The sequence below is a fragment of the Amycolatopsis suaedae genome (assembly GCF_004214935.1).
Lineage (GTDB): Bacteria > Actinomycetota > Actinomycetes > Mycobacteriales > Pseudonocardiaceae > Amycolatopsis > Amycolatopsis suaedae.
The window spans coordinates 1-55,375 of record NZ_SFCC01000006.1; the positions used below are offsets into that span (position 1 = coordinate 1).

A 55,375-nucleotide genomic window follows, 5' to 3' on the forward strand; every position below is an offset into this window, starting at 1 on the left:
AACTCAGCAAGCACCAGAGCACGTGAAGGCCACCATCACCACGTCACACGTAATGAAGGTGGCCTTCACGAGCTTGACCTCAGGCGCCACGGGAGAACCGGCGTCCACATCGTGAGTTCTGCGCTCACGCACGCGAGTTCTGCGTTCCGGCACACGAACTCTGCGCTCGGGACCACCACCCACCCCGCTGCACACCGACTTTTGCCGGGACCCTGACGTCTCACGTGGTGAAGGTGGCCTTCACGGCGTCTGATGCCGACCGGGCGCTAGTTGACAGTTTGTCTAACATGACAGAATGTCTACTAGCTGGGTGACGGCTTCCGACGGAGTGCGCCTCGCCGTGCGCACGACCGGTCCGGCGTCCGCGCCGGTGCTCGTGCTGGTGCACGGCTACCCGGACAACTCCTCGGTGTGGGACGGCGTCGTCGCCGAACTCGCCGGGCGGTTCCGGGTGGTGACCTACGACGTCCGGGGCGCGGGCGACTCCGACCGCCCGGTAGACCGGTCGTCATACCAACTCGACCGGCTGGCCGCCGACCTGGCGGCGGTCGTCGACGAGGTGCAGCCGCACGGCAGAGTGCACCTGCTGGCACATGACTGGGGCGCCATCCAGACCTGGCACGCGGTGACCGGCGACTGGCTGACCGGCAGGGTCGCGTCGTACACGTCGATCTCCGGCCCGAGCCTGGACCACGCCGGTGCCTGGCTGCGGACGCCGCGGCGGCCGCTTGACCGGCTGCGGCAGTTCCTGCACTCGCAGTACATCACGTTCTTCCAGCTTCCCCTGCTGCCCGAACTGGTCTGGCGGACGGGACTGATGCGCGGGCTGATGCGCCGCCTCGACCCGCACGCGGGAAAGCCGGAAACCGCCGACGGCGTGCACGGGCTGGAGCTGTACCGGGCCAACATGGTCCCTCGGCTCAGCCGGCCGAAACCCGCGACCACCGACGTGCCGGTGCAGGTCCTCGCCCCGGCGGGCGACCGGTTCGTCAGCACGCCGATGCAGACCGAGATCGAGCGGTGGGTGCCGGACCTGCGGGTCCGGGTGGTGCCGGGGACGCACTGGCTGCCGAGGTCACGGCCGGAGGTCGTCGCGCGGATCGCCGCCGAACTGGTCGACCATGTCGAGGGCGGGCCGACTGCCCGCGGGCTGGTGCGGTCGCGGGCCGGCCGCGACCGCCGCTTCGCCGGCTCGCTGGTGGTGGTGACCGGGGCGGGCAGTGGCATCGGGCGATCCACCGCCGAGGCGTTCGCCCGCGAGGGTGCCGAGGTCGTCGTCACCGACATCGACGGCGAGTCCGCCGAGGCGACCGCCCGTGCCGTCGGTGGCACCGCGTACACAGTGGACTCCGCGGATCCCGTTGCGGTGCAACGGTTCGCCGACGACGTCCGGGACACCCTCGGGGTCGCGGACATCGTCGTTAATAACGCCGGTATCGGGATGTTCGGATCATTTCTGGAGACCAGTCAGGAGGACTGGGAACGGGTGGTGAACGTCAACCTGTGGGGCGTCGTGTACGGCTGCCGGACGTTCGCCGAGCAACTGGTGCGGCGCGGCGAGGGCGGTCACATCGTCAACGTCGCCTCGATGGCGGCCTACGCGCCGTCACGCGGTCTGCCCGCCTACGCCACGACGAAGGCGGCGGTGCTGATGCTGAGCGAGTGCCTGCGCGGGGAGCTGGCCGAGCACCGGATCGGCGTGACCGCGTTGTGCCCCGGATTCGTGAACACCGCGATCGCGGGGAACACCCGGTTCGTCGGCACGGACGCGACCGAGCAGGCGCACCGGCAGCGGTCCGCGGCGAAGTTGTACGCCCGGCGCGGTTTCGGCCCGGACGGCGTCGCGCGCGACCTGTTGCGGGCGGTCGAGCGGAACACGGCGGTGGCGCCGTCGACGCCGGAGGCGAAGGGTGCGCTGCTGCTGAGCAGGCTTTCCCCCGGTCTGCTGCGGGCGATCGCCCGCGCCGACCTCACGCCGAGGTGAGCAAGCCGAGGCGGATGTCGCGCGAGGCCCGCAGGCAGGACCTGATCGCGGCGGCACTGGAGCTGTTCGGCAGGCGCTCGCCCGAGCAGGTGAGCGCGGAGGACGTCGTCGCGCTGGCCGGGGTGTCGCGGCCGCTGTTCTACCGGTACTTCTCCAGCGTGCGGGAACTGCACGTGGCGGCGCTGCGGTCGGTCACCGACGGCCTGGTCGAGCAGCTCGCCGTTCGCGCCGAGGGCGATCCGGTACGGCGGCTGCGGGCGGCTGTCCGCGGCCTGATGGAGGTGGCTGCCGAGTACCGCGCCGCCTATGTCGCGTTGCTGCGCAGCGGTTCGGTGATCGCGACGGCCGAGACCGACGCCGTCGTCGACGAGGTACGGCGCCGGTCGGTCGCGTTGATCCTCGAGGAGCTGGGCGTCGCCGAGCCGTCACCGCGGCTGCTGCTGACATTGCGCTGCTGGACGGCGGTGGTCGAGGGCGCGGTGCTGGCCTGGCTGCAGGAGGACGCCGTCCCCGGCGACGACCTGGACGTCTGGCTGGTGGACCAGCTGACGGCCATGCTCACCGCAACGGCGCGCCACGACCCCGCCGTCCCGGATCTGCGAGCTCAGAGGGAGGCGTACCCCTCGACGTCCTGAGGTGCGCGCGGGCCGGGACCGACGTAGCTCGCCGACGGGCGCACCAGGCGGCCGGTCTTCTTCTGTTCCAGGATGTGCGCGGCCCAGCCGGCGGTGCGTGCCGACGTGAACATGGCGGGCATCATGTGCGGCGGCACCTCGGCGAAGTCGAGGATCACGGCGGCCCAGAACTCGACGTTGGTCTCGATCGCGCGGTCCGGTCGCCGCTCACGCAGCTCCGCGAGTGCCGCCTGCTCCAGCGCTGCCGCCACCTCGTAGCGGGCGGCACCCAGCTCCTGGCAGGTCCGCCGCAGCACGCGGGCCCTCGGGTCCTCGGCGCGGTACACGCGGTGGCCGAAGCCCATCAGCCGTTCCTTGCGGTCGAGGATGCCGCGCACGACGGCACGCGCGTCGCCGGTCTTCTCGACCTGCTCGATCATCGGCAGCACCCGCGCGGGTGCCCCGCCGTGCAGCGGGCCGGACATGGCGCCGATGGCGCCGGACATGCACGCGGCCACGTCGGCGCCGGTGGACGCGATGACCCGCGCGGTGAACGTCGACGCGTTCAGCCCGTGTTCCGCGGCCGACACCCAGTACGCGTCGACGGCCCGCACGTGCGCCGGGTCCGGCTCGCCGCGCCAGCGGACCATGAACCGCTCGGTGATCGTCGCGGCCTCGTCGACCCGCGACTGCGGCACGGCGGGCACGCCGATCCCGCGTGCCGACTGCGCGACGTAGGACAGCGCCATCACCGAGGCCCGCGCGAGCTGGTCGCGTGCCTCGGCGTCGCTGATGTCGAGCAGCGGCTGGAAGCCCCAGATCGGCGCGAGCATGGGCAGTGCGGCCTGGACGTCGACCCGCACGTCACCGGCGTGCACCGGGATCGGGAACGCCTCGGCGGGCAGCAGGCCGGTGCCGAACCTGCCGTCCACCAGCAGACCCCAGACGTCACCGAAGGTGACTTTGCCTGCCAGGTCTTCGATGTCGACGCCGCGGTAACGCAGTGCGCCGCCGTCGCGGTCCGGTTCGGCGATCTCGGTGCGGAACGCGATCACGCCTTCCAGACCTGGACGGAACCCGTCGTCGAGATCAGCCGGCGACTGGGTGGATACGGGAGCTGAGGTGGTCACCTTGAACAACCCTTTCGATGCGAGTCCCCCGACGGATTTACCCGCCGCGCGAGGCACACGCACTGATGGGCGCCTCGTCGCGCGAATGGACAAACCATCCTCGGGTGGCGCGCCCCGGTCAATCGAAAGAAGCGGTGGTTTCGGTCACGATTCCGAGAACGATTCAGTTGGATAGGTGTCCGCAGCGTAAATCCTCCCGGACACAAACGGGCCCCGACCGGCTTTAGCGGGCTGAAGCCGGTCGGGGCCCGTGGTCGTGACGTCAGCAGGTGGACTTCGCCGGCGTTCCGGCGAACCGCTGACCGAGCCACTCGGTCGCCACCGGGCCGCCGACGGACACCCCGCCGATGTGCTCCAGCAGCGGGAACGCCTGCCACTGCACGGTCGCCCCCGCACCGCAGTAGCGGTCCCGCAGCGCGGTTCCGACGGAGAACGGGATCAGCTCGTCGAGCGTGCCGTGGTAGAGGTACAGCGGCGCGCCCGGTTCGCGCTCGCCGGCCTTGTTGTCGGCGAGCCTGGCCTGCCAGCGGGGATCGGCGAGCGGGTCGGCCACGGTGACGAAGTCGCGCAGCCGGGCGAACGGCGCCGCCGCGCCCAGTTCGATCGTGCAGGCGCCGGAGATCCGCTCGACGGCCGACCGGCCGCGGTCGTTGAGGATCTGCTCGAACGGGACATCCGGGTACGCCGTGGCCAGCCCGAGTGCCGCGCCCAGCACCAGGCCGAACGCCGGACCGCCGTCGTTGAACTTCGCCACGGCCTCGAGGTCACCCGGCACGCCGCCCGCGGCCACACCGACGAGGTTGAGCTCGGGCGCGTAGGACGGCTGGAGTTCGCCTGCGAAAGCCGCCGCCTGGCCGCCCTGCGAGTAGCCGAACACCCCGACCTCGCTGTCCTTCGACACGCCCGTGCCGGGCACGGTCTGCGCGGCGCGGGCCGCGTCCAGTACCGCGTGCCCCTCGGCGGGGCCGGTCGCGTAGGTGTGGGTGCCCGGCGTGCCGAGGCCCTCGTAGTCGGTGACGACGACCGCCCAGCCTTTGCTCAGCTGCTGCGCCAGCAGGGCCACCTCGTTCTCGATTCCGTTGCGCAGCAAGAACGACGGCGCACACGAGTCGCCGATGCCGTGGGTGCCCACGGCGTAGGTGACCAGCGGTCGCGGCCCGCTGGTCCACGGGATGGGCGGGACGAGCAGGGTGCCGACGACGGCGTTGGCCTTCCCGGTGGCCGACGTCGACCGGTACATCAGCTGCCACGCCTTGACCGGCGCGGGGAACGGTCCGACCTTGACGTCGACGGCACGTTGCCGCAGCACGTCACCGGGACTGCCGGTCAGGTCGGCTGGAGCGGTGTAGAACGGATCCTGCGCGGGCGGCGGAACGGCTGCCGCCTGGGCGGGAACGGTGCTCACGGCACCCAGGGCCAGTACCGCGAAAAGCGCGGTGAGTGCTCGGCGCATCGTTGCCTCCGAGTTTTGGTAATTTGGATTTTCACAAGGTAGCCCCACGGGGTGTGATCTGGCAATCGTTCGCTGGAGGCTGGGTGAGCCGGACCTACGGAGGCGCGACACGCGAGCAGCGCCGCGCCGAGCGCAGGGAGAAGCTGCTGCTCGCGGCGCTGGAGCTGTTCACGTCCGAGGGGTTCGCGCAGACGAAGATCACTGGACTCTGCGCCCGCGCCGGGGTGTCGACCCGGAACTTCTACGAGGAGTTCAGCGGCAAGGAGCAGCTGCTGCTGATCCTGCACGACCGCATCAACCAGGCCGCCCACGACCGGGTGAGCGCGGAGCTGGCCGAGCTGAGCGAGGCCGGTCCGGTCGCCCGGATCGCGGCCGCGCTGGAGGTCTTCGTCGCCGCCGTGACCTCCGACCCGCGGATGCCGCGGCTGAACTACGTCGAGGCGGTCGGGGTCAACCAGGAGCTGGAGCGCCAGCACCAGGAGTGGGTGTCCCGGTGGGCCGACATCATCGCGGCCGAAGCCGAACGGGCCGCTCGGCACGGCCTGGCGCCCGACCGGGACTACCGGCTCACCGCCATCGCGCTCGTCGGCGCGGCCACCGGGCTGCTGCGGGAGTGGCAGGCACACGACCCGCCGCTGCCGGTGGCCGAGGTCGCCGCCGAGCTGCGTGCCCTGATGCTGGCCGGGATCACCCGACCCGTTGCAGGGCACGCTCCCGGCGCAGGCTGACGCTCGATCCCGACTCCCGCCGCGCCATCCGCCGCAGCACGATCGGTGCGAGGATCAGGCCGGCGACCGTCCAGGCGCCGAGCACGCCCACGGTGTCCAGGTGCCGCCAGGACTCGCCGATCTCGATGGCGACCGCGGCGTCGGGCAGCAGCGCCGAGCGCATGCCCAGTCCCATCCAGTAGACCGGGAAGACCTGCGCGATCCACTGCAGCCACTCGGGCAGCGCGGTGATCGGGTAGAAGATCCCGGAGATGGCGATGACGGCGAGGACCGGCAGGGTGAGCAGGCCCTGACTGCGGGCGCTGGTGAACAGCGAGCCGAGCACGGCGCCGATGGGCAGCGTCGCGACCAGGTCGATCGCCAGCACCCACGCCAGCGTCAGCCAGGCGGTGGCGCTGCCGACGGCGAGGCCCGGCACCAGCAGCAACGCGGGGATCAGGAAGATCGCCAGATCCACCAGCAGGCCGCCGGAGACCGCGACGATGCGGCCGACGAGGTAGGCCCGCATGCCGTTCGGGGTGGCTTTAGCCCGCAAAAGCGTGCCGTCCTCGCGGTCGGCGGTGAGCTGCTGGCTCATGGTCATCAGCGACATCGACGCGTTCAGCCCGAGGATGCTCGGCAGCGCCAGCGCGCCGAGCGAGAACGTCGTGCCGCCGAACGACACGTCCCGCAGGAAGAACAGCGTCACCAGCATCAGGACCGGCCAGAAGAAGTGGTTGACCAGGTCGCCGGTGTTGGTGAGCGACTGCCGCAGCTCGATCAGCCCGCGGGACCAGCCCAGGCGCATCGCGTTCATGACCGCGCTCCTTCCGCCCGCGCGACGATGGACAGGTAGGTGTCCTCCAGCGAGGCCCGCCGGATCTCCAGGTCGGTGACGGCCTCGCCGTGCCTGCGGAACAGGTCGAACGCGAGCGCCGTGGAGTCCGGGGTGTCCTCGGTGAACCGGGTGCCGCCGAGCGTCCAGGCGACGTGGTCGGTGCCGGCGATCCGGCGGGCGAGTTCCGGCGCGGTCCCGTCGGCGACGATCCGGCCGCGGTCGAGCACGACGATCCGGTCGGCGAGCTTCTCTGCCTCGGCCAGGTCGTGCGTGGTGAGCAGGGCCGTGGTCCGGCCCTCGTCGGACAGCGACTCGATCAGCTCGTGGAAGCCGCGGCGCGCCACCGGGTCGAGACCGGCGGTCGGCTCGTCCAGGAAGACCAACTCCGGCCTGCCGACCAGGCCGATCGCCACGTCCAGTCTGCGCCGCTGACCGCCGGACAGCGTGCGTACCTGATGGTGTGCCTGCTCGGTCAGGCCGACGGCAGCGACCAGGTCGTCGGCGTCCCAGGGCGCGGGGTAGTAGCGGCCGAGGTGATGCAGGAGCTCGCGGACGCGCCACTTGCCGTGGTCGCGCCAGGACTGCAGGACCACCCCGATCCGCGCGCGCCAGCTTTCGCGGGCTAAAGCCGGGTCGGTGCCGAGCACCTCGACGCGCCCGGCGGACCGGGCCCGGAAACCCTCGAGGATCTCGATGGTCGTCGTCTTGCCCGCCCCGTTGGGGCCGAGCAGGCACAACACCTCGCCGGGGTGTGCCTGGAAGGTCACGTCGTGCAGGACGTCGGTGGAGCCGTAGCGCATCCGCAGGCCCTCGACGTCGAGCACGGTGGCTCGCATCGTCATGTTAGGCAACGTTAGTTGACTAATTCGGAGATAGTCAACCTGTGTTGCCTAACGCGAGTGCCGCATGTCACCGTTCTGCGGGTTTCGCCTGGGGTTGCCAACCCCTACCTTCGGGTAGATCAGCCGCGGTGAACGAGGCCCTGACCCGGGGCACGGAGGTTGGCGGACATGCAGGAGCTGGACAAGGCGAACGGCGAGGTCGACGTGGCGGTACGGCTGCCCGGGATGCGGGTGTCGTACGACGGCGAGTCGCTGACCGAGGAGAGTCTCGCCGGTACCTGGACCGAGCAGCTGCAACTGTGGCTCGACCAGGCCATCTCCGCGGGCGTACCCGAGGCCAACGCCTTCGTGCTGGCCACCGCCGACGCCGAGGGCAGGCCGTCCTCCCGCAGCGTCCTGTGCAAGGGCCTGGACCAGCGCGGCGTCGTCTTCTACACCAACTACACCTCGGCGAAGAGCCACGACCTGACCGTGACCCGGTACGCGTCGGCGACCTTCCCGTGGTACCCGCTGCACCGGCAGGTCCACGTCCGCGGTGAGGTGGAGAAGGTGGACATCACCGAGACCGCGGAGTACTGGGCCTCGCGTCCACGTGGTTCGCAGCTCGGCGCCTGGGCTTCGCCGCAGTCGCGGGTGGTCGACGGCCGTCGCGCGCTGGACAACGCCCTGCACAACATCGAGCGCCGCTTCGCCGACGCCGAGAACATCCCGTTCCCGCCGCACTGGGGCGGCTGGCGCATCCGGCCCGACGTGGTCGAGTTCTGGCAGGGCCAGCGCGACCGCCTGCACGACCGCCTGCGTTACGTCCGCACCGAGGACGGCTGGCGTGTGGAGCGAGTCGCCCCGTAGCGCCGTCTTTAGCCCGCTAAAGCCGCTCTGTTCCGCGGTGCGGTGCCGGTTTTGCCCGAATCGTCTTTAGCGGGCTAAAGCCGGTGCTTGCGGCGATCAAAATCACGCGCGCGCCCATAGTTAGCAGCGCTAAGCTCGGCGGGTGAGTACCGAGGGCACGACGCAGCGCAAACGCGGTCGTGCCCTACTCGAATCGGTGGTGGTCGACACCCGGCCGCTGCGCATCCCCGCATTCCGCAGGCTCTGGCTGACGACGATCGTCACCGCCATCGGCAGTCAGCTGACCGCGGTCGCCGTGCCGAAGCAGGTCTTCGACATCACCCAGTCGTCCGGCTGGGTCGGCCTCAGCGGCGCGGTCGCGCTGGTCCCGTTGCTGATCTTCGGCCTGTGGGGCGGAGCGATCGCGGACACGGTTGACCGCCGCAAGCTGCTGATGGTCACCAACACCGGCATCGCCGTCACCGCGGTGCTGCTCTGGGCGCAGGCGTTCGTCGAGCTGAACTCCGTCTGGGTCGTCCTGCTGCTGCTCGGCGTCAACCAGGCGTTCTTCGCCATCAACATGCCGACCCGCAACGCGGTCGTCGCCCGGCTGGTGCCCGACGAACTCATGCCACCCGCCGTCGCGCTGTCGTCGACGATGGCGACGTTCGGCGCGGTGTTCGGGCCGATGGCAGCCGGAGCGCTGCTGCCGGTGGTGGGCCTGCCCGTGCTGTACCTGGTCGACGCCGTCGCGCTGATCTTCACGCTGTGGGCGGTCTGGCTGCTGCCGCCGCTACCCCCGCTGTCCGGCCAGGTCCGCCGGGCAGGCCTGCGGGACGTCGTCGACGGCTTCCGCTACCTGGCCACGCAGAAGGTGCTGCTGGCCTCGTTCCTCCTCGACATCATCGCCATGGTCGCCGGCATGCCCCGCGCGCTGTTCCCGGAGATGGCCGAGCGGACCTTTGGTGACCCACCAGGCGGTGGACTGGCCCTTGGCTGGCTCTACGCGGCCATTCCGGCGGGTGCGATGCTGATCGGCCTGACCTCGGGTTGGCTGACGAAGGTGAGCAGGCACGGCGTCGCGGTCGTCGTGTCGATCGCGGCGTGGGGACTGTCGGTCGTCGGGTTCGGCCTGTCCGGCTCGCTCTGGCTGGCGGTGGTCTTCCTGGTGCTGGCCGGAGCGTCCGACATGGTCAGCGCGATCTTCCGCATGGCGATCCTGCAGTCCGCCGCGACCGACGAGATGCGTGGCCGCACCCAGGGCACGTTCACCGTCGTCGTCGCGGGCGGGCCACGCATCGCCGACGTCACGCACGGATGGGCCGCTGCCGGCGTCGGGACCGCCGCGGCGGCGACCGGTGGCGGGGTGCTGGTTCTGGTGCTGCTCGCCGTCGCTGTCCTGCTGCTGCCGGCGTTCTGGCGGTACCGCGCACCGCGAGGCCAAGACGTAACGAAGAACTGATCACGCCGGTCTGTCGGTAACAGATGTGATGCGGCACACTGTGCGCCCATGGCGGACTCGACAGTGACCCAGGACGGCGGCAGCACGGAGGCCAAACCCGAACTCAAGCGGGTGATGGGGCCGAAGCTGCTCATGCTGTTCGTCGTCGGCGACATCCTCGGCGCCAGCATCTACACGCTGACCGGCAAAGTCGCCGGTCACGTGGGCGGCGCCCTGTGGCTTCCGTTCCTCATCGCCTTCGTGGTGGCGTTCCTGACCGCGTTCAGCTACCTGGAACTGGTCGGCAAGTACCCGAGGGCCGCCGGTGCCGCGCTCTACGTCAACCGTGCGTTCGGGGTGCAGTTCCTGACGTTCATGATCGCGTTCGCGGTCATGTGCTCGGGCATCACCTCGGCGGGTGTCGCGGCGCAGGGCTTCAGCGGCAAGTACCTGCAGGAGTTCGTCGACGCCCCGTCGCTCGCGGTCGCGATCGGGTTCATCATCGTGCTCGCGCTGGTGAACTTCCGTGGCGTCAACGAGTCGGTGAAGCTCAACGTCATCCTCACGATCATCGAGCTGAGCGGCCTGTTGATCGTCATCGCCGTCGGGTTCTTCGCCATTCTGGAGGGGCGCGGCGAGCCCGGCAGGCTGCTGGAGTTCGACACCGAGGGTGGCGCGTTCTTCGGCGTCACCGCGGCGACCGCGCTGGCGTTCTACGCGCTGGTCGGCTTCGAGGACTCGGTCAACATGGCCGAGGAGTGCCGCAACCCGGTCAAGATCTTCCCGAAGGCCATGCTCGGCGGGATCATCATCTGCGGCATCATCTACCTGCTGGTGGCCGTCGCCTCGTCGGTCCTGCTGCCGGTCGAGCAGCTGTCGTCGACGACGGCACCGTTGCTGGACGTGGTCAAGGCAGGCGCACCGGGCTTCCCGCCGCTGCTGTTCGCGGGCATCGCGTTGTTCGCGGTCATCAACTCGGCGCTGATCAACATGCTGATGGCCAGCCGGCTGGTCTACGGCATGGCCAACGAGCGGGTCATCCCGCACCAGTTCGCCACCGTGCACCCGTTCCGCCGCACGCCGTGGATCGCCATCCTGTTCACCAGCGTCATCGCCATCGTGCTGGTGAGCTCGCTGAACATCGAGAACCTCGGCGGCACGACCTCGCTGCTGCTGCTCACCGTCTTCGCCTTCGTCAACGTGGCGGTTCTGGTGCTGCGCAAGGACAAGGTCGAGCACAAGCACTTCCGCGCACCGACGATCATCCCGGTACTCGGCGCCATCAGCTGCGCCTTCTTCGCGCTGCCGATCACCGGCCGCAATCCGAAGGAGTACCTGTACGCCGGAATCCTGCTCGGCGTCGGCCTGGTCTTCTGGCTGATCAACTACTTCGCCATGGGCCGCAAGAAGGTCGACTTCGACCCGAGCAAGCTCAGCGCCTAGCTGACCGGAGTTCAGCGGAGTTGTGCGCGCTGAACACGGTGACCTCGTCGCCGTGTTCAGCGTACAGCTCGCGTAGCCGCTCGATGTTGTTCAGCCGGTTCGCCCGGTTCATCTGCACCACCTCCTGGAACCCGGCGAGCAGCGGCGGGCAGTGCGGCCGCGTCGGGTCCAGCTGTCCGAAGTGGAAGTAGGAATCGCCGGCGTGCAGCAGCCAGCCGTCGCCGGTGTCGACGGCGACACCGGCGTGGCCGTTGGTGTGACCCGCCAGTGGAACGAGCAGGATCTGGGATCCCAGACCGGCCAGTTCGCGGACCGCGTCGAAGCCGAACCACGGCTCGCCTGCCGTCTCGTAGGTTGTCCACTTGGGACTGTGTGCGAACTGCACCGCGCGGTATCGGGACTTCTCGGTGAATCCGCGGGGTTCGGTCGCGGCGCGGTGCTCCTCGGCGTAGACGTGCACCGTGGCCTCCGGGAAGTCGGCCAGCCCACCAGCGTGGTCCATGTCCAGGTGGGTGAGCACGATGTGCCGGACGTCGCGCGGGTCGTGCCCGAGCCGCCGGACGTGGGCGATCGCGTTCTCCGCGGGCACGGGCTTGGCGCCGAGGACATGCCGCAGCGCGCCTAGCCACGGGCCCGGCCGGGTCAGCGCCTGCGTGCCGAAGCCGGTGTCGACCAGAACCAGCCCGGAGTCTGTCTCGAGGAGCAGACAGTGGCAGACGAGTTCGGCCCGCTGCAGCAGCCCACCGGTCCCGTCCAGCAGCCGCCCGCCCGGCGGGCGGAACGTGCCGCAGTTGAGATGGTGGACCTTCACACTCGGCTCCTCATCGCCAGGCGCCGGAATTCCAGCGCGTTGTGCGCGGAAAAGACTGTCACCTCGTCATGCACCGCCACAAGGTCGCGAAGTCGTGTCTGGTTGGCCAGACGCTGGTCGCGCTCGGTCTGCATGATCGACTCGAACAGCGCCAGTGCCGGCGGGCAGTACGGCCGGACCGGGTCCAGTTCGCCGGGGTGGAAATAGGAGTCGCCGGCGTGTAGCAGCCAGCCGTCGCCGGTGTCGACGGCGACACCGGCATGGCCGGGGGTGTGCCCCGCCAGCGGTACGAGCAGGATCTGGGATCCCAGACCGGGTAGCTCCCGCACGGACTCGAAGCCGAACCACGGCTCGCCGATGCTGCCATGAGCGGCCCACCGCGGCCCGTGCTCGAACTGGATGGGCCGGTAACGCGGGTCGCTCAGCGCCCGTAGCTCGCGCTCGTTGACATGGACGCTGGCGTCCGGGAAGTCGACGAGGCCGCCCGCGTGGTCGAGATCGAGATGCGTCAGGACGATGTGCCGCACGTCGCGTGGATCGTGGCCGAGCGCCCGGATCTGCGCGACGGCCGTGCGGCTCTCGTCGGGAACCGGGTTGGTCAGCCGGGTGAACCGGGCACCCAGCCACTCGGCCGGGCGGTGCACGGCGGGCGTCCCCATGCCGGTCTCGACGAGCACGAGGCCGGAGTCCGTCTCGAGGAGCAGACAGTGGCAGACGAGTTCCGCCCTGCGGAGCAGACCCGGCTGACCGTCCAGCAGCCTGCCGCCGTGGGGGCGCATCGGCCCGCAGTCGAGGTGGTGGACCTTCATGACAGCTCCCTCTCGAACGTGACCCGCAGGAACTCGCCGATAGTGCGCAGCGGGGTGATGTCGCGCTGGGTGCGGGACAGCAGCAGGGCGCCTTCGATGGAAGTCAGCGCGATCGTGGCGAGCGTGTCGGCACCGGGCTGGGGAAGGCCCCTGCCGACGAGGTAGACGGAGATGACCTCGTGCCAGCTCCGGTAGCCCTCCTCGCAGGCCGCGCGGATCGGCTCGCTGCCACCGGCAGCCTCAAGGGAGATCGTCGCCAGCGGGCAGCCCTTGGTGAACCCGGAGCGCGTCAGGGATTCGGCCAGCGCGTCGGTGACCGCGACGATCGCGTTGCCCGGGTGCTCGGCGTTGTGTGCCAGCAGTGTCCGCAACTCCTCGCACAGTCGCCGTGCGGACAACTCGACGGCCTCGACGGCCAGCTGCTCCTTGCCACCGGGGAAGTGGAAGTACAGCGAGCCCTTCGGGGCCTCGCCGGAACTGAGCAGCTCGTTCAGGCCGGTCCCGTGATAGCCCCTGGCGGGGAACAGCTCCGCGGCGGACTCCAGCATCCGCTGCCGGGTGTCGGTACGACGTGGCATGCCCGCCACCGTACTATGACGACCGGTCTAGTAACAACACGGCCGGTACATTCCCGGCATGGGTGAGACCGAGGAGAAGTCCCCGACCGGCGCGCAGTTCGAGATCACCAGGGGCACGGCCCGCGCGGTGATCACCGAGATCGGCGCTGGTCTACGCGCGTTCGAGATCGGTGGCGTGCCGTACGTGGAGACCTTCGACGTCGACGTCGCGCCGCCGAAGGGCGCCGGTCAGGTCCTGCTGCCCTGGCCCAACCGGACAAAGGCCGCGCAGTGGGTGCACGACGGTGAGAAGCAGCAGCTGGAGGTCACCGAACCAGCCAGGGGCAACGCCATCCACGGCCTGACCCGGCGCAAGGAGTGGACGCTCGTCGAGCACGCCGAGTCGGCCATCACGATGGAGATCGACATCGAGGACGAGCCGGGCTGGCCGGTGCCGCTGGGCGCGACCGTCACCTACGAGCTGGCGCCGCGGGCGCTGACCGTCACCCACGAGATCCGCAACGCCGGCACCGAACCGATCGGTGTCGGCCTCGGCACCCACCCGTACTTCCGGATCGGCGAGGTACCCACCGACGAGCTGACGCTGACCGTGCCGGCCACGCGGGTGCGGCCCTTCGACGACGCGAACCAGCTGCCCTACGCCGACGAGCAGGACGTCGAGGGCACCGACTACGACCTGCGAGCCGGCCGCCGGCTGGCCGACCTCGACCTGGACACGGCGTTCGGCGGGCTCGCGCTCGGCGAGGACGGCCTGCACCACCACCTGCTCACCCACGAGGACACGACGCTGGACGTGTGGGCGGGCCCGGACTTCCGGTGGGTCCAGGTCTTCACGCCGGCCGATCTGGTCGGCCGCGGCCGCGCGGTGGCGATCGAGCCGATGACCTGCCCCGCGGACGCGCTCAACTCGCGGACCGACCTCATCGAGCTGGCGCCGGGCGAGTCCTGGGAAGGCAGCTGGGGGATCAGGGTCTACTGACAAACGACCGTGGCCGGCCCCGATCGCGATTTCGGGTGCCGGCCACGGCTCATTCCGGTCGGTCAGTGTCCGGCGTGGTCGCCGTCCAGTGAGGCGACCTTGTTCCCGAACCCGCCGCACATCGACGGCGCCATGACGTGGGACGGGCTGCTCCACCCGGCACACCGGTAGCTGGAGTGCCCGTACCAGTCGTGGCCGAACTCGTGCGCCGCGAGCAGCCTGTCGTCGCTCACGCCACCCATGAACAGGGCGATGCGCTGCCCACGGCCCCAGTTGCAGCCGACGACCCGCGTGCCGCCGCCGCAGTCGGTGATGTAGCCGTTGCGGCACTCGACCGGTGTACCGCCGCCCTCGGTCATTCCCTGCCACGCGGCCGCGCCGCCGCGGATCGCGGAGGCGTGTGCCTGGCAGGAGCTGAGGATGGTGTAGCTGCGCCGGCTCGGAACCGGCCAGCCGCCCGGCGGTGGCTGCATCTGCGCCGCGCTGCGGGCGAGTTGTTCGAACTCTTCGGCTGTGATGGGTTCGCCCTCGGCTGCGTTGCTCACCTGGGTTACCGGGCCGAGGAAAACGGTTGCCAATGCCATCAAGGCGACCAGTAACGACCTCGAGAATGTTTTCTTGCGCATCGCGATACCCTTCATCTGCAGGGAATTCGACGCGGGACCCACGCGTCAAACGCAGTTGACGCTAGAATCTCGGGGAGATCGCTTCAACATACTTTGGTGGTTAAGAACTACGGTATTTAATTGCCGTTGGTGTTTTCGAGTCCACTGAGTATGTCCGGGGCCTGTTGGCACGCCGGGTACGCAGACCGTTAGCGTGTCGAACCATGGTGAGCGCGATTCTTGGCGGCTACGTCGTTCCGGTCGACGGTGAGCCGATCGAAGGGGGAACGGTCCTCATCTCCGAGGGCAGGATCGTCGCTGTCGGCACGGAGGCCGACGTCGACGTTCCCGAGGACGCCGACATCGTCGACGCGGCGGGCTGCTGGGTGCTGCCCGGGTTCGTCGAGGCACACGGCCACCTCGGGGTCAGCGAGGAGGGCGAGGGCTGGTCGGGCGACGACGTCAACGAGATGACCGACCCCAACGGTGCCCGCTTCCGGGCGATCGACGGTATCGACCCGGCCGAGGTCGGTTTCGACGACGCGCTCGCAGGCGGCGTGACCAGCGCGGTGATCAAGCCGGGCTCGGGTAACCCGATCGGCGGGCAGACGGTCGCGGTGAAGACCTGGGGCCGGACCGCGCTGGACATGGTGTTCGCCGAGTCGGTCAGCGTGAAGAGCGCGCTGGGGGAGAACCCGAAGCGCGTCTACGGCGACCGCAAGCAGACGCCGTCGACCAGGCTCGGCGTGGCGGCCGTGCTTCGGCAGGCGTTCACCGAGGCCCGCAACTACACCGCCGCCCGTGACCACGCGCGGTCCGAGGGCAAGCCGTTCGACGTCGACCTCGGCAAGGAGACCCTGGCCAGGGTGCTGGCCGGGGAGCTGTACTGGGACCAGCACGTGCACCGGGCCGACGACATGGTCACCGCGATCCGGCTGGCCGAGGAGTTCGGCTACCGGCTGGTGATCAATCACGGCACCGAAGGGCACCTCATCGCCGACGTCCTCGCCGAACGGGACGTTCCCGTGATCCTCGGGCCGCTGTTCACCACGCGGTCGAAGGTCGAGCTGCGGCACCGCACCCTGCGGTCGGCCGGCATCCTCGCCCGTGCCGGGGTCAAGCTGGCGATCACCACCGACCATCCGGTCGTGCCGATCAACTTCCTCGTCTACCAGGCCGCGCTCGCGGTCAAGGAGGGCCTGGACCCGGAGACCGCGCTACGGTCGATCACCGTCAACCCGGCGGCGATGCTCGGGCTGGACGACCGGGTCGGCGCGCTGAAGCCGGGGCTCGACGCCGACGTGGTCATCTGGAGCGGCGACCCGCTCGACGTCATGAACCGGGCGATGCGCGTGTTCGTCCGCGGCCGCGAGGTGTACCACTTCGACGAGGCGACCGGCGAGGGCGTCGTCACCTCCCGCCGGTACGTGGAGTAGGACTCCCCGGGGGCGGCTTTAGCCCGCTAAAGCCGCCCCCGGGCCGGTCACATCTCCCGCAGCTCGCGGGCGATGACCATGCGCTGGATCTGGTTGGTGCCCTCGAAGATCTGCGGCACCTTGGCCTCGCGCATGTATCGCTCCACCGGGAAGTCCTTCGTGTAGCCGGCCCCGCCGAGCACCTGCACCGCGTCGGTGGTCACCTTCATGGCCGCGTCGGTCGCGGTCAGCTTGGCGATCGACGCCTGCCGCCGGAACGGCAGCCCGCGGTCCCGCCGGCGAGCGGCGTCGAGATACATCGCCCGTGACGTCTCGACGGCCGCGGCCATGTCGGCGAGCAGGAACTCGACGCCCTGGAAGTCGATGATCGGCTTGCCGAACTGGCTGCGCCCCTTCGCATAGGTGACGGCCTCGTCCAGCGCGGCCTGGGCGAGCCCGACCGCGCACGCCGCGATCCCCAGCCTGCCCGAGCTGAGCGACGACAGCGCGATCTTGAGCCCCTGACCTTCCTCGCCGATCAGCCGGTCCGCCTCGACCCGCGCGTCGTCGAACCGCAGCTGCGCGGTGGTCGACCCGGTCAGCCCCATCTTGCGTTCGGGCTTGCCCGCGGACAGCCCCGGCGTGGCGCCGTCGATCAGCAGGCACGAGATGTCGGCCTCGGACGTCCGCACCATCGTGGTGTAGAAGTCGGCCTGACCCGCGTGGGTGATCCACGCCTTCGTCCCGTCGACCCGGTAGACGTCGCCGTCGCGGCGCGCGCGGGTGGACAGGGCGGCCGCGTCGGAGCCGGCGTGCGGCTCGGACAGGGCGTACCCGCCGAGCAGGTCGCCGTCCAGCATCCCCGGCAGCCAGCGGTCGCGCTGCGCGTCGGTGCCGTGGTGGGCCAGCGCGAAGCAGGACATGGTGTGCACCGACAGCCCGACGCCCACCGACATCCACGCGGCCGCGATCTCCTCGAGCGCCTGCAGGTACACCTCGTAGGGCACCTCACCGCCGCCCCAGCGTTCGGAGTACGGCAGCCCGAGCAGGCCGGACTTGCCGAGCAGCCGGAACTGCTCTCGCGGGAAGCGTTCCGCCTCCTCGTACTCCGCGGCGTGCGGGGCCAGCTCGTCGCGGGCGATCTCCCGCGCGAGGTCGACCAGGTCTTTCGCTTCAGTGGTGGGAAGCAGGCGCTCCGCCGGCATGGGGTCCTCCGAGCAAGCGGTTTGATACTGAAAACTGTACTGTCGGTCCGTAGAGAGTACTGTGTCGACATGTCCCCTGTCGACGCCCGCATCGCAACGAATCGGTTGACCGCCCGTCAGCGCACGCTGCTCGGCCAACTGGTGGACCTGTTCCTCGCCGAGGGGTTCGCTGCGTTCACGCTGGACGACCTCGCCGCCCGCCTGCGTTGCTCGAAGTCGACGCTCTACGCGCTGGCCCCGAGCAAGGAGCAGCTGGCGGTCAGGGTGGTCGGGCATTTCTTCAAGGGCGCGACCGAGCAGGTGGAGGCCCGCATCGAGGGCGTCGCCGACGCCAGGGAGCTGATCGGGGGTTACCTGGCAGGCGTCGCGGACTGCCTGAGCCTGGCCTCGCCTGCCTTCATGCGCGACATCGCCGAGTTCGCCCCGGCCCGGCAGACCTACGAGCGCAACAGCCGCGCCGCCGCGGACCGCATCCGCGCGTTCATCGCGAAGGGTGTCGAGGACGGAACGTTCCGTGACGTCCGGGCGGGTCTGATCGCCGAGATGGCCGGGCTGCTCATCGAAAGCATCCAGACCGGCGTGCTGGGCACGCGGGCCGGCGTCGGCGACGCCGAGGCGTTCACCGCTCTGTCGGAGCTGCTGCTGGACGGACTAGCCTTACGCGCGTGATCGTGGTCGGTGGTGAGGCGCTGGTCGACCTGGTGCCCGGTGAGTCCACAGTAGATGGTGAGTTGCGTCCGCTGCTGCCCCGGCTGGGTGGTGGGCCGTACAACGTCGCGCTGGCCGCGGGCAGGCTGGGCGCGCCCTCGGCGTTCCTGTCCAGGGTGTCCACCGACCGCTTCGGCGTCGCGCTGGTGGACCGGCTGCAAGCGTCCAACGTGGACACCACGCTGACGCAACGCGGCGACGAGCCGACGACGCTGGCCGTCGTCGCGCTGGACGAGGCCGGTTCCGCGCACTACACGTTCTACACCCGGGGAACGGCCGACCGGCTGTTCACCGACCCCGGGCCGCTGCCCGAGGGCACCACCGCGCTGTCGCTCGGCACGCTCGGCATGGTGCTGGAGCCCGGCGCGAGTGCCTACGAGGCGGTGCTGCGCAGGGAAGCGGCAGCCGGTGTGCTGACCGCGCTCGACCCCAACATCAGGGCCGCGCTGATCGACGACCCGGCGGCGTACCGGGAGCGGTTCAAGTCTTGGATACCAGACGTTCGCCTGCTCAAGCTGTCCGTGGAGGACGCCGAGTGGCTGGCGGGCGGGATGGACCTGGACGCGGCCGTGTCGTCCTGGCTGGACAGCGGTGTGACGGCCGTCGTACTGACCCACGGTGCCGAGGGGCTGTCCGTCCGGACGGCCGGGCTGGCTGTCCGGGTGCCCTCCTCGCGGGTGGAGGTCGTCGACACGATCGGTGCCGGCGACACGGTTCAGGGGGCGTTGCTGGCGTGGTTCAACCACCGCGGTGTGACCGACGTCGCTGTGCTGGGCGAACAGGACTGGGCCGCCGCGCTCGGCTACGCCGCCGCCGCGGCGGCGATCACCGTGTCCCGCAGCGGGGCCGAACCGCCCACGGAAGCCGAGCTGGGCACCCCGCGTGTGTGAACCTTGTCCCAAACTGTTTGCCGTCGGTAACTCAACGGCTGCGCAACCACGGTGTAGTCGACTAGCGTAGAGGGGAATTCATACCCCAGCGGGGCGGTGTGCCGCGAGACTCCAGTTCCGGCTCGCGTGAACAGATGGCTTCTGCGTAAGACCCGCAGGTGCCGCCGGCCCGTGTGATCGTGAGAGGCACTTGCATGTCCGACGCGACGACCGCGGCGCTGCGCCTGCCGGGTGGCGGCGAGCACGAGCTGAAGGTGGTCCAGGCTGTCGAGGGCGCCCCGGGTATCGAGCTCGGGAAGCTGCTGGCTTCGACCGGGTACATCACCTACGACCCGGGCTTCGTGAACACCGGGGCGGCGTCGTCGGCGATCACCTACATCGACGGTGACGCCGGAATCCTGCGTTACCGGGGTTACCCGATCGAGCAGCTCGCACAGCACTCCAACTTCATCGAGGTCTCCTACCTGCTGATCTACGGCGAGCTGCCGACGACCGAGCAGCTGGAGCAGTTCACCTCGAAGATCAACCGGCACACGCTGCTGCATGAGGACCTCAAGCGGTTCTTCGACGGCTTCCCGCGGGACGCGCACCCGATGCCGGTGCTGTCCAGCGCGGTGTCCGCACTGTCCACCTTCTACCAGGACTCGCTGAACCCGTTCGACGAACCCAACGTCGAGCTGTCCACGATCCGCCTGCTCGCCAAGGTGCCGACCCTGGCCGCCTACGCGTACAAGAAGTCCATCGGCCAGCCGTTCCTGTACCCGGACAACTCGCTGGGCCTGGTGGAGAACTTCCTGCGGCTGACCTTCGGCCTGCCCGCCGAGCCCTACGACGTCGACCCCGACGTCGCCAAGGCGCTGGACCTGCTGTTCATCCTGCACGCCGACCACGAGCAGAACTGCTCGACGTCGACCGTGCGGCTGGTCGGGTCCTCCGAGGCCAACCTGTTCGCCAGCATCTCGGCGGGCATCATGGCCCTGTTCGGTCCGCTGCACGGCGGCGCCAACAGCGCGGTGCTGGACATGCTCGAGGGCATCCAGGCCGACGGCGGCGACGTGGCGAGCTTCGTCAACCGGGTGAAGAACAAGGAAAAGGGCGTCCGGCTGATGGGCTTCGGGCACCGGGTCTACAAGAACTACGACCCGCGCGCGAAGATCATCAAGCAGACTGCGGACGAGATCCTCGGCAAGATCGGCGGCGGCGACCAGCTGCTCGACATCGCCAAGAAGCTCGAGGAGACCGCGCTGTCCGACGACTACTTCGTCGAGCGCAAGCTCTACCCGAACGTGGACTTCTACACCGGACTGATCTACCGGGCGCTCGGGTTCCCGACGCAGTACTTCACCGTGCTGTTCGCGCTCGGCCGGCTGCCCGGCTGGATCGCGCACTGGCGCGAGATGATCAACGACCCGGCGACCAAGATCGGCCGCCCGCGGCAGATCTACACCGGGGAGAAGGAGCGCGACTACAAGCCCGTTTCGGAGCGTTGATTTCCCGCACGGTGGGTAGCCTCGGGTCGTGACCGAGGCTCCCACCGTGCTCTGGTTTCGCAGGGATCTACGGCTGCGTGACCTGCCCGCCCTGCTGACCGCCGCGCGGCGATCACCTCGGGCGCTCGCGTTGTACGTGCTCGACGACACGCTGCTGCGGCCCGCTGGCAAGCCCAGGCTGGACTTTCTTCATGGCTGCCTGCGGACGTTGTCCGGGCAACTCGACGGCAGGCTGCTCGTGGTGCGCGGCGACCCGGTGCGGGAGGTGCCCCGGGTCGCCGAGGCGGTCGAGGCGTCGAGTGTCCACGTCAGCACCGACACCGGCCCGTACGGCAGGCGCCGCGACGGGGCCGTCGCCGCGGCGCTGGCAAAGCGCGGCGTCGAGTGGGTGGAGACCGGCTCGCCGTACGCCGTCACGCCGGGCCGGGTCCGTAAGGCCGACGGCGAGCCGTACCGGGTGTTCACCCCGTTCTACCGCGCCTGGCTGCGGCACGGCTGGCGCGGGCCCGCTGACAGCTCGGCGTCCACTGTGGAATGGATCGAGCCGCCGCTTCGCGGCGAGTCCGTTGCGGACGGCCCGGATCCGTTGTTCGAGCCGGGCGAAGCGGCCGCCATGCGGGTCTGGGAGCGGTTCCTCGACGAGCGGCTGGACGACTACGGCACCGACCGCGACCGGCCCGACCGGCCGGGTACGACGCTGCTGTCGCCGTACCTGCGGTGGGGTTGCGTGCACCCGCGCACGCTGCTCGCCGACCTGCCGGACGGTGCGGAGGCGCTGCGGTCGGAGCTGGCCTGGCGGGAGTTCCACGCCGACGTCCTGTGGCACCGCCCGGAAACCGCACGCCGCAACTACGACGAGCGGTTCGACCGGATGCGGCACGACAGCGGTCCCGGCGCGGACGAGGCGTTCCGGCAGTGGCGGGAGGGGCGTACCGGCTTCCCGATCGTCGACGCCGGGATGCGGCAGCTGCTGGCCGAGGGGTGGATGCACAACCGGGTCCGGATGATCGTGGCCAGCTTCCTGGTCAAGGACCTGCATCTGCCGTGGTGGTGGGGTGCCCGGCACTTCATGCGTCACCTCGTCGACGGTGACCTGGCCTCCAACCAGCTGAACTGGCAGTGGGTGGCCGGCTCGGGCACCGACGCGGCGCCGTACTTCCGCGTGTTCAACCCGACGACGCAGGGCCGCAAGTTCGATCCGGACGGCGACTACGTGCGCCGCTACGTCGCCGAGCTGCGTGCCGTGCCGGGCAGGGCGGTACACGAGCCGGTGAAGCTCGACGGCGGGTGCCCGGAGGGCTACCCGCCGCCGATGGTGGATCACGCCGAGGAGCGCCAGGAGGCGCTGGCCCGTTACGGCGCGGTGCAGGACACTAGCCGCGCAGCGCGTCGGAGAGCTTGACCCGGCTGCCGGTGCGCAGCACGGCGTTGCCGTAGATCTTCCCGCCCAGCCAGGTGAACAGCGCCACCGTGGCGAGGGTGAGAACCAGCGCGATGGCCACTTCCAGCGGGGCGGCGACACCGGCCGCCATCCGGCCGGGCATGAGCACCGGTGACAGCGGCGGGATCATCGACAGCACCAGCGAAGCCGTGCTGTCCGGCGCCTGCAGCAACACGTTCAGCCCCACCACGAACCCGATCACCAGCACCATCGTGACCGGCGTGAGCACCGACTGCGCGTCTTCCTGCCGCGACACCAGCGAGCCCGCACCGGCGAAGACCGTCGCGTAGAGGAAGAAGCCGAGCAGGTACCAGACGATGCCCCACAGCACCGTCGAGGTGGCCACGCCGGACAGCGTGAGCACCCCCGTCGACGTCGCCATCACCAACCCGGCGACGGCGAGGATCGCCAGCTGGATCAGGCCGACGAGCCCGAGCCCGATCACCTTGCCCAGCAGCAACTGCCACGGTCGCACGGTGGACAGCAGGATCTCGACGACCCGGCTCGCCTTCTCCTCGATGATGCCCTGCGCCACCAGCGTCCCGTAGGTCGTGATGCTCATGTAGAGCAGGAACACCATGACCAGGCCGATGACGAGACGCTGTCCGCGTTCCGGATCCGGTTGCTCGATCGTGGTGACCTTGAGCTGTGTCTCGTTGGCCAGACCGAGGACCCGCGTCGGATCCTCGCCGATCCTGGTCAACTCGGCGCTCAGTACCTCGTTACGCGCGATGGCGGTCAGCGCGGCCTCGATCCGCTGATCGAGCTGGTCCTTCACCAGGACCTGCAGATCGGACCGGTTGCCGGACAGGACGGCGTCGAGGTCGCCGTCGGCGACCTGCTTGCGGGCTTCGTCCGGGTTGGTGACCGGGGTCGTCTCGACGTTCTTGCCGAGTTGCGCGGCCTGCGTTTTGAGCGTCTCGGCGATTCCGGCTGTCTGGCCGGACAGACCGATCTTGCTCGTGTCCGCCTGACCGAACAGCGTTGTCTGGAGTACCAGATAGCCGGCGAGCACGGCGAGGATGACTGCCGTGCCGATGACGAACGACTTCGTCCGCAGGCGGGTGTTCAGCTCGCGCTGCGCGACCAGCCGGACCGCGGTGACCGCGCCGACCGAGTGCTCGGAGTTGCTCGGGGTGCTCATGCGGGAGTCTTCTCCTCGGCGACGGCGGTGCGGAAGAGTTCGGTCAGCGACGGCGTCCGCCTGCTGAACTCGGTCACCGGCCCGGTGGCCAGTGCCGCGGTGAGCACGGCCTGGTCGTCGGCGCCTGCGGCGAGTTCCACGACGGTCTCCGCGCCGCTGTCTGAGATCACAGACACCCCCGGCAGGCCGTCGGCCCAGCCGGGAGTCGCCCCTGGTGCGACGATCCGCAGCCGTACGGCGGCGTCGGCGGTCAGCTCACCGACCGACCCGGTGGCCACCATCCTTCCCGAGCGGATGATGCCCACCCGGTCACACAGCCGTTCCACCAGATCGAGCTGGTGGCTGGAGAACACCACCGGGACGCCGTTGGCGGCCTTCGCCTTCAGCACGTCGCTCATGACGTCGACGGCGAGCGGGTCGAGTCCGGAGAACGGTTCGTCGAGTACCAGCACGGCGGGGTCGTGGACCAGCGCGGCGGCCAGCTGGACGCGTTGCTGGTTGCCGAGGCTGAGCTTCTGCACCTCCTCGCCACTGCGTTCGGCGAGGCCGAGCCTGCTGATCCAGTTCCGCGCGCTGGCGTGTGCCTGGTTGGCGGACATGCCATGCAGCTGAGCCAGGTAGACCAACTGGTCCAGTACCTTCATCTTCGGGTACAGACCACGCTCTTCGGGCATGTAGCCGATCCGGGTACGAGTCTGGTGATCGACCGCTTCCCCGGCGAACCGGACCTCGCCCGCGTCGGCGGCGAGCACGCCGAGCACGATGCGCATGGTCGTCGTCTTGCCCGCGCCGTTGCTGCCGACGAAGCCGAACAGCTCCCCGGCCCGTACGTCGAAGCTCACCTCGTCGAGGGCGACCACGTCACCGTAGCGTTTGGACACTCGCTCGATCTCGAGCGTGTTGTCAGCCATTGGCTTCCTTCCCACTCTTCCCAGCCGCGTCCACGGTAGCCGAGAGCTCTTCGATGTCTTCGGGGTCGTCGTCGGGCAGTGTCCAGCCCAGGATCATTCCCGGGACGCTGGTGGCCAGCAGCGCCAGTGCCATGAGCATCAGCCCGCCACGGTAGGCGGCCTCCGCGGACTTGGCGATCAGCATGATGTAGCCGAACGCCACGATCATCAGCGCCACCGCGACCTGGTAGCCGATGTGATTGACCCGGTACCGCCACAGCCGTTCGCGTTCGTCGAGCACGCCGAGATACTGGGCGGTCATCCGGCCGGCGAGGATGCGCAGGACATGCTGTCCGGCCAGGATCACCGCCAGCCCGGTGAACCACAGGCACGCGAACGTCACCCAGACCGCGGTGTCGTCCTCGGTGACGATCGCCGCGGCCGTGATCATGATCAGGTTGCCGAGTGCCACCACGCCGACCACCCGGCGGCGATGGTGTCTGGTCCGCCAGCCGAGCAGTTTCGTCGCGTTCCTGCGCTCGTGTTCCAGCACGGCCTCGCGGTGCTTCTCCAGTGCCTGCTCCCAGCTTCGCCTGGACTTCATCGTTCCCCCTTCGGATAGACCTGGGTGGACAGCGGGGTGAACGGCGCACGGCTGAACACCGCCTCCACCGGGAGCCCGAACACGTCGCAGATGCGCATCGCCAGGTCGAGGCTGGGGTAGTGATCGCCTCGCTCCAGCGCGCCGATGGTCTGCGGGTTGACCTCGACGGCCTCCGCCAGCTGGACCCGGCTCATCCCGCGTTCCGCCCGGAGCACCGGCAGCCGGTTGTAGATCGGCAGCTCTTTGCCACGTCTTACCGGACTCATGCAACGCAGTGTTGTAAAAACCCAATGATCCGTCAAGTTGGTGGTGGCTGATGCCATGAAGGGGGCCTTCACAGCATCAGACGCCGTGAGGGCCCCCTTCACGGCATCGACACCACCACACCAGCCCCACGTGCTCGGCGGGCTCAGGCGAGACCGGCGAGGGTGCGCTCCACCAGGTCGGCCGCCCGCTCGCGGGCGGCGTCGGCCTCGGCCGGGACCAGACCGAGCCGGGTGCGCCGGTGCAGGACGTCGTCGACGTCCAGCGCACCCTCTTGTCTGACCGCCCAGACAACCTCGGCGCCGGTGATGTCGCAGCCGGGGTACAGCGGTTCGGCCAGTGCCGGATCCAGGTCCCCGATCGCGCGGACGCTCGCGGCTTCGGTGCCGTAGGTGGCCACCAGCCGGCGTGGGGCCTCGACCGTGGTCAGCGCCGACCGGGACGCCGCGCCGAGCAGCGGCAGGTTCCGGGTCGGCGACGGGCCCGCCCGCAGACCCGCCGTGGCGATCGCCTTGTCGACCGCCTCCGCGGCCATCTTCCGGTACGTGGTGAGCTTTCCGCCGATGACCGTCACCACACCGTCCGGCGAGGTCAGCACGGCGTGCTCCCGCGAGCGGTCGGCGGACAGCGTCTCGTCGCCCGGCTCACCGATCAGCGGCCGCAGTCCGGCGAACCTGCCGATCACGTCGTCGCGGCTCAGGTCCCGGCGCAGTGCCGAGGACGCCACCTCCAGCAGGAAGTCCACATCGGACTCAGGAACGTCCGGTACGTCGGGAATCGCGCCGCTGACCGGTTCGTCGGTCAGCCCGAGGTAGACCCGGCCGTTGGGCTGGGGCAGCAGCAGGACGAACCGGTTGGTCGCGCCCGGAACCGGCACCATGACCGCGCTGACACCCAGCCCGGTCGCCGACAGCGGCAGCACCAGGTGCGACCCGCGGGACGGCGTCAGCCGGGCCGACGGAACCAGCTCGCCCGCCCACACCCCGGTGGCGTTGACCACCTGGCGTGCGTTGATCCGCAGGGCATGCCCGGTCAGCCGGTCCTTGACCCACACGCCGTCGGCGGCCACCTCGGTCGCCGGCAGTGCGGTGAACACCCGCGCGCCGAGCGACGCGGCGGTCCTGGCCAGTGCCAGCACGAGGCGGGCGTCGTCGGTGAGAGCGCCGTCGAACGACAGCAGCGCGCCACGCAGACCGGTCCCGTGCAGTCCCGGCGCCAGCGCCATTGCCTCGGCGCGGGGGATTCGCCTGGGGCCGGGCAGCACCCGGCTGGGGGTGCGGGCGGCCCGGCGCAGCAGGTCGCCCGCGTGCAGCCCGGTCGCGATCACTGCCTGCTGGGCCCGAGATGTGGTGTCGTGCATGGGAAAGACCTGCGGGATGGTGCGGGTCAGGTGCGGCGCGGTCGACGTCATCAGGATGCCGCGCTCGACCGCGCTCTCGTAGGCCAGCGCGAACTGGCCCTTGGCGAGGTAACGCAGGCCGCCGTGCACGAGCTTGCTCGACCAGCGGGAGGTGCCGAACGCGAGGTCGTGTGCCTCGACGAGCGCGACCGAGAGGCCGCGCGCGGCCGCGTCGAGCGCGATCCCGGCACCGGTGACGCCGCCACCCACGACGGCGATGTCGACCGCTTCGCCGCCGGCCAGCCGGTCCAGTTCGGACGAACGGCGCCTCGCGTTGAGCGCGCCCGCCCTCATGGGCGCAGGGCCGCGTCCAGCAGGTGACTGAACTCGGCGAGCAGGGCGTCCTCGTCGACGTCGGCGGTGGCCGGGCGCAGCGAGAGCACGAACGACTGCACGACCAGCAGCACGGACCGCACCTGCGCGGGCCCGTCGCCCTGCCGGATCGAACCGTCCTCATGGCCTGCCGCCAGCAGGGCCGCGATGACCTGCTCGGCGAGCCGCTGGGTACCGCCGAGGCGTTCGACGATGTAGGGCAGCAGCAACTCGGCGTCGACGTCGAGCACGGTACGCATCAGCGGATCGTTCGCCAGTGCCTTGACCGACTCGACGGAGCAGCGCACCAGCCGCGCCCGGCCCGTCGCCTCGCTCGCGGCCAGCAGGTTCGCCTTCTGCAGCAGCGCGCCGAACTCCCGGGTCATCAGGGCGGCGAGGATGCTGCGCACGTCGGGGAAACGCCGGTACAGCGTCATCCGGCTGACGCTGGCCGTCCTGGCGATCTCGGCGAGTGTGGTGCGACGCACACCGGCGGCGAGTACGCACGTGCGTGCGGCGTCGAGCAGCACATCGTCGGAAACCCGGGTCGGAGCATGTCGTCGCTCCGGGGCGGGTTCGGTGGCGGGCAAGCCGACAACCGTGTGACGTTCCGTAGGCATGTGTAACACTGTACCCGTGACGATCATCGCTGACCACCATGTCCGGGGCTCGTGGACCGAGCAGGCCGGTGCGGCCGTCCAGCTCCCGCCGAAAGCCCTCGCCTGGCTCAACGAGCGGGTCGGTGAAACGGTTCCCTCCGCGCCGATCCGGTCCGACGCCGAGGTGCCCGGGTCGCTGCTCACCGAGGCCGCGGCGGTGGAGCTGGCCGGCGTGGTCGGCGAGCGGTACGTGCTGCGCGCGCCTGCTGACCGGCTGGCCCGCACCGGTGGTCTGTCCTACCTGGACCTGCTGAGCCGCAGGCTGCCGGGGGAGCTGCCGGCGCCGGACGCCGTCGTCCTGCCTGCCGACCCGGACGAGGTGCAGGCGGTGCTGGAGGTGTGCGTGCGGCACGACGTCGGCGTGGTGCCGTTCGGTGGCGGCACGTCGGTCGTCGGCGGGGTGCGGGCGCTGCGTGGCGGCAAGCCCGCGGTGATCGTGCTGGACCTGGCCAGGCTGGACCGGCTGGTCAGCGTGGACCCGGAGTCCCGGATCGCCGTGCTGCAGGCCGGTGTCCGCGCGCCGCACGCGGAGGAACTGCTCGCCGAGCACGGCTTCACGCTCGGTCACGTGCCGCAGTCGTTCGAACGCGCGACGATCGGCGGATTCGCCGCCACCCGCTCGGCAGGACAGGCTTCGTCGGGCTACGGCCGGTTCGAGGACATGGTCGCCGGTGTGCGGCTGGCCACCCCCGCGGGCCCGTGGCGGCTGGGGGTGGCACCGGCGTCGGCGGCGGGCCCGGACCTGCGGCAGCTCGCCGTGGGCAGCGAGGGCACGCTCGGCGTGATCACCGAGGTCGCGCTGCGGGTACGGCCCCGGCCGGTCGTCGAGCGGTACCACGGTTATGTGCTGGACGGCTGGGAACGTGCCCAGGACGTGGTGCGTGAGCTGGCGCAGAACCGCATCCTCGCCGACGTCACGCGGCTGTCCGACGAGGACGAGACCGACGGGTCACTGCGGCTGTCCGGTGGCTGGAAGGCCGCCGTGGTGCGGCGGTACCTGCGCCGCAGGGGCGTCGCACGGCCGTGCCTGCTCGTGCTCGGCTGGCACGGCGGTTCGCCGAGGGAGATCGCGCTGCGCAGGGTGGCGGTGCTGCGGGTGCTGCGCCGGGCGCGTGCGGTGAGCCTCGGCAGGGCGGCGGGGGAGTCCTGGCGGCACGGCCGGTTCGCCGGGCCGCGTCAGCGCGACGCGTTGCTGGACCACGGGATCTGCGTCGAGACCCTGGAGACCGCGACCACCTGGTCGCGGCTGGGCGAGCTGCGGGCCGCCGTGCGGTCGGCGCTGGCCGGTGCGCTCGGCGACCCGCTGGTGCTCTGTCACATCTCGCACGCCTACGAGACCGGGGCGTCGCTGTACTTCACCGTGCTGACCGCCCGCGACGCCACCGACCCGGTCGGCCAGTGGCAGCGGGCGAAGGAGGCGGCCTGCGCGGCCATCTCATCGGGCAGCGACCGTCCACTCGGGACGATCTCGCACCACCACGCTGTCGGCACGGACCACGCGCCCTACCTCGCGGCGGAGATCGGGGAGCTGGGCATGCGCGTGCTCGCCGGGGCGAAGGACGCGGTGGACCCCACCGGCATTCTCAACCCCGGCAAGTTGATCACACGTTAGCGGTTGCGCTTGGTGTCGTCGTCGACATCGATCTGCTCCTTGCGGATCTCGCCGGAGACGGTTTGCTCCTCGGTCACCCGCTCGGTGCCCATGCGGACCCGCTCGACCGCGACGGTCTCCTTGTCCACCACCGGTTTCTCGGCGTGCAGCACGACGTCGTGCTCCTCCTCGCCGATGGTGGCGGCGGTGGAACGGTCACCATCGCGGATCGGCTCACGCTCGATGCGCACCTCCTCGTGCGACACCGGAACGGTGACCTGCTGCTCCTCGGTGACGACGTACTTGCGCAGCCGCACCCGGCCGCTCTCGGTCTCCTCGGTGCCGACCTTCAGCCGTTCCTCGGACCGCACCATCTCCTGCTGGTCGTCCATCGCGGCAGCGTGGTCGGTGCGCTCGTGCCTGCCGGCGGTGCCGGCCATGCCGGCCTGAGCCTGGTCCGCACGGCCGGTGGTGTCCATCGGCCTGCGGCCGCCGCCCTGGACGGGAATGCCGTAGTACTCGTAGAGCCGCATGCATTCCTGCTGGGAGAGATGGCCGTCGGCGTCGAAGTGCGGCGAGTCGGCGACCTTCTCCTTGTCGACCCGGACGTGCAGGCCCTCGTCGTCGAGGTCGGCGCCGCGCAGCGGGACGAAGCTCTCCTTCTGACCGAACAGGCCGGTCTTGACCGTCACCCACTCGGGCTGGCGGGTGTCGTCGGACAGGTACACCGTGCCGACCTTCCCGATCTTGCTGCCGTGGTTGTCGACGACGGGCGACTCGACGAGATCCTGCGGACGCATCGTGCGGGTCATGGCTACCGCTTCCTTTCTGGCGTTGCGGGGTGTGCTGGTGCGTCGACTTCCCGGCATCGACTCACACGGAAACCCGTACAACGAAGGAAGGACACGGAAGAGTGAAGCGTGTGGACGGCTAGCGCTTCACCGTCCACACGTGACACGAACCATGGTCACGGACTGATGATGTAGGCGATCCCGCCGGGACCGCTCGCCACGTTACCGCTCGCGGTGTGCCGCTTCGTCCGCTGCCAGATCTTCTCGAACTGGGCACGCTTGTACACGTTGCGTACGCGGTCGTTGCTGTTGGCCGCCGGGTCGTTGGCGATGACATCCCCCTCGGGGGTGAATCCGATGACGACCAGGATGTGGCCCGCCGTGCCGTATCCCGCGCCGTCGAGTTCGCTGGCGAGGAACGACTGCGAGGTGATCACCGGGATGCCCCTGGCGATGTAGCCCTCCAGTTCGGTCAGCGAGTGCAGCCTGGTGATGTGCCCCTTCAGGCCGAACCGGCTGGCGTAGGCGGTGTTGAACGGCCAGTTGCCGGTGCCCTCGTAGGAGTAGTCGTAGGTGTACCTGGCGGCGTAGGCGACGGTCGGGTCGACGTAGCCGTCTGGGATCCAAGACATGTCCTGCTCGCTTGGCTTCTTGCCCCAGTACTCCAGCACCATCTGCGTAGAGGTCGGGCTGCACCAGTTCTCGCCACCGCCGCCGTACTCCGGGAACTTGCCCTTGTGCAGGTTCTGCGCGTGGGGCGGCACCGGCAACTCGATTCCGGCGGCGGGGCCGGGCCGGGTGTGTTCCACCTCGAAGCGGTCCGGCACGTTGGAGGCCATCACTCCGACCATCCCGACCGTCGGTGTCGCCCGGCTGCCGCGCTCGCGGTAGAGCCCGACCCGGACCTGGTAGGAGTCGAGCGTGACCCCTGTCTTGGTGACCAGAGTGTCGACGCTGACCGAGGCGTGCGCGTCACTCTGACCGTCCACAGTGGTCCGCCGGATGTCGCCGTCGCCGTGAGCCCACTGGCCCAGCACGTACCACGCCGTCTGCTGGCCCGATGTCGTCCTGGCCGACACCTCGACCTGCAGCCAGGTGTCCTCCGGCGTGGCCGCGTTCCAGGACGCGATCAGCTCGGTGGCCGGGAAGCCGTGGCGGTAGACCGGGGACGTCCAGCGGGCGTACTCGTAGGTGCGGGTGGTCCCCAGCGCGGGCTCGGTTCGCTCGACCGTGCCGATCGGGCGGATCAGCCGTAGCCCGTCTCTGCCCGGGACGACACCCTCAGCCTTGCCCGTGGCGAACTCCCGCACGGTCGACCACTGCCGGTAGTCGACGTCCTCGTCGTGACCGGGTTCGGCCGCACCGGCGGGTACGGCCATGGTGAAGGCGGTGGCGACGGCCACCGCGGTGGTGAAAAGGCGTCCACGCATGCGGGCTCCAACCCTCGACGGTGCCGGCGGGTGCAGGGTGCCGACCGTCAGGGATTTTCACCTCTCGGACAACTGGTGTAAACCTCTCTCCGGTGTAACCGTCAGGTTGTTACCGGACCGCCTGGGTCTGCGTTGTCTTGGCGACCAGACGGCCGTCGTCGTCGTGCATCTCGGTTTCCACGACGATCACCGTGCGGCCGGCATGCAGCGGACGCGACGACGCCGTGACGTGCCCGGACCGCACGGCCCGCAGGAAGTTGCTCTTCGACTCCACGGTCGTCGTCCCGCCGGCGCCCTCGGGCAGGTTGAGGAACGCGCAGATCGCCCCGGTGGTGTCGGCGAGCGCCATCAGGACACCGCCGTGGAACCCTCCGCCGAGGGTGCACAGCGACTCGTCCCATGCCACGCGGCCGCGGACCAGCTCGGCGGTGTTGTCGAGGAACTCGATGCCGAGCCGCTCGGCGAACGGGATGGTCTGGTGGTACAGGGCGGTCGCGTCGGTCATGCGCCCACTATGCCAGCGGATTGACCAGCAGCAGTTCCGTGTTGCGGTCGGCGGCGGCACCCTGGGCGCCGGGGTCGGCGTGGATGTCGTTGTAGGAAAGCTCCCGGTACAGCGAGGCCAGGCCCGCCCGGGAGGCGTCCTCGTATCCCGCCGCGTACGGCGCATCGGCCTCGATCAGGGTGGTGAACAACGACAGCGTGCCGTCGCCGTTGTCGGCGATCTCGATGATCCTGGCATGTTGCGGGAAGTCGATGTGGCTCGCCGTGTTGATCTCCCAGAACGCCTGCGCCGGGGTCGGGCCGGCGTGCGGGGTGATCTCGTTGCGGTGGCTGTGGCCGTTGACCCAGGCCAGCACGTTGGGGAACCGCTTGAGCAGGCCGACGAACGTGTCGCCGTTCAGCCGCGGGTCCAGTGGGTGGCGCAGGTCGGGCAGGATGTTGCCCATCGTCTTGCTGGTGTGATGGCTGAACAGCACGAACAGCTCGTCGGTGACCTGCTGGGTGACCCGGTTGCCCCAGAAGTCGTAGTAGGCCGAGCTGTTGCGCCGCAGGGTGCGCTCGACCCACTGGAACTGCCGCAGTCCGATCGATCCGTCGGCGAATCCGCCCAGCGTGGTGGTGTCCAGGCTGATCCCGGTGATGCCGGGCGCGAGCCGGAAGGTGTAGTAGACGTCGCGGCCGTCGGCGTTGTCGTTGGTGAAGCCGTGCCCCTCCGGGCCGGGACCGGTGTTGGCCGGATCGAGGTGCGCGCGGACGAACTCGCCCGTGGTGAACGGCTTGCGCCGCGGGTCCGGCGTCACCTCACGGATCGTTCCCTTGCCGCCGAACAACTCGGCCACCGGGACCGCGGCACCGGGCTTGTTCAGCGCCGCGGCCAGGCGGGCGCTCGTCGACTCGTCCTTGCCGATCACCTTGTAGCGCCCGGTGTACCAGTGCTCGATGCCGGGGAGGCCTGCGGGCAGCGTGCCGACCGGCGTGTCGTCGTGGTTGCCGAACGTGCAGTACCAGGGGATGTCCAGGCCCGGCGAGGTGAACGGGGCGATCGACGACGCGAGCATGCCGGGCAGCTGCGGGAAGCCCTTGGTGGTGTACGGGTCGTTGAGCCGGTGTCTGGGATTCCAGAAATGGGCCGACCCGGAGTCCTGGACCCCCTCGTAGGTGTCTGGGTTCCCAGACGTGGGGACGACGCGGCCGCCGTTGAGCACGTCGAGGAACCAGTCCAGCTCGATCCGCTCGTGGTTGTCGGTGTTGTCACCGGTGGTCATCATCAGGTCGAACGGACGGCCGGTGAACGGCCCGCCGGGCAGGTTGTTGACGCGGTCGACCAGCGCGGTGGTCGCCACCGGGCCCAGCGTCTCCTGCGGCCGGTGTGCCGAGCCGACGAACGGGTGCAGGTACTCGAACCGGGCCGGGCTCTCGGCGTCGGTCACGTGCAGGTCGGTGAACTGCACGAAGCTGGCCCGGGCGGTGCGCCGGTCGTCGCGGCCGTCCTTGCCCGCCGCCAGCTCGGTGCGAACCACCAGCGGCCAGCCGGGGCCCGCGGTCAGCCGGGTGTAGGCGGGGCCCGCGGTGACCGGTGCGGCAGCCGTTTCGAGCGTGGTCCCCGCCGGGGTGACCACCCTGCGGGTGGTGTGCCGCAGAGCCCTGTCGACGGCGGTAGCCGTCGGCGTGCTCAGCAGCAGCCCCGCGCCGGCGACGCCAGCCGCTCCCACGAACGTCCGTCTGGTGAACCCGCTCATCGCCGCTCCCGTCTCGTGACCAGCACGCACGATCGCGGACGACGTTAGCCGGGACGGAAACGCTGGGAAGCCAAACGTGAAAATTTGTCAGATTCGCCTACGACGTTCGTAGCACGTGAAGGCCACCTTCACCACGTCTCACGTAATGAAGGTGGCCTTCACGAGCTTTCAGAGCTGGCTGATGTCCAGCTTGCCCTCGGAGTGGAAGGCCCGCAGGCGCTTCTTGTCGAACTTGCCGACGCTGGTCTTGGGCACCTCGTCGACGAACGTCCAGTTCTCCGGCAGCTGCCACTTCGCCACCTTGCCCGCGAGGAAGTCCCGCAGCTCCTCCGGCGTCGCGCTCTCCCCCTCGCGGAGGACCACCGCGACCAGCGGCCGCTCGTCCCACTTCTCGTCCGGCACGCCGATCACCGCGGCCTCGGCCACCGCCGGGTGGCCCATGACGGCGTTCTCCAGATCCACCGAGGAGATCCACTCGCCGCCGGACTTGATGACGTCCTTGGCCCGGTCGGTCAGCGTGAGGAACCCGTCCGGCGTGATCTTCCCGACGTCGCCGGTGCGCAGCCAGCCGTCATGGAACTTCTCGGGGTCCACATCGGACCCACCGTGGTACGAAGCCGCGATCCACGGCCCCTGCACCTCGAGTTCGCCGACGCTTTCGCCGTCCCACGGCAGTTCCTCGCCGGAGTCACCGATCAGCCGGGCCCGCACCGACGCCGGGAACCGGCCCTGCGTGTAGCGGTACTTCCAGCGCTCCTCCCCGGTCGCGTGGGCGGGCGGGCGCGCGACGCTGCCCAGCGGCGACGTCTCCGTCATCCCCCAGGCGTGCAGGATCGGCACGTCGTAGCGCTCCTCGAACGCGTGCATCAGCGACGGCGGCGCCGCCGAACCGCCGACGACCACCTCCCGCAGGTGCGAGATGTCCTGGGGGCTGGCGTCCAGCTGCTGCAGCAGGCCCTGCCAGATCGTCGGGACGGCGGCGGCGAACGTCGGCTTCTCGGCGGCGAGCAGCCGGGTCAGCGGTTCCGGCTGCAGGAAACGGTCCGGCATCAGCAGCGAGGCGCCCACCATCATGGCGGCGTAGGGCAGGCCCCACGACATGGCGTGGAACATCGGGACGATGGCGAGCGCCTTGTCCGACTGGGCCAGCCGCATGGAGTCGCTCATGCACACCTGCATGGAGTGCAGCCAGATCGACCGGTGCGAGTAGGCGACGCCCTTCGGGTCGCCCGTCGTGCCCGATGTGTAGCACATCGCGGCGGCCGCGCGTTCGTCCACATCGGGCCAGTCGAAGGTGTCTGGCTGACCAGACAGCAGCTCGCTGTACGAGTGGACCTCGACACCATCGGGTGCCTCCAGAGTGGACGCGTCACCGTTCGCGACGATCACGTGGCGCACCGTCTCCATGCGGGGGAGCTGCTTGGCCAGCAGCGGCACCAGCGTGCCGTCCACGATGATCACGTGGTCTTCCGCGTGGTTGGCGACGAACACCAGCTGGTCCGGGAACAGCCGGATGTTGAGCGTGTGCAGCACGGCACCCATCGCCGGGATGGCGACGTACGCGGCGAGGTGCTCCGCGTTGTTCCACATGAAGGTGCCGACCCGCTGGTCGCCGGTGACCCCGAGGCCGCGCAGGGCGTTCGCCAGCCGTGCGGCGTGCCCGCCCAGCTCGCCGTAGCGCTCCCGGCGTGATTCGGAACCGGTCCAGGTGATCACTTCACTGTCCGCGTGGACCGTGCTGCCGTGCCGCAGCAGATTTCCCAAAGACAGCTGCCCGTCCTGCATCGTGCTCAACATCGAGAACTCCCGATCCGTGTCCGCTCCGGTGGACCAATTGAGCCGACTGTAATGCCGACACACCCGATCGGGCATTGCCGAACCGGCGGACTTTCGATCACAACTTCACTGTTTGTGCTGGCTGACGGGTTCGCCTGCCGGGTTGCTCCTTTCGCCGTCGAGGGGTAGTAAGTGCGTGTCGGTTGCACGAAGTCGGACCGCGTGGCGTTTACTGGGGCTGTGGTAAGGACGGCCTGGCCAGCGCTTGCTCCCGCAAGCGATGCCGAAAATGCGGCCGTCGCCGCGACAGCGGTCAGCTGAGAAGGAAAGGAACACTACGTTGGCTCTGCCTACGTTGACTCCGGAGCAGCGCGCCGAGGCGCTGGCCAAGGCCGCCGAGGCGCGCAAGGCCCGCTCCGAGTTGCTCGCGTCGATCAAGTCCGGCCAGCAGAGCATCGACAAGGTGCTCAAGAAGGCCAAGGAGGACAAGACCATCGGCAAGACCAAGGTGACCCAGCTGCTGAAGGCGGTCCCCGGTCTCGGTGCCGTCAAGGTGGCCGCGCTGCTGGAGCAGGCCGGCATTCCGGCCGAGCGCCGTGCCGCCGGCCTCGGCGAGCGGCAGCTCGAGGCGCTCATCAACGCACTCAAGTAGACATCGGCGCAGGTCAGGCCTGATGCGCGGGACGCATCGGGCCTGACCCGCCACGTGTGTTCCGCCACCAACTGCCGCCCTCGTGCGAGCCTTCCGGGCAGACTGGAAGGCACAGCGGAGACCCCGCACGAGGGAGTTGGCAGTGACGGTCACCCACGCACCGGTGGACAGGCCGGTCCAGCTTGTCGACGAGTACGCCACCGGTGATTTCTTCCTGGCATCCGCCGGGCACACCATTCTCGGGTCCGGGGTGGCCCAGGAGGTGGTCGATCCCGACCCGGCCCGGCTGTCCGCCCGGCTGCGGGACCTGCTGGACGCCTCGTCGGCGCCGGTCGCGGTGGGCATCCTGCCCTTCGACACCACGCCCGCGGGCACCGTGCCGAGCCGGATGGTGCTGCCGGCCGTGCTGCACCGTGCGGGCCCGGCGCATCCGCAGGCGGCCGCGCTGACCAGGGCCGCGCTGCCCAGCCCGCTCGCCGTGCGCCCGGTCCCGGAGCCGCGACGGCACGTCGAGACGGTCGCCGAGGGCATCCGCCTGCTGGCCGAACATCGCCTGCACAAGATCGTTCTGGCCAGGGCGCTCGACCTGGAGTTCGCCGAGCCGCCCGCGCCGGGCGCTGTGCTGCGTAACCTCGTCAAGGATCACCCGCGTGGTTACACCTTCGCGGCCGGGCTACCCGGCGGGGCCACTTTCCTCGGCGCGACGCCGGAACTGCTGCTTTCCCGTACCGGCAGGAACGTCTCGTTCCGCCCGCATGCCGGCTCCGCCCCGCGGTCGGACGACCCGTTGCGGGACAAGGAGAACGGCCGCGCGCTTTTCGCGTCCACAAAGGACCGCGTGGAGCACGCCGTGGTGATCGAGTCCATGGTGGAGTGTCTGCGACCGTTCTGCAGGCGCCTGTCGGTACCCGGGGAACCTGAGGTGGTGAGCACCCCGACCATCTGGCACCTCGCCACCCGGATCACCGGGGAGCTGGCCGATCCCGAGGTGACCGCACTCGACGTCGCGGCCGCACTGCACCCGACCCCGGCCGTCTGCGGCAGTCCGACCGACGCCGCGCGCAGGCTGGTCACCGGCCTGGAGCCGTTCGACCGGGACTTCTACGCCGGTGCGGTCGGCTGGGTCGACGCGAACGGCGACGGCGAGTGGGCCGTCGCCATCCGCTGTGCCGAGCTGGCCGGCAACCGCATGCGGCTCTACGCCGGGGGCGGCATCGTCGCCGACTCCGACCCCGAGGCCGAACTCGCCGAGACCTCGGTCAAGTTCCGCACGCTGCTGCGGGCCATGGGCGTCGCCGACGTCTAGGGCGTCCACCACTTCTCGGTGACCGTCAGGTCGACGGTGGTGAGCGCGGCCAGCGCGGCCCGGTAGCCGTCGCCCGGATCGAGGTCGGCCATCCGCGTGCCCTCCGGCGACAGCGCGGCGTCCGCCGACGCGAGCAGCCGCGCCGGTTCGGTGTGCGGGGACAGGGTGATGCTCTGCAGCGGGATCTTCAGCCCGCGTCCGGTCGCCTTCATCACGGCTTCCTTGCGGGTCCAGTAGACGAAGAACGCGCGCACCAGTTCGTCACCGGCCAGGCCGGTCAGCGTGGCCCGTTCGGAGTCGTTCAACGCGTAGTCCACCAACGAGTCCACGTTGCGGTTGGCCTTCTCGACGTCCAGCCCCAGCGGAACACCGCGGTCGACGGCCAGGCCGATCCGGTCGCCGGAGTGCGAGATGGACAGCGTCAGGTCCGTCCCGGGTACCCGCGGCGGGCCGTGCGGCTTGCCGCAGTCCACACAGGACGCGTCGAACCGCACGGAACCCGGTGTGGTGCCGAGGATCTCGGCCACCACGGACTTCGCCAGCACCCGCCCGGTGAGGAAGCGCCGCTTGTCGGCGTCCTGCCGGTAGCCGCCGAACCGGCCCGTCTCGTCCTCGTCGAGCAGGGCGAGGAACTCGCCGGTCGCCGGCAGCGGTTCCGCCCACCAGACCGTCGTCATGTGGTCGCCTTCCGCTCGGGGCCCGAGTGGTCGTCGTCCAGCATGGTCTGTTCGTCGAACGGGTCCTGCCCGGACAGCACCCGCTTGACCTGGTCGCGGTCGATCTCGTTGGTCCAGGTGCCGACCAGCACGGTGGCCACGGCGTTGCCCGCGAAGTTGGTGAGCGCCCGCGCCTCGGACATGAACCGGTCGATGCCCACGATGAACCCGACGCCGTCGACGAGCTCCGGCCGGTGCGAGGACAGCCCGCCGGCGAGCGTGGCGAGCCCGGCACCGGTGACGCCGGCCGCGCCCTTCGACGCGATGATCATGAACGCCAGCAGCGCCAGCTGTTCGCCGAAGGACAGCGGGGCGTTGAGTGCCTCGGCGATGAACAGGGTCGCCATGGTCAGATAGATCGCGGTGCCGTCGAGGTTGAACGAGTAGCCGGTGGGCACGGTGATGCCGACGACCGGCTTGCTGACGCCGAGGTGTTCCATCTTGGCGATCAGCCGCGGCAGTGCCGACTCCGACGACGACGTCGACAGGATCAGCAGGAACTCCCTGCCGAGGTAACGCAGCAGCGAGAACAGGTTCATCTTGGCGATCAGGCGGGTCAGCAGCGCCAGGATGACGAACACGAACAGGGCGCAGGTCAGGTAGAAGCCGACCATGATGATGGCCAGGCTGCGCAGCGCACTCCAGCCGGTCTCGCCGACCACCGCCGCGATGGCGCCGAACGCGCCGACCGGCGCGGCCCACATGATCATCGCCAGGATGCGGAACACCAGGCGCTGGATGTGCTCGATGCCACGCCGGATGGGCTCACCCTTGCTGCCCAGCTTCTGCAGGGCGAAGCCGGCCAGCAACGCCACGAGCAGCGTCTGCAGGACCTCGCCCTCGGTGAACGCCGAGACCAGCGTGGTCGGGATGATGCCGACCAGGAACTCGGTGGTGGTCTCGCTCTCCTTGACCTGGTTCTGCCCGGACTTGGCGATCGCCTCGGTGAGGTTCAGGCCGTCGCCGGGGTGCAGGATGTTGCCCACGACCAGGCCGATGACCAGCGCGACGGTCGACATCACCAGGAAGTAGCCGATCGCCAGCCCGCCGACCTTGCCGACCTTCGCGGCCTTGGCCACCGAGCCGACGCCCAGCGCGATCGTGCAGAAGATGATCGGCGAGATCATCATCTTGATCAGGTTGACGAACGCCGTGCCGATCCACTTCAGGTCCTTGGCGAACTCCGGTGCCACGAAGCCGACGACGATTCCGGCCAGTACCGCCAGGATGACCGCGATGTAGAGGTAGTGCGTACGGTCGCGGCGCCTGGCCGGTTGCCCGGTCGTGCTCGCTTCTTCGGATGCCATCGACGCTCCCCTGTGTGTGCCCGAGTGATCGCTCTCGCGGGAAACCTACGACAACAGGGATCACCCGTACACCCAGATGTTAAAGTGGGGCTAAGCAAGCGCTTAGTAACCTGAGGAGCGTCGGCATGGACTTCAGCCTGAGTGTGGAAGAACGCGAGGTACGTGACTGGGTCCGCACGTTCGTCCAGCGGGAGCTGATCCCGCTGGAGCAGGAGGTGCTTCGCCGGGAACGTGCAGGTCAGCCGGGTCTGACCGGTGAGGAGCTGACCAAGCTGCAGCTCAAGGCGAAGGAGTCCGGGTTCTGGGGCGTGCAGACCCCGGAGGAGTACGGCGGGATGGACCTGTCCGCCGTGATGGCCGCGCTACTGGAGGCCGAGCTCGGCCGCACGTTCGTGCCGTTCCGGTTCGGTGGCGCCGCCGACAACATCCTGTTCCACGCCAACGATGAGCAGAAACAGCGTTACCTGCTGCCGACGATCTCCGGTGAGCGCAAGTCCTGCTTCGCCATCACCGAGCCCGGCGCCGGGTCCGACGCCAAGGCCATCCGCACGACGGCCCGCCGCGACGGCTCGGACTGGGTGATCAACGGAGAGAAGACGTTCATCACCGGCGGTAACGAGGCGGACTTCACGATGGTGTTCGCCGTCACCGACCCGGAGAAGGGCGCCAACGGCGGTGTCACCTGCTTCCTGGTGGACAGGGACATGGGCTGGCGCTCGGAGTACATCGACACGATGGGCGAGTGGGGACCGGCCGCGCTCGTCTTCGAGGACGTCCGGGTGCCGTCGTCGCAGATCCTCGGCGAGGAGGGTCAGGGCTTCGCGCTGGCCATGCAGTGGATCGGCCGGGGCCGCTACCTGCTGCCCGCCCGGGCCATCGGTTCCTGTGAACGGCTGCTCAGCATGGCCATCGAGCACGCCAACACCCGCGAGACGTTCGGGGCGCCGATCGCCGAGCGGCAGGCCATCCAGTGGATGATCGCCGACTCCGGCGTCGAACTGGACGCACTACGCCTGCTGGTGCTGCACGCGGCCTGGCAGGTGGACCAGGGCATGGACTCCCGGCACGCGCAGTCGGTGGCCAAGCTCTACGGCGGTGTGAAGGCCAACGAGATCGTCGACCGGGTCCTGCAGATCCACGGCGGGATGGGCTACACGCGGGAGTTGCCGGTCGAGCGGTGGTACCGCGAGCTGCGGCTGCTGCGCATCTACGAGGGCACCGACGAGATCCAGCGCCGCACGATCGCCCGCAACCTGCTCAAGGGCCACGTGAAGGTCACCGGCATGTTGGGCTGAGCCGGGCCGCAAAGCGCATGAAGGCCACCTTCATCACGTCTCACGTGGTGAAGGTGGCCTTCATGCGTCTGGGACGGGAGTTACGTCTGGTTGCGCAGGGCGATGGGCACCCCTGCCAGGTCCTCCTCGTTGCACAGCAGCTTCAGGTCGTAGTATGGCGAGCCTTCCCGCTCGTCGTAGTCCAGATGGACGGCGAGCACGTCCAGCGGTTCACCCAGCCATTCCTGGGCCTGCCGTAGCCACGCGGCGCAGCGCTCCATCGCCGCGGGCAGGTCGTCATCACGGAACTCGACGGGTCGATAGGGCACGTCCTGGACCCGGTCGCGGGGGCTCGCGGGGGTCGGGAGGCCGGGGGCCAGGCCGGCATCGTCGAGTTCGAGTTGGATCGTCTGCTCACTCACAACACCGAGCGTCCCTCAGCATGGCTCGCGGGGCAAGCGTTACCTACGCCGATTCCACGTCTTCGAGACCAGGTCGCGACAGTATTCGAACGACGGAAGTGCCTGTTCGGGGCCTCCGACCAGTCGCATTGCCATTTGTGCATAGTTCGTGGCCAGCTCGTCGAGGCCCAGCGGGCCGCGTGGGGAGTACCACCTGGCCACGCCGTTGCACATCTCCAGCAGGGCCAGCCGCGCCAGCGACGGCTCCGGCGAGGTGAATTCACCCGCTCGGATGCCGTCGGCGATGGCGTCGGCCCACAACCGCTCGTAGTCGTCGCGTAACCGGACGACCTCGCGGCGTGCCGACGCCGACAGCGCCCGCACCTCGTGGTCGACCACCCGGGTCTCGTTCGGTTGCGCCGCATGGGTCAGTACGTGCAGGACCACCAGGCGGCCCAGCCGTTCCACCGGCGAGTCCACACCGGACACCGCGGTGGTGGCGGTGGTCAGCAGCCGGTCCAGCGACTCGCGCATCAGCTCGGCCAGCAGCTCCTCCTTGGTACCCATGTAGTGGTACAGGCTGGCCGACGACAGGCCGGCCGCCTGCGCGAGGTCGCGGATGCCGGTGCCGTGGAAGCCCTTGGCGGCGAACAGCTTGATCGCCGCCCGGCGGACCCGCTGCTCGGTGGTCAGGCCAGCCATGTCCCCGCCGTCCGGTCGAAGGACCCGGCACGCGGGTCGGCGACCTTGCGCAGCTCACCCTTCGCCACCCGTTCCGACGGGGTGAGCGGCAGCGAGCCGGGGAACGCCCAGAAGCGCGGCACCTTGAAGTAGGCGAGCTTGGTCGCGCAGAACTCGGCCAGCCCCTCCGGGTCCGGCTCGTGCCCCTCGGCGAGCACGACGTAGGCCTTGACCTCCTCACCCCGCAGTTCGTCGGGCACGGCGACGACCGCGGCCAGCCGGACGGCCGGGTGCAGCAGCAGTGCGCGTTCCACCTCGTCGGCCGAGACGTTCTCGCCACTGCGCCGGATCATGTCCTTGGTCCTGCCGACGTAGAACACTCTGCCTTCGGGGTCCTGCCTGGCCAGGTCGCCGGTGCGGAACCAGCCGCCGCGGAACGCCCGCGCGGTCGCCTCGGGATCGTCGTGGTAGCCGTGCATCAGCCCGACGCCGCGGATGAGCAGCTCCCCGGTGGTCCCTCGCGGGACCGGCCTGCCCTCGTCGTCGGCGATCATCACCTCGCGGTCCCGCGTGGGACGGCCGATGCACCCGGTGCCGACGAACCCGTCGTGGTCCACTGTGGACACCCGGATGTCCCCTCCGGTCTCGGTCATGCCGAACGCCTCGAACCACGGCACGCCCCACCGTTTCTCCAGTGCCGCGTGCAGGTCGTGCGGGATGGCCGACGCGCTGATCGCCCGCACCCGGTGCCGGGTGTCGTCCGCCGACTCGGGCTGCCGCAGCAACAGGGTCGGCATCAGGCCGAGGCAGTAGAACCAGGTGACCCCGTGCTCGCGGACCTTGTCCCAGAACGTGGTGGGGTGGAACCGGTCCAGTACCACCAGGGTCGCGCCGGAGGCAAGACCCAGCGCGACGTTCCACTGTGGATCGATGTAGTGGAACGGCTGCGCGGTGAGCATGATGTCGTCGCTGCCGACGGCGGGGTGGTCGGTCGCCAGGCTGCGCGCCAGCGTCGTCCAGTACCGGTGCGGGAGCACGCAGCCCTTCGGGGCGCCGGTGGTTCCTGAGGTGTACTGGATGTTGACCGGGCGTTCCCCGGTCGCCGGGGACGGTGGCAGCTCGCCGGTGAGTCCGGCCAGCTCGCCGGGGGTGAGTACCCGCTCGACGGCCGTGTCCGGTGCGATCCGTTCCAGCAGGCCGGTGAACTCCTCGGCCGCCACGGCGAACCGGGCACCGGAATGGCCGAGCACGTGGGCGCCGTCCAGCTCCCGGTAGCCGGTGTTGACCGGGACCAGTACCCCGCCGACCTTGGCCAGTGCGAGCCAGAGCAGCGGGAACTCCGGCTGGTTGCGCAGCATGACCGCGACCCGGTCGCCCGGTCGCACGCCCAGCGCGGCCAGTGCTGCGGCGAGTTCGTCGCTGCGCCGGTGCACCTCGGCGAACGTCAGCCGCACCCCGAGCGCGTCGAACACCCAGGCGTCACGATCGGGCCATTCGCGCGCGGACCTGGTCACGAGCGTGACCAGGTCGTCGACCTCGGTCAGCGGGGTCACTTCCGGCTCCGGAACGCCTCGGCCGAGGCGGCGACCTCGGCGGTGTGCTCGGTGAGCAGGGCGTGGCTCACCTCCAGCTCCAGCGTCGACGCGACGGCGCCGTCGATGCCGGAGTCGATGGCCCGTTTGGCCAGCGTGACCGCCTGAGCGGGCCGTTCGGCGATGCGGGCGGCGAGCTCGGTGGCCCGCTCGACCAGCTCGTCGCCGCCGACCAGCCGGTTGATCAGGCCCATGCCCTTGGCGACGGGCGCGGTGATCCGCTCACCCAGCAGGATCAGCTCCCTCGCTTTCAGCGGCCCGACGATCAGCGGCAGCAGCCGCGACGCCGCGCCGGTCACCGACAGGCCCAGCCCGACCTCGGGAAACGCGAACACCGCGTCGTCGGAGGCCAGGATGAGGTCGCAGCCGAGGGCGAACTCCGCACCGGCGCCGATGGCGTACCCGTGCACCGCCGCGACCACCGGCTGCGGCAGGGCGCGCAGCCGCCGGGTGACCTCCTGCAGCCGTTCGATGCGCTCCCGCGAGTCACCGGGCGGGATGACCTCCTTCAGGTCGTGGCCGGCGCAGAACGCGCGTCCCCGGCCGGCCAGCACCGCCGCGCCCGCGCCGCTCGACGCGACCGCGTCCAGTGCCGCCAGCAGGTCGGTCACCAGCTCGTCGCTCACCGCGTTGAGCCGGTCCGGGCGGTTCAGCCAGATGGTCGCGACGCCTTGATCCACGGTCACTTCGACGGTGTCGGTCATGTCCGGCAGCCTAGACGAACGATCGATCGATCGATAGATTGGCGAGCATGCTGGTCGACGCGGTTTACGAGAACGCGAACATCTGGACCGGTGTATCCGGGCAGCCACGCACGTCGGCGCTGGCGGTGCTGAACGGGCGGATCGTCGCGCTGGGCGAGCAGGCCGGGGAGCTGGCCGCGCGGCGTCGCGTCGACCTGGACGGCGCCGCGGTCGTCCCCGGCTTCCACGACGCGCACAACCACATGGGCTGGTTCGGCGTCGGCCTCGACGACGTGCCGCTCGGGCAGTGCCGCAGCGTTGACGAGGTGTACGCGGCCATCGCCGAACGGGCCGCTCGGGTGGAGCCGGGCGGGTGGGTCGTCGGCAGCGGCTACGACCAGAACCGGCTGGCCGGGGAACACCCCACCCGGCACGGGCTCGACCGGGTGGCGCCCCGGCACCGGGTCCGGCTCAAGCACACCTCCGGCCACATGACCGTGGTCAACACGCCGGTGCTGGACGAGCTGGACCTGCGGGCTGTGCCGGTCGGTGGCGACGTCGTGCTGGGCGAGGACGGCACGCCCACCGGGCTGCTGCGTGAGCAGGCACAGCTGCTGCTGCGGCCGTTGCTCTACCCGACGCCGGTCGGCACGCTCGTGCGCGGCCTCGGCAGGGCGTCGCGGCACTACCTCGCCGAGGGCATCACCAGCGTGCAGGAGGCAGGCGTCGGCGGCGGTCTGGTCGGCGAGACACCGGCCGAAGTCGCGGCGTACCAACGTGCCCGCGAGGAAGGCGAGCTCGGCGTGCGGGTGACCCTGATGGTCGCCTCGACGGTCCTGCACGAGCTGGACGCCGGTGCCGGGTTCGGGCTCGACCTCGGCCTGCGCAGCGGGTTCGGGGACGAGTGGCTGCGGATCGGGCCGATGAAGCTGTTCGCCGACGGCTCGCTGATCGGCCGCACGGCCGCCATGCACGACGACTACACGGGCGACCCCGGCAACCGCGGCTACTTCCAGACCCCGGAGGACGAACTCACCGAGACCATCCGCAGGGCCCACCTGGCAGGCTGGCAGATCGCCACGCACGCCATCGGCGACCGGGCCGTCTCCGTTGTGCTGGACGCCTACGCTGCCGCGCTGGCCGAGCACCCCCGAGCAGACCACCGGCACCGCATCGAACACTGCGCCGTGCTCTCGCCTGCCGACCTGACCCGGCTCGCCGAGCTGCGCCTGATCCCGTCGCCGCAGGGCCGGTTCGTCAACGAGATCGGCGACGGCATGCGGGCGGCACTCGGCCCGGAGCGCGAGAACTGGTGCTACCGGTTGCGTAGCCTTCTCGACGCCGGATGCGTGCTGCCGGCCAGCTCGGACCGGCCGGTCGTCGACGGCGCCCCGTTGCTGGGCATCCGCGACATGGTGCACCGGCGGACCGCCGGTGGTTACCTGCTGGGTGCCGAGGAGCGGATCACCCCGGAACAGGCACTCCGGGCGTACACGGCCGGGTCGGCGTACGCCGCGTTCCGCGAACGGGACGTCGGCACGCTGGAGGTGGGCAAACTGGCCGATCTCGCGGTGCTGTCGGACGATCCCACGGATGCCGAGGGGCTGGAGCGGGCGCGGGTCGTGGCCACGGTGGTCGGCGGCGAGCTGGTGTACCAGGAGGGAATGTGACGGTCAGGGACGCGGTGGCCGCGGATCTGGAGGAGATCTGCGCGCTCATCGAGGAGCACGCGGTCTACGAGGGCCGCGACGACCTGAAGCTGGACCGCGCCGAGATGGGCGGCTTCCTGTTCGGGCCGGACCCGAAGGCGTGGGTGCTGATCGCCGAGCCGCCCGGTGAGCCCGGCGTGGTCGCCGGGTTCGCGTTCTGCTCGTGGAACTTCTCCACCTGGGAGGCCCGGCCGGGTATCTGGCTGGACGACCTGTTCGTCCGTCCGGCCCACCGCAGGCACGGTCTCGGCCGTGCTCTGCTCGACGAACTGGCCGCTCGCACACCCGGCCGCGTCGAGTGGGACATGCAGGAGGGCAACGAGCGGGCGGAAGCCTTCTACGGGCAGCTCGGCGCCGAGCCGGTGCCCGGCTGGGTTCGGTATCGCTGGCGTCCCCGCCACGTACGCTAGGGGTATGTCAGAGCACGTCTCCCGCCGGTCGTCGTCCATCGAGGACTACGTCAGGGCCATCTACGGCCTGGTGGAACGGGGCGAGGCCGTGACCAACACGTCCCTGGCCGGACGACTGGAGGTCAGCCCGTCCTCGGTGTCCGGGATGCTCACCAAGCTGGGCCAGGAGGGCCTGGTCGAGCACGTGCGATACGGCCGGATCGAGCTGACCGGCGAGGGCAGGCTGCTCGCCCGCGCCGTGCTGCGGCGGCACCGGCTGATCGAGACCTACCTGGTCTCCGAGCTGGGCTACACCTGGGACGAGGTGCACGCCGAGGCCGACTCGCTGGAACACGCGGTGTCCGACCGGCTGGTCGCGCGCATCGCGGCCAAGCTCGGCAACCCGGTGCGCGATCCGCACGGCGACCCCATCCCCGCTGAGGACGGCAGCGTGGAGGAACTGTCCACGCGGCTGCTCGACGAACTGCCGGCCGGCGCGGTCGGCGAGATCGTCCGAGTCTGGGACACCGACCCCGACCTGCTGCGTTACCTCGCCGACAACGCCATCGCGCTGGGCAAGCGGATCGAGGTCGTCGAGCGGCAGCCGTTCGGCGGGTCGATCGTGGTGAAGGTGGGCTCACCGCCGGACGCGGCGACCCACGCGCTCGGCAAGGAGATCGCGCAGGCGCTCAGCGTCGCCGTCCGCTGATTCTGTCCACTGTGGACATATGCGCGTGGGCTTGATTTCCCTTTGATACCAAGCATGGTGATCATGCGGGTCCGGGAATAGGCTGGTGCGCTCATCAAGGAAGGTGGCGTCGATGATGACCACCCAGCGGGTTTCCGAGCCCTCCGAAACCCTTGAACTGCTGTTGGCGACCGGCCCGTTCGCCGCCGCGCTACGAGCCGCGATCCGCGCGCGGGGCCTCGGCCTTGAGCGGATCCGGTACCGCCTGCGGGCCCAGGGCGTCCCGGTCAGCCTCGCCACGCTGAGCTACTGGCAGTCGGGTCGCTGCCAGCCGGAACGCCCGGGGTCGATCGCCGCGCTGCGTTGTCTGGAACAGTTGCTGGAGGTGCCGCCCGGTTCGCTGGTCAGGCTCCTCGGCCCACCGCGCCGAGCGCATCGCGCAGCTGTTCCAGGCTCGCGCTGATCTGCGGCAGCCGCAGCGGGTCCTCGCTGCGCAGCGCGGTCCAGCGCTGCTCGGCGTCCTCGCCGTAGAGCAGGCTGGTCGCGACCCGGAACCGCAGCCGCGCGGGGTCGTCACCGAACTCGGCACCGGCCAGCACGCCGACGCCGTGCTGTTCCAGCAGGTGCTCGGCGAGTTCGGCGCCGGTGGCGAAGCGGTCGCGGAGATGTTCGAGGTCCGGGTAGAGGTAGAACGCGCCCCGCGGCGGCCGGCAGGTCGCGCCCGCGGCGACGAACTCGGCGTGTACGGCGGTCGCGACGGCACGGTGCAGCCGCCTGCTCGCCGCCACGTGCTCGCGTACCGGCGGCGGATCGCCCGCAACGTAGGCGGCCACCGCCTGCATCGGCGACGGCAAGCTAGACCAAATTTCGCTCGCCACGCCCAGCACGCCCTCGTAGAGACCGGGCAGTGGCGGGTCGGGCAGCCGGGCGAACCCGATCCGGTACCCGCCGAGTGCGACGCTCTTGCTCAGCCCGCCGGTGACGACCGTGCGTTCCGGCAGTTCCAGCGCGGGGCTGTGCACCGGCTCGTCGGCCAGGTCGCGGTAGATCTCGTCGGAGATCACCACGAGCCCGTGCTCGCGGGCGACCGCGCACACCTTGGCGACCAGGTCGGCGGAGGCAACCGTGCCGGTCGGATTGTCCGGCAGGGTGAGGATCAGGATGCCCGGTTCGGCTCCCGCCGCGCGGGCCGCCCGCAGCTCCTCGGCCAGCAGGCCGGGGTCGGGAACGCCGCCGGCTTCGGCCGGCACGTCGACGCCGATCACCCTGCGTCCTGCCAGCGCGGCCTGCGCCGCATAGCTGACCCACGCCGGCCGCGGCAGCACGACGTCTCCCGGCAGCACCGTGACCAGCGCGAACAGCAGTGCCTTGCTGCCGGGCGCGAGCAGGACCTGCGCGGGGTCGGTCGGCAGGCCCCTGCGGCCGAACCACTCCGCGACCGCCGAGCGCGCGGCCGGCGACCCGGCGACCGGGCCGTAACCGTTGCGGCCGGCCGCCCCGGCGAGTACCTGTTCCACCTCGGGCAGCACCGGCAGCCCGGCCTCGCCGAACCCGAGGTGCAGCACCGGGCGGCCCTGCGCCTTCAGGGCGCGGATGCGCTCGTCGACCGCGAGCGTTGCCGAGTGGCGGATCATGTCCTGCTCCTCTCCCTGCCGGCCCCCGTTCGATCACGGGTAGCGCGGGTAGCAGTCGCCTGCGACGGGCGTACGAGTGACCACCTCGACCGCCTCGGTGCGGCCGATGGTCCATTCGTACCAGGACCGTTGCCCGTACTGCTCGGGCCGGTGCCGCAGCACCGCGCAGGCCCGTAGCTCCAGCGGGAGCCGGGTGTAGGCGGGCACGGCGTCCAGCGACAGCCCGGACAGGTAACGCACGTCCAGCCTGCCGGTGCGTTCCCAGCGGTCGATGTTGCGGTCGGCGATGAACCGGTCGGGATTGAGCAGCGCCAGCCCGAGCAGCACCGCGAACCCGGTGCCGGCGATGGCCCTGGACAGCCACGACGGCCGTAGCCGGATACCGGCGACGATCACCAGGACGTAGACCACGCCCAGCCACAGCTCGCAGGCCATCACACCCAGCCGCAGCACGGTGAAGCCGTAGGCCTGCTGGTAGGTCCACATCCGGAAGACCGCCGACGCCACGATCACCAGCGTCAGCAGGCCCAGCGTCGCCACCAGCGACCGCAGCCAGGTGCGGTTCGCCGCCGTGCCGGTGTCCGCCCAGCGCAGCACGAGCGTGATCACGCCGAGGGTGAGTACGCTGACCGCGCACAGCTGCCAGAAGCCGCCCCTGGCGTGTTCGGCGTAGGTCAGTCCGGACGTCCGCAGGACGTAGCCACTGCCGCCGAACAGGGCCACCAGCTGCACCGCCACGTACACCCCGAACAGCACGCACAGCACGCCGACCGGCAGCGCCCAGTCGGTGCGCCGCAGCGACAACCGGCCGCGTAGCGGGGCGGCGGCAGCCGGAACGGGACGGGCCACCACCACGTAGCACGCGCCCGCCGTCCCCGCGGCGACCAGGCAGAACGCGACCACCGTCCGGGCGACGGAATCCGGCCCGACCGCCGGCACGAGTGCGGACAGCAGGTCGGCGAAGCGCTCGTCGGCGCCGGACAGCAGCGGGACGAACACCAGGAGCAGGGCGAGGCTCACCAGCACCGGAGCGACCGTTCGCCGCCCGCCGCCGGTACCGCCACGTCCGGCGACACCGCGGGCCAGCCAGCCCAGCCCGATCAGCCCGCCGACCGGCACGGCGAGCGTCCCGAACACCAGGTCACGCAGCGACCGTCCGCCAGCGACCGCGAGCGAACCCGCCGCGCAGCCTGCCAGCAGGCACAGGGAGACCAGCCAGCCGGAGGTGCGCAGCGCGGCGACGGCGAACAGCAGCACCGCCGTCACCGCCCATCCCCAGCGGGCGATCCGGCCCGGCCCGGGCATCGGGTCCGCGGTCATCGGGGTCGTCTCGACCGGGCTGCGCCGGAGTGCGAAGACCGTCGCGGCGGCCGTCGTCACGGCCACGAGCGGCCAGCCGATGCCGGGGCCGCCCAGGGGCAGGGCGACTCCGGCGGCGATTCCCGCTGCCGCCACGGCCACCACCACGGCCGGGGCGGCCGTCGGGCGGGGGCGGACACGCGGCAGCCGGTGCAGGACCGGGGGTGAAGAGGGCAGGGTCGACCGTGAATCGGGCACGAATGGTCCTTTCGCGGATGTCAGGAACGGCCGGGCAGGGTGACCCGGATGCGGCTGCCTTCGCCGACGACGGCGATGCGCCCGCCGTGCAGGTCGGCGACCCAGCGCGCGATGGCGAGGCCGAGTCCGGTGCCGCCGTCGGCGGCCCGTTCGCCTCTGGTGAAGCGTTCGAAGACCCGTTCGCGGTCCTCGGGTGCGATGCCGGGCCCGTCGTCGGAGACCTCGATCGCCAGTTCGCCGCCGGTCGTGCTCGCGGCGCGCACGCTGACCTCGCCACCGGCGGGGCCGTGGCGTACGGCGTTGTCCAGCAGGTTGGCCACGACCTGGTGCAGGCGTTCCCGGTCGGCGTAGGCACGCGCGTCCTCGGGCGTCACGTGCACCTCGAACCGCACGCCCCGGCCCTGCGCGGCGGCCGAGACCCTGGCCTCGGCGACCGCCTCGGCCAGCAGCGGCGCGACGTCGAACTCGGCGCGGCGCAGCGTGTGTGCCCCGGCGTCGATGCGGGAGAGGTCCAGCAGTTCGGTCACCAGCCTGCCCAGCCGCTCGGTCTGGCCGAGTGCGGTCCGCAGCGTGGCGTCGTCGGGTTTGGTGACGCCGTCGACGAGGTTCTCCAGCACGGCCCGCAACGCGGTGACGGGCGTGCGCAGCTCGTGCGAGACGTTGGCGATCAGCTCCCTGCGCCTGGCGTCGGCGTCGGCGAGGTCCTCCGACATCTGGTTGAAGGCGCGGGCCAGCTCGCCGACCTCGTCGCGGGAGGTGGCGCGCACCCTGCGGGTGTAGTCGCCCTTGGCCATGGCCCGCGCGGCGGTGGTCATCGCACGCAGTGGCCTGGTCATCCCGTGGGCCAGCAGCTGGGTGGTGACCAGTGCGAGCACGATGCCGCCGATGGTGGTGCGCCACGGAATCCAGCCGATCTGCCAGCGGAAGAACGCGAACGCGACGGCGGTCGACGCGGCCACCAGGATGCCCAGCTTGAGCTTGATCGACCGGATCGGGTCCAGCGGGCGGGGCAGGAACTCCATGGCGTTCACCTGGGCACCTCCAGTGCGTAGCCCACGCCGTGGACCGTGCGGATCAGGTCGGAGCCGAGCTTGCGCCGCAGCGCCTTGACGTGGCTGTCCACCGCGCGCCCGCCGGACCCGTCCGGCCAGCCCCTGACGTCGCTGAGCAGCCGGTCCCTGCCCACCACCGCGCGGGGACGCCGGGCGAGCTGGGTCAGCAGGTCGAACTCGGTCGGCGTGAGGTGTGCCTCGACGCCACCCCGCCGCACCCGCCGCTCGGTCTGGTCGATCTCCAGATCGCCGACCACGATCCGGCTTCCGGCCGCCGTGGCCGAGCGGTCCACTCGCCGGAGCAGTGCCTGCACCCGTGCGGCGAGCTCGCGGATGGAGAACGGTTTGGTCAGGTAGTCGTCGGCGCCGACGGCGAGGCCGACGAGCAGATCGGTCTCCGCGTCGCGGGCGGTCAGCATGAGAACGGGCACCGGCTGCTCGGCCTGGATGCGGCGGCACACCTCGAGACCGTCGAAGCCGGGCAGCATCACGTCGAGCACGACCAGGTCCGGTCGCAGGTCGGCGCAGGCGGTCACGGCCGACGGCCCGTCGTGGACCACGTCGACGGTGTGTCCCTCGGCCCGCAGTCGTGCGGCCACCGACTCGGCGATGGTCGGGTCGTCCTCGACCACCAGGACTCGTCGTCCGGCTCCGTTCATGCCGGCGACTCTATGCAGCGGACGTGGAGGCGGGCGGGCCGAGTTGTGGAGATCGTGTGGAGATTCCGGTGCCGCCCGCGGAGCACCACAACCCAAACACGCCGACCCCCCAATACATTCCCACCCCCCACTACCCCCCATGCGAACATATGTTCGTGCCCAAAAACACCGAACTACTCGACAAGGTCCGCAAACTACTCGCCAAGGCGGAGAATCCGGCGGTCACCGAAGCGGAGGCCGAGGCCTACAACGCGAAGGCCGCCGAACTCATTGCGCGCTATGGCATCGACAGGGCGGTTCTGGCCGCCACGGGAGGTGATCCCGACGAAATCGTCGGTCTGACAATCAATCTGGAGAACCCGTACAGCAGGGACAAGGCCTACCTGGTCGGCTGTGTGGCCGACCCGCTGCGGTGCCGGGTCGTCCTGACCCTGGTCGGTCAGCGGGTGAAGTCGGTGACCGTGTTCGGCTTCCGCTCCGACGCGGAGCGGGTCGAGCTGCTGTTCACCAGCCTGCTGCTGCAGGCGTCCACGCAGCTGACCCGGGTACGCCCGGACTGCCTGACCGGCAGGCGGCAGTCCGTCGCCGCATACCGCCGCACCTGGCTGAGCGGGTTCGGCAACGCCGTGCGGCAGCGCCTGCTCGAGGCCGAGATGCGCGCGGCCCGCGAGTACGACGCGGCAAGCAACGGCGGCCCGTCCACGGAGCTGGTGCTGCGTGACCGGGAGCTGATGCTGGACGAGGCCTACCAGGCCGAGTTCGGGCAGGTGAAGTTCGCGACGCCTCGCCAGCTCAGCGGGACCGGCTACGGCGACGGACTGGTGGCGGGCAAGGCCGCCGACCTCGACGGCGTCGGCCTGCGGGACGGCGCGTCCCGCGACGCCCTGCCGGTGCGATGAAGGAGGTGGGTGTGTTCAGTTCTCCCGGTGTACCTGGAAGGCGGCGAAGCTCTGTGCCACCGGCATCAGCTCGATGGTGTTCACGTTCACGTGTGCGGGTTGTGTGTTCGCCCAGTACACCGCCTCGGCGACGTCGTCGGCGGACAGCGGCTGCATTCCCGAGTACACCGTGTCGGCCTTGCTCTCGTCGCCCCCGAAGCGGACGACTGAGAACTCGGTCGCGCTCATCCCCGGCTCGACACAGGTCACCCGGACGCCGGTGCCGTGCAGGTCACTGCGCAGGTTCAGGCTGAACTGGTGGACGAACGCCTTCGTGGCGCCGTAGACGTTGCCACCGGGGTAGGGGTAGGTGCCGGCGATCGAGCCGATGTTGATCACGTGGCCGCGACCGCGTGACACCATCCCGGGCAGCACGGCCCGGGTCACCTGCACCAGTCCGCGGCAGTTGGTGTCGAGCATCTGTTCCCAGTCGTCGAGGTCGGCCTGGTGGGCCGGTTCGAGGCCCTTGGCCAGTCCGGCGTTGTTGACCAGCAGGTCGACCTCGGCGAACTCGGACGGCAGCTCGGCGACCGCGCGCTCCACATCGGCCCGCCCGCGGACGTCCAGTTCGATCGTGTGCACCCGGTCGCCGAGTTCGGCGGCCAGGTCGGCCAGCCGCTCCTTCCGGCGTGCGGCGATGATCATCCGGGCGCCCTCGCGAGCGAAGCGCCGGGCGATGGCCTCCCCGAAGCCAGAGCTCGCGCCTGTCACGAAAACGGTCTTGTCCTGCATGCCGTCGTCCCCTTGCCGCGTCAGCGTGTGTAGAGCCGGGTTCGATGATGGTCGGTCGCCGGCCGCGCGGCACAGGGGGGTGTGATGACCGTCCAGTGACTGGGACGTTGACAAGTCCACAACGGGCAAGGTTAGGCTAACCTGTGCTCAAGATCCGCCGCCTTGCCGCGCTCAGTGTCGCGCTCACGACCGCCGTCACGTTGGCCGCCTGTGGCGGCGCGGAGGAGCCGCCCCCGGCCGAGGGCGGGCAGGCGCAGGGCGCCTTCCCGGTGACGCTCCGGAACGCGTTCGGGGAGACGCGGATCCCGGCGAAGCCGCAGCGGGTGGTCACCCTGGGTATCAACGACTACGCCGTGGCCACCGCGCTGGGCGCGAACGTGGTCGGCTCGGTGAAGTACTACTACCCGGACGTGCCGATGGCGCCGTACGTGCCCGCTCCCGCGCCCGAGGTGCTGGGGCTGGACAGCAACGGCATCTCACTGGAGAAGGTCGCCGAGTACGACCCGGACCTGATCCTCGCCACCAGCGGTATCCAGCTCGACAAGTCCATGTACGACAAGCTCACCGGCATCGCCCCGACCGTGGCGTTCGAGAAGGAGCTCTACGGCTCGACCATGGAGGCCGACGCCCTGACCATCGGCCGGGCGCTCGGTGAGCAGGCCAAGGCCCAGGAGCTGATCAACGCGGCGGGCGCCGCCGTCGCCAGGTTCAAGGCCGAGCTGCCGCGGATCGCCGGCAGGAGTTACCTGTTCGGGCAGGCCCGCGGGCCGGTGCTGCCGATGGTGGTCGGCAAGGACAACCTGTCGACGAAGTTCATGACCTCGCTGGGCATGAAGGTGCCGGACGCCTTCGCCAACGCTCCGGCCAACGCCGACCTGGCCCCCGGGACCATCGGCCTGAGCTACGAGCGGGTCGAGGAGCTGGATGCCGCCGACGTGCTGTTCATGACGTTCGCCGGCCCCGGCGACCAGCAGACGTTCGAGTCGAACGAGCTGGTCCGCCGGCTCGACCTCATGCGGGCAGGCCGGTATCAGGCCACCAGTATCCACACGGCGGTCATGCTGCAGGCGCCGAATGTGGTGGGTGTCCAATGGCTGCTCGATCAATTGCGGCCCACGCTGCAGAAAATCGGCGCGTGATTTCCGGTCCCGCGGGCATGCTCATTTTCCGGAACCGGAGTTATTCGATTCCGGAAAATGAAATCAGGCCGCCGGTGGAATGTGGTGATTGGGCCGGAACAGGTCGGCCGGATCGTAGGCGGTCTTGACTGCCGCCAGCCGCGCGAAGCTTTCGTCCGAGTAGCCACTGCGCACCTCGTCGACGGTCGTGGCCCGGAAGGTCATTCCCAGCGACCTGCGCACGCCGCCGGGCGCGGCCGTCGCGAGCAGCCCGCTGTGCACGTCGGCGACCGCTGCCTGGTCGGTGCCGTCCAGGCCCGACAGCACCTGCAGCAGGTAGCTCGCGTCCCGGTGCCCCACCGCGTTGGCGACGTCCGGCTGCCTCCCGGCGCCGCCACCGAGGTGCCGTAGCTGGATGACACACGGCACCGGAGCCCCGGGCACCGAAAGGTCCGCGATGCGGTCCACCGTCTCGTCGGTGACCTCCGGCAGCAACGCGGTGTCGCCGACGTAGGCGTGCGGGAAGTCCGGCTCGGCGTGGATCGAGCCGCTCGCGCGATAGGGCAGCTCGCCGAGCGTGTCGGTGAGTCGCGGTCCGATCGCCCGCAGTGGCGCGACGAGCTGTTCCCCCTCGGCGGCCGGCCCGGTGAACGCGACCCGGACGTGAACGAGCACCCGGCCCCGGAACGCCTCCGGCACCGCCGGAATGTCGGGGAACGGCACGATCCCCACCGACGACGTCACGGTGTCCGGCACACCTGCCGTCCAGCCGAGCCAGGTACGCAGCACCCGCGGGATGAGGTCTCCCGCGAAGTGCATCCCGCCCCCGTACAACCGGGTCACCGGCACGAGGTCGATCTCCATCGCGGTGACCACGCCGAAGTTGCCGCCACCGCCACGCACGGCCCAGAACAGGTCCGGGTCGCGATCCACCGTCACGCGGCGAGCAGTCCCGTCGGCGGTCACGAGATCG

The 55,375-nt window shown here is 70.3% G+C and carries 54 protein-coding genes (1 of these 54 cut by a window edge); 22 read left to right on the forward strand and 32 right to left on the reverse strand.

Annotation, left to right across the window (positions count from 1 at the left end; all coding sequences use genetic code 11):
• Positions 1 to 295 precede the first annotated feature (295 nt).
• Together EWH70_RS12585 and EWH70_RS12590 are read left to right on the forward strand one after the other, a co-directional pair.
• Positions 296 to 1,984 carry an SDR family oxidoreductase gene (locus EWH70_RS12585; RefSeq protein ID WP_240686955.1) on the forward strand — a complete coding sequence of 563 codons (1,689 nt, stop codon included), beginning with the start codon at positions 296 to 298 and terminating at the stop codon, positions 1,982 to 1,984.
• Between the two features lie 14 nt (positions 1,985 to 1,998).
• Positions 1,999 to 2,619, forward strand: a complete 621-nt coding sequence (locus tag EWH70_RS12590; RefSeq protein WP_130475543.1) for a TetR/AcrR family transcriptional regulator — start codon at positions 1,999 to 2,001, stop codon at positions 2,617 to 2,619.
• Here EWH70_RS12590 and EWH70_RS12595 read toward each other — a convergent pair.
• A complete protein-coding gene (locus EWH70_RS12595) occupies positions 2,589 to 3,728 on the reverse strand; it encodes a citrate synthase 2 (RefSeq protein WP_130475544.1) in 1,140 nt (379 codons plus the stop codon). The two genes, EWH70_RS12590 and EWH70_RS12595, sit on opposite strands and share 31 nt — an antisense overlap.
• Before the next feature lie 262 nt (positions 3,729 to 3,990).
• A complete protein-coding gene (locus EWH70_RS12600; protein ID WP_130475545.1) occupies positions 3,991 to 5,181 on the reverse strand; it encodes a lipase family protein in 1,191 nt (396 codons plus the stop codon).
• Positions 5,182 to 5,264: 83 nt separating this feature from the next.
• Between EWH70_RS12600 and EWH70_RS12605 the strand changes: the two genes are divergently transcribed.
• Entirely contained in the window at positions 5,265 to 5,909 is a 645-nt protein-coding gene (locus EWH70_RS12605) for a TetR/AcrR family transcriptional regulator (protein WP_130475546.1), read from the forward strand.
• Here the strand turns inward: EWH70_RS12605 and EWH70_RS12610 are convergent.
• Positions 5,869 to 6,705: an ABC transporter permease gene (locus EWH70_RS12610; protein WP_130475547.1), complete on the reverse strand. Its 837-nt coding sequence runs from the start codon at positions 6,703 to 6,705 to the stop codon at positions 5,869 to 5,871. The genes EWH70_RS12605 and EWH70_RS12610 overlap by 41 nt on opposite strands.
• Positions 6,702 to 7,568, reverse strand: coding sequence for an ABC transporter ATP-binding protein (locus EWH70_RS12615; RefSeq protein WP_130475548.1), 867 nt, complete (start codon positions 7,566 to 7,568; stop codon positions 6,702 to 6,704). Before EWH70_RS12615 ends, EWH70_RS12610 begins: the two co-directional genes overlap by 4 nt.
• Before the next feature lie 168 nt (positions 7,569 to 7,736).
• Between EWH70_RS12615 and pdxH the strand changes: the two genes are divergently transcribed.
• The 3 genes from pdxH (at position 7,737) to EWH70_RS12630 (ending at position 11,280) form a co-directional block, all read left to right on the forward strand.
• Positions 7,737 to 8,417, forward strand: a complete 681-nt coding sequence (pdxH, locus tag EWH70_RS12620; RefSeq protein ID WP_130475549.1) for a pyridoxamine 5'-phosphate oxidase — start codon at positions 7,737 to 7,739, stop codon at positions 8,415 to 8,417.
• Between the two features lie 142 nt (positions 8,418 to 8,559).
• A complete protein-coding gene (locus tag EWH70_RS12625) occupies positions 8,560 to 9,858 on the forward strand; it encodes an MFS transporter (RefSeq protein WP_130475550.1) in 1,299 nt (432 codons plus the stop codon).
• A 48-nt stretch (positions 9,859 to 9,906) separates the two neighbouring features.
• The gene (locus EWH70_RS12630) at positions 9,907 to 11,280 is read left to right on the forward strand and encodes an APC family permease (RefSeq protein WP_130475551.1); all 1,374 of its coding nucleotides are present in this window, start codon (positions 9,907 to 9,909) and stop codon (positions 11,278 to 11,280) included.
• Here the strand turns inward: EWH70_RS12630 and EWH70_RS12635 are convergent.
• The 3 genes from EWH70_RS12635 to EWH70_RS12645 are packed head-to-tail and all read right to left on the reverse strand — an operon-like array spanning position 11,270 to position 13,478.
• Entirely contained in the window at positions 11,270 to 12,091 is an 822-nt protein-coding gene (locus EWH70_RS12635; RefSeq protein ID WP_130475552.1) for an MBL fold metallo-hydrolase, read from the reverse strand. The genes EWH70_RS12630 and EWH70_RS12635 overlap by 11 nt on opposite strands.
• Positions 12,088 to 12,900, reverse strand: a complete 813-nt coding sequence (locus tag EWH70_RS12640) for an MBL fold metallo-hydrolase (RefSeq protein WP_130475553.1) — start codon at positions 12,898 to 12,900, stop codon at positions 12,088 to 12,090. Before EWH70_RS12640 ends, EWH70_RS12635 begins: the two co-directional genes overlap by 4 nt.
• The gene (locus EWH70_RS12645; RefSeq protein ID WP_130475554.1) at positions 12,897 to 13,478 is read right to left on the reverse strand and encodes a TetR/AcrR family transcriptional regulator; all 582 of its coding nucleotides are present in this window, start codon (positions 13,476 to 13,478) and stop codon (positions 12,897 to 12,899) included. Before EWH70_RS12645 ends, EWH70_RS12640 begins: the two co-directional genes overlap by 4 nt.
• A 58-nt stretch (positions 13,479 to 13,536) precedes the next feature.
• On the opposite strand from EWH70_RS12645, the gene EWH70_RS12650 reads away from it, so the two are divergent.
• Positions 13,537 to 14,457 (forward strand): aldose 1-epimerase family protein, encoded by a 921-nt coding sequence (locus tag EWH70_RS12650; protein WP_130475555.1) that lies wholly within the window; start codon positions 13,537 to 13,539, stop codon positions 14,455 to 14,457.
• Between the two features lie 62 nt (positions 14,458 to 14,519).
• Here the strand turns inward: EWH70_RS12650 and EWH70_RS12655 are convergent, their stop codons facing one another.
• A complete protein-coding gene (locus EWH70_RS12655) occupies positions 14,520 to 15,002 on the reverse strand; it encodes a hypothetical protein (RefSeq protein WP_240686956.1) in 483 nt (160 codons plus the stop codon).
• Between the two features lie 284 nt (positions 15,003 to 15,286).
• On the opposite strand from EWH70_RS12655, the gene EWH70_RS12660 reads away from it, so the two are divergent.
• Positions 15,287 to 16,498 (forward strand): amidohydrolase, encoded by a 1,212-nt coding sequence (locus EWH70_RS12660; RefSeq protein WP_130475556.1) that lies wholly within the window; start codon positions 15,287 to 15,289, stop codon positions 16,496 to 16,498.
• A gap of 47 nt (positions 16,499 to 16,545) precedes the next feature.
• Here EWH70_RS12660 and EWH70_RS12665 read toward each other — a convergent pair whose 3' ends face one another.
• A complete protein-coding gene (locus EWH70_RS12665) occupies positions 16,546 to 17,682 on the reverse strand; it encodes an acyl-CoA dehydrogenase family protein (protein ID WP_130475557.1) in 1,137 nt (378 codons plus the stop codon).
• 69 nt (positions 17,683 to 17,751) lie between these two features.
• Here EWH70_RS12665 and EWH70_RS12670 point away from each other — a divergent pair, with 69 nt between their 5' ends.
• From EWH70_RS12670 to EWH70_RS12685, 4 genes are all read left to right on the forward strand, one after another.
• Complete coding sequence (locus tag EWH70_RS12670) at positions 17,752 to 18,351, forward strand: TetR/AcrR family transcriptional regulator (RefSeq protein ID WP_130475558.1); 600 nt, start codon at positions 17,752 to 17,754, stop codon at positions 18,349 to 18,351.
• Positions 18,348 to 19,280, forward strand: a complete 933-nt coding sequence (locus tag EWH70_RS12675; RefSeq protein ID WP_130475559.1) for a carbohydrate kinase family protein — start codon at positions 18,348 to 18,350, stop codon at positions 19,278 to 19,280. Before EWH70_RS12670 ends, EWH70_RS12675 begins: the two co-directional genes overlap by 4 nt.
• Positions 19,281 to 19,474: 194 nt before the next feature.
• Positions 19,475 to 20,770 carry a citrate synthase gene (locus EWH70_RS12680; RefSeq protein ID WP_130475560.1) on the forward strand — a complete coding sequence of 432 codons (1,296 nt, stop codon included), beginning with the start codon at positions 19,475 to 19,477 and terminating at the stop codon, positions 20,768 to 20,770.
• Positions 20,771 to 20,798: 28 nt separating this feature from the next.
• Positions 20,799 to 22,172 carry a cryptochrome/photolyase family protein gene (locus tag EWH70_RS12685; protein ID WP_240686957.1) on the forward strand — a complete coding sequence of 458 codons (1,374 nt, stop codon included), beginning with the start codon at positions 20,799 to 20,801 and terminating at the stop codon, positions 22,170 to 22,172.
• On the opposite strand, the gene EWH70_RS12690 is transcribed toward EWH70_RS12685, so the two are convergent.
• The 6 genes from EWH70_RS12690 to EWH70_RS12715 form a co-directional block, all read right to left on the reverse strand.
• Complete coding sequence (locus EWH70_RS12690) at positions 22,144 to 23,355, reverse strand: ABC transporter permease (RefSeq protein ID WP_130475561.1); 1,212 nt, start codon at positions 23,353 to 23,355, stop codon at positions 22,144 to 22,146. The two genes, EWH70_RS12685 and EWH70_RS12690, sit on opposite strands and share 29 nt — an antisense overlap.
• Positions 23,352 to 24,266: an ABC transporter ATP-binding protein gene (locus tag EWH70_RS12695; protein ID WP_130475562.1), complete on the reverse strand. Its 915-nt coding sequence runs from the start codon at positions 24,264 to 24,266 to the stop codon at positions 23,352 to 23,354. Before EWH70_RS12695 ends, EWH70_RS12690 begins: the two co-directional genes overlap by 4 nt.
• Positions 24,259 to 24,849 (reverse strand): hypothetical protein, encoded by a 591-nt coding sequence (locus tag EWH70_RS12700; protein WP_130475563.1) that lies wholly within the window; start codon positions 24,847 to 24,849, stop codon positions 24,259 to 24,261. Before EWH70_RS12700 ends, EWH70_RS12695 begins: the two co-directional genes overlap by 8 nt.
• Positions 24,846 to 25,115, reverse strand: a complete 270-nt coding sequence (locus tag EWH70_RS12705) for a helix-turn-helix transcriptional regulator (protein WP_130475564.1) — start codon at positions 25,113 to 25,115, stop codon at positions 24,846 to 24,848. Before EWH70_RS12705 ends, EWH70_RS12700 begins: the two co-directional genes overlap by 4 nt.
• A gap of 143 nt (positions 25,116 to 25,258) precedes the next feature.
• On the reverse strand, positions 25,259 to 26,806 hold the full coding sequence (locus tag EWH70_RS12710; protein WP_130475565.1) for a glycerol-3-phosphate dehydrogenase/oxidase: 1,548 nt from the start codon (positions 26,804 to 26,806) through the stop codon (positions 25,259 to 25,261).
• Positions 26,803 to 27,444 (reverse strand): TetR/AcrR family transcriptional regulator, encoded by a 642-nt coding sequence (locus EWH70_RS12715; RefSeq protein WP_130475566.1) that lies wholly within the window; start codon positions 27,442 to 27,444, stop codon positions 26,803 to 26,805. The genes EWH70_RS12710 and EWH70_RS12715 overlap by 4 nt, the downstream gene beginning before the upstream one ends.
• 16 nt (positions 27,445 to 27,460) lie before the next feature.
• Between EWH70_RS12715 and EWH70_RS12720 the strand changes: the two genes are divergently transcribed.
• Positions 27,461 to 29,095, forward strand: coding sequence for an FAD-binding oxidoreductase (locus EWH70_RS12720; protein WP_130475567.1), 1,635 nt, complete (start codon positions 27,461 to 27,463; stop codon positions 29,093 to 29,095).
• Here the strand turns inward: EWH70_RS12720 and EWH70_RS12725 are convergent.
• From EWH70_RS12725 to EWH70_RS12745, 5 genes are all read right to left on the reverse strand, one after another.
• Positions 29,092 to 29,886: a DUF2382 domain-containing protein gene (locus EWH70_RS12725; protein ID WP_130475568.1), complete on the reverse strand. Its 795-nt coding sequence runs from the start codon at positions 29,884 to 29,886 to the stop codon at positions 29,092 to 29,094. The genes EWH70_RS12720 and EWH70_RS12725 overlap by 4 nt on opposite strands.
• Before the next feature lie 155 nt (positions 29,887 to 30,041).
• Positions 30,042 to 31,295, reverse strand: a complete 1,254-nt coding sequence (locus EWH70_RS12730; RefSeq protein WP_130475569.1) for a peptidase C39 family protein — start codon at positions 31,293 to 31,295, stop codon at positions 30,042 to 30,044.
• Between the two features lie 109 nt (positions 31,296 to 31,404).
• Positions 31,405 to 31,800, reverse strand: a complete 396-nt coding sequence (locus EWH70_RS12735) for a PaaI family thioesterase (protein ID WP_130475570.1) — start codon at positions 31,798 to 31,800, stop codon at positions 31,405 to 31,407.
• Between the two features lie 7 nt (positions 31,801 to 31,807).
• A complete protein-coding gene (locus EWH70_RS12740; RefSeq protein ID WP_130475571.1) occupies positions 31,808 to 33,538 on the reverse strand; it encodes a TIGR03767 family metallophosphoesterase in 1,731 nt (576 codons plus the stop codon).
• Positions 33,539 to 33,706: 168 nt separating this feature from the next.
• Positions 33,707 to 35,335 carry a long-chain fatty acid--CoA ligase gene (locus EWH70_RS12745; protein ID WP_130475572.1) on the reverse strand — a complete coding sequence of 543 codons (1,629 nt, stop codon included), beginning with the start codon at positions 35,333 to 35,335 and terminating at the stop codon, positions 33,707 to 33,709.
• A 319-nt stretch (positions 35,336 to 35,654) separates the two neighbouring features.
• On the opposite strand from EWH70_RS12745, the gene mihF reads away from it, so the two are divergent.
• Positions 35,655 to 35,966, forward strand: a complete 312-nt coding sequence (gene mihF / locus EWH70_RS12750) for an integration host factor, actinobacterial type (protein ID WP_205669110.1) — start codon at positions 35,655 to 35,657, stop codon at positions 35,964 to 35,966.
• Between the two features lie 142 nt (positions 35,967 to 36,108).
• Positions 36,109 to 37,272 carry an isochorismate synthase gene (locus EWH70_RS12755; protein WP_240686958.1) on the forward strand — a complete coding sequence of 388 codons (1,164 nt, stop codon included), beginning with the start codon at positions 36,109 to 36,111 and terminating at the stop codon, positions 37,270 to 37,272.
• On the opposite strand, the gene EWH70_RS12760 is transcribed toward EWH70_RS12755, so the two are convergent.
• Together EWH70_RS12760 and EWH70_RS12765 are read right to left on the reverse strand one after the other, a co-directional pair.
• Entirely contained in the window at positions 37,269 to 37,949 is a 681-nt protein-coding gene (locus EWH70_RS12760; protein WP_130475573.1) for a 4'-phosphopantetheinyl transferase family protein, read from the reverse strand. The genes EWH70_RS12755 and EWH70_RS12760 overlap by 4 nt on opposite strands.
• On the reverse strand, positions 37,946 to 39,295 hold the full coding sequence (locus tag EWH70_RS12765) for a cation:dicarboxylate symporter family transporter (protein WP_130475574.1): 1,350 nt from the start codon (positions 39,293 to 39,295) through the stop codon (positions 37,946 to 37,948). The genes EWH70_RS12760 and EWH70_RS12765 overlap by 4 nt, the downstream gene beginning before the upstream one ends.
• Before the next feature lie 125 nt (positions 39,296 to 39,420).
• Between EWH70_RS12765 and EWH70_RS12770 the strand changes: the two genes are divergently transcribed.
• Complete coding sequence (locus tag EWH70_RS12770; RefSeq protein WP_130475575.1) at positions 39,421 to 40,590, forward strand: acyl-CoA dehydrogenase family protein; 1,170 nt, start codon at positions 39,421 to 39,423, stop codon at positions 40,588 to 40,590.
• 80 nt (positions 40,591 to 40,670) lie between these two features.
• Here EWH70_RS12770 and EWH70_RS12775 read toward each other — a convergent pair whose 3' ends face one another.
• Genes EWH70_RS12775 through EWH70_RS12790 form a run of 4 tightly spaced genes read right to left on the reverse strand, consistent with a single transcriptional unit; the run spans position 40,671 to position 43,947 of the window.
• Positions 40,671 to 40,991 (reverse strand): hypothetical protein, encoded by a 321-nt coding sequence (locus tag EWH70_RS12775; RefSeq protein ID WP_130475576.1) that lies wholly within the window; start codon positions 40,989 to 40,991, stop codon positions 40,671 to 40,673.
• A 39-nt stretch (positions 40,992 to 41,030) separates the two neighbouring features.
• On the reverse strand, positions 41,031 to 41,672 hold the full coding sequence (locus EWH70_RS12780) for a TetR/AcrR family transcriptional regulator (RefSeq protein WP_130475577.1): 642 nt from the start codon (positions 41,670 to 41,672) through the stop codon (positions 41,031 to 41,033).
• Positions 41,660 to 43,204: an AMP-binding protein gene (locus EWH70_RS12785; protein WP_130475578.1), complete on the reverse strand. Its 1,545-nt coding sequence runs from the start codon at positions 43,202 to 43,204 to the stop codon at positions 41,660 to 41,662. Before EWH70_RS12785 ends, EWH70_RS12780 begins: the two co-directional genes overlap by 13 nt.
• A complete protein-coding gene (locus EWH70_RS12790; RefSeq protein ID WP_130475579.1) occupies positions 43,201 to 43,947 on the reverse strand; it encodes an enoyl-CoA hydratase/isomerase family protein in 747 nt (248 codons plus the stop codon). Before EWH70_RS12790 ends, EWH70_RS12785 begins: the two co-directional genes overlap by 4 nt.
• Before the next feature lie 47 nt (positions 43,948 to 43,994).
• Between EWH70_RS12790 and EWH70_RS12795 the strand changes: the two genes are divergently transcribed.
• The 4 genes from EWH70_RS12795 (at position 43,995) to EWH70_RS12810 (ending at position 47,175) form a co-directional block, all read left to right on the forward strand.
• Positions 43,995 to 45,596, forward strand: a complete 1,602-nt coding sequence (locus tag EWH70_RS12795; RefSeq protein ID WP_130475580.1) for an amidohydrolase — start codon at positions 43,995 to 43,997, stop codon at positions 45,594 to 45,596.
• Positions 45,593 to 46,045, forward strand: a complete 453-nt coding sequence (locus tag EWH70_RS12800; protein WP_130475581.1) for a GNAT family N-acetyltransferase — start codon at positions 45,593 to 45,595, stop codon at positions 46,043 to 46,045. The genes EWH70_RS12795 and EWH70_RS12800 overlap by 4 nt, the downstream gene beginning before the upstream one ends.
• Before the next feature lie 4 nt (positions 46,046 to 46,049).
• A complete protein-coding gene (locus EWH70_RS12805) occupies positions 46,050 to 46,733 on the forward strand; it encodes a metal-dependent transcriptional regulator (protein ID WP_130475582.1) in 684 nt (227 codons plus the stop codon).
• Positions 46,734 to 46,845: 112 nt separating this feature from the next.
• Positions 46,846 to 47,175 (forward strand): transcriptional regulator, encoded by a 330-nt coding sequence (locus EWH70_RS12810; protein ID WP_130475583.1) that lies wholly within the window; start codon positions 46,846 to 46,848, stop codon positions 47,173 to 47,175.
• Here the strand turns inward: EWH70_RS12810 and EWH70_RS12815 are convergent.
• The 4 genes from EWH70_RS12815 to EWH70_RS12830 form a co-directional block, all read right to left on the reverse strand.
• The gene (locus tag EWH70_RS12815) at positions 47,117 to 48,346 is read right to left on the reverse strand and encodes a pyridoxal phosphate-dependent aminotransferase (protein ID WP_130475584.1); all 1,230 of its coding nucleotides are present in this window, start codon (positions 48,344 to 48,346) and stop codon (positions 47,117 to 47,119) included. The genes EWH70_RS12810 and EWH70_RS12815 overlap by 59 nt on opposite strands.
• A 33-nt stretch (positions 48,347 to 48,379) precedes the next feature.
• Positions 48,380 to 49,801 (reverse strand): DUF4153 domain-containing protein, encoded by a 1,422-nt coding sequence (locus EWH70_RS12820; protein ID WP_130475585.1) that lies wholly within the window; start codon positions 49,799 to 49,801, stop codon positions 48,380 to 48,382.
• Between the two features lie 122 nt (positions 49,802 to 49,923).
• Positions 49,924 to 50,925: a sensor histidine kinase gene (locus EWH70_RS12825; protein ID WP_130475871.1), complete on the reverse strand. Its 1,002-nt coding sequence runs from the start codon at positions 50,923 to 50,925 to the stop codon at positions 49,924 to 49,926.
• A 5-nt stretch (positions 50,926 to 50,930) separates the two neighbouring features.
• Positions 50,931 to 51,614 carry a response regulator transcription factor gene (locus EWH70_RS12830; protein WP_130475586.1) on the reverse strand — a complete coding sequence of 228 codons (684 nt, stop codon included), beginning with the start codon at positions 51,612 to 51,614 and terminating at the stop codon, positions 50,931 to 50,933.
• Between the two features lie 149 nt (positions 51,615 to 51,763).
• Here EWH70_RS12830 and EWH70_RS12835 point away from each other — a divergent pair, with 149 nt between their 5' ends.
• Positions 51,764 to 52,513, forward strand: a complete 750-nt coding sequence (locus EWH70_RS12835; RefSeq protein WP_130475587.1) for a DUF2786 domain-containing protein — start codon at positions 51,764 to 51,766, stop codon at positions 52,511 to 52,513.
• Between the two features lie 15 nt (positions 52,514 to 52,528).
• Here the strand turns inward: EWH70_RS12835 and EWH70_RS12840 are convergent, their stop codons facing one another.
• Complete coding sequence (locus tag EWH70_RS12840) at positions 52,529 to 53,284, reverse strand: SDR family oxidoreductase (RefSeq protein WP_130475588.1); 756 nt, start codon at positions 53,282 to 53,284, stop codon at positions 52,529 to 52,531.
• Positions 53,285 to 53,427: 143 nt separating this feature from the next.
• Here EWH70_RS12840 and EWH70_RS12845 point away from each other — a divergent pair, with 143 nt between their 5' ends.
• The gene (locus tag EWH70_RS12845; protein ID WP_130475589.1) at positions 53,428 to 54,423 is read left to right on the forward strand and encodes an ABC transporter substrate-binding protein; all 996 of its coding nucleotides are present in this window, start codon (positions 53,428 to 53,430) and stop codon (positions 54,421 to 54,423) included.
• Between the two features lie 63 nt (positions 54,424 to 54,486).
• Here the strand turns inward: EWH70_RS12845 and EWH70_RS12850 are convergent, their stop codons facing one another.
• On the reverse strand, positions 54,487 to 55,375 hold the 3' portion of the coding sequence (locus EWH70_RS12850) for an FAD-binding oxidoreductase (RefSeq protein ID WP_130475590.1). The gene runs 497 nt beyond the window's last position; the window shows 889 of its 1,386 coding nt (coding positions 498-1,386); the start codon falls outside the window, past its right edge; its stop codon occupies positions 54,487 to 54,489.

What these genes read in the sequence shown, in the direction of transcription:
- EWH70_RS12585 (WP_240686955.1), top strand. Translation starts at nt 296, where the DNA reads ATGTCTACTAGCTGGGTGACGGCTTCCGACGGAGTGCGCCTCGCCGTG.
- EWH70_RS12590 (WP_130475543.1), top strand. Translation starts at nt 1,999, where the DNA reads ATGTCGCGCGAGGCCCGCAGGCAGGACCTGATCGCGGCGGCACTGGAG.
- EWH70_RS12600 (WP_130475545.1), bottom strand. Translation starts at nt 5,181, where the DNA reads ATGCGCCGAGCACTCACCGCGCTTTTCGCGGTACTGGCCCTGGGTGCC.
- EWH70_RS12610 (WP_130475547.1), bottom strand. Translation starts at nt 6,705, where the DNA reads ATGAACGCGATGCGCCTGGGCTGGTCCCGCGGGCTGATCGAGCTGCGG.
- EWH70_RS12615 (WP_130475548.1), bottom strand. Translation starts at nt 7,568, where the DNA reads ATGACGATGCGAGCCACCGTGCTCGACGTCGAGGGCCTGCGGATGCGC.
- pdxH (WP_130475549.1), top strand. Translation starts at nt 7,737, where the DNA reads ATGCAGGAGCTGGACAAGGCGAACGGCGAGGTCGACGTGGCGGTACGG.
- EWH70_RS12630 (WP_130475551.1), top strand. Translation starts at nt 9,907, where the DNA reads ATGGCGGACTCGACAGTGACCCAGGACGGCGGCAGCACGGAGGCCAAA.
- EWH70_RS12640 (WP_130475553.1), bottom strand. Translation starts at nt 12,900, where the DNA reads ATGAAGGTCCACCACCTCGACTGCGGGCCGATGCGCCCCCACGGCGGC.
- EWH70_RS12645 (WP_130475554.1), bottom strand. Translation starts at nt 13,478, where the DNA reads ATGCCACGTCGTACCGACACCCGGCAGCGGATGCTGGAGTCCGCCGCG.
- EWH70_RS12650 (WP_130475555.1), top strand. Translation starts at nt 13,537, where the DNA reads ATGGGTGAGACCGAGGAGAAGTCCCCGACCGGCGCGCAGTTCGAGATC.
- EWH70_RS12660 (WP_130475556.1), top strand. Translation starts at nt 15,287, where the DNA reads ATGGTGAGCGCGATTCTTGGCGGCTACGTCGTTCCGGTCGACGGTGAG.
- EWH70_RS12665 (WP_130475557.1), bottom strand. Translation starts at nt 17,682, where the DNA reads ATGCCGGCGGAGCGCCTGCTTCCCACCACTGAAGCGAAAGACCTGGTC.
- EWH70_RS12670 (WP_130475558.1), top strand. Translation starts at nt 17,752, where the DNA reads ATGTCCCCTGTCGACGCCCGCATCGCAACGAATCGGTTGACCGCCCGT.
- EWH70_RS12680 (WP_130475560.1), top strand. Translation starts at nt 19,475, where the DNA reads ATGTCCGACGCGACGACCGCGGCGCTGCGCCTGCCGGGTGGCGGCGAG.
- EWH70_RS12690 (WP_130475561.1), bottom strand. Translation starts at nt 23,355, where the DNA reads ATGAGCACCCCGAGCAACTCCGAGCACTCGGTCGGCGCGGTCACCGCG.
- EWH70_RS12695 (WP_130475562.1), bottom strand. Translation starts at nt 24,266, where the DNA reads ATGGCTGACAACACGCTCGAGATCGAGCGAGTGTCCAAACGCTACGGT.
- EWH70_RS12700 (WP_130475563.1), bottom strand. Translation starts at nt 24,849, where the DNA reads ATGAAGTCCAGGCGAAGCTGGGAGCAGGCACTGGAGAAGCACCGCGAG.
- EWH70_RS12705 (WP_130475564.1), bottom strand. Translation starts at nt 25,115, where the DNA reads ATGAGTCCGGTAAGACGTGGCAAAGAGCTGCCGATCTACAACCGGCTG.
- EWH70_RS12710 (WP_130475565.1), bottom strand. Translation starts at nt 26,806, where the DNA reads ATGAGGGCGGGCGCGCTCAACGCGAGGCGCCGTTCGTCCGAACTGGAC.
- EWH70_RS12715 (WP_130475566.1), bottom strand. Translation starts at nt 27,444, where the DNA reads ATGCCTACGGAACGTCACACGGTTGTCGGCTTGCCCGCCACCGAACCC.
- EWH70_RS12725 (WP_130475568.1), bottom strand. Translation starts at nt 29,886, where the DNA reads ATGACCCGCACGATGCGTCCGCAGGATCTCGTCGAGTCGCCCGTCGTC.
- EWH70_RS12730 (WP_130475569.1), bottom strand. Translation starts at nt 31,295, where the DNA reads ATGCGTGGACGCCTTTTCACCACCGCGGTGGCCGTCGCCACCGCCTTC.
- EWH70_RS12735 (WP_130475570.1), bottom strand. Translation starts at nt 31,800, where the DNA reads ATGACCGACGCGACCGCCCTGTACCACCAGACCATCCCGTTCGCCGAG.
- EWH70_RS12740 (WP_130475571.1), bottom strand. Translation starts at nt 33,538, where the DNA reads ATGAGCGGGTTCACCAGACGGACGTTCGTGGGAGCGGCTGGCGTCGCC.
- EWH70_RS12745 (WP_130475572.1), bottom strand. Translation starts at nt 35,335, where the DNA reads ATGTTGAGCACGATGCAGGACGGGCAGCTGTCTTTGGGAAATCTGCTG.
- EWH70_RS12760 (WP_130475573.1), bottom strand. Translation starts at nt 37,949, where the DNA reads ATGACGACGGTCTGGTGGGCGGAACCGCTGCCGGCGACCGGCGAGTTC.
- EWH70_RS12765 (WP_130475574.1), bottom strand. Translation starts at nt 39,295, where the DNA reads ATGGCATCCGAAGAAGCGAGCACGACCGGGCAACCGGCCAGGCGCCGC.
- EWH70_RS12770 (WP_130475575.1), top strand. Translation starts at nt 39,421, where the DNA reads ATGGACTTCAGCCTGAGTGTGGAAGAACGCGAGGTACGTGACTGGGTC.
- EWH70_RS12780 (WP_130475577.1), bottom strand. Translation starts at nt 41,672, where the DNA reads ATGGCTGGCCTGACCACCGAGCAGCGGGTCCGCCGGGCGGCGATCAAG.
- EWH70_RS12790 (WP_130475579.1), bottom strand. Translation starts at nt 43,947, where the DNA reads ATGACCGACACCGTCGAAGTGACCGTGGATCAAGGCGTCGCGACCATC.
- EWH70_RS12795 (WP_130475580.1), top strand. Translation starts at nt 43,995, where the DNA reads ATGCTGGTCGACGCGGTTTACGAGAACGCGAACATCTGGACCGGTGTA.
- EWH70_RS12805 (WP_130475582.1), top strand. Translation starts at nt 46,050, where the DNA reads ATGTCAGAGCACGTCTCCCGCCGGTCGTCGTCCATCGAGGACTACGTC.
- EWH70_RS12810 (WP_130475583.1), top strand. Translation starts at nt 46,846, where the DNA reads ATGATGACCACCCAGCGGGTTTCCGAGCCCTCCGAAACCCTTGAACTG.
- EWH70_RS12815 (WP_130475584.1), bottom strand. Translation starts at nt 48,346, where the DNA reads ATGATCCGCCACTCGGCAACGCTCGCGGTCGACGAGCGCATCCGCGCC.
- EWH70_RS12825 (WP_130475871.1), bottom strand. Translation starts at nt 50,925, where the DNA reads ATGGAGTTCCTGCCCCGCCCGCTGGACCCGATCCGGTCGATCAAGCTC.
- EWH70_RS12830 (WP_130475586.1), bottom strand. Translation starts at nt 51,614, where the DNA reads ATGAACGGAGCCGGACGACGAGTCCTGGTGGTCGAGGACGACCCGACC.
- EWH70_RS12835 (WP_130475587.1), top strand. Translation starts at nt 51,764, where the DNA reads ATGTTCGTGCCCAAAAACACCGAACTACTCGACAAGGTCCGCAAACTA.
- EWH70_RS12840 (WP_130475588.1), bottom strand. Translation starts at nt 53,284, where the DNA reads ATGCAGGACAAGACCGTTTTCGTGACAGGCGCGAGCTCTGGCTTCGGG.